Annotated in this window: 45 protein-coding genes and 4 pseudogenes; 34 read left to right on the top strand and 15 right to left on the bottom strand. The window is 34.5% G+C overall.

What is annotated here, in order from left to right; translation table 11 throughout:
* From LF845_RS09450 to LF845_RS09475, 6 genes and pseudogenes are all read left to right on the top strand, one after another.
* A pseudogene (locus LF845_RS09450) lies at nucleotides 1–501 on the top strand (GDP-mannose 4,6-dehydratase); the annotation flags it as partial.
* 70 nt (nucleotides 502–571) lie between these two features.
* A complete protein-coding gene (locus tag LF845_RS09455) occupies nucleotides 572–844 on the top strand; it encodes a hypothetical protein (RefSeq protein ID WP_242820771.1) in 273 nt (90 codons plus the stop codon).
* A 68-nt stretch (nucleotides 845–912) separates the two neighbouring features.
* Complete coding sequence (locus LF845_RS09460; RefSeq protein WP_242820772.1) at nucleotides 913–2,388, top strand: ABC1 kinase family protein; 1,476 nt, start codon at nucleotides 913–915, stop codon at nucleotides 2,386–2,388.
* A gap of 127 nt (nucleotides 2,389–2,515) precedes the next feature.
* Nucleotides 2,516–3,604 carry a glycosyltransferase family 4 protein gene (locus LF845_RS09465; protein ID WP_242820773.1) on the top strand — a complete coding sequence of 363 codons (1,089 nt, stop codon included), beginning with the start codon at nucleotides 2,516–2,518 and terminating at the stop codon, nucleotides 3,602–3,604.
* A 21-nt stretch (nucleotides 3,605–3,625) separates the two neighbouring features.
* Nucleotides 3,626–3,811 (top strand): four helix bundle protein, encoded by a 186-nt coding sequence (locus LF845_RS09470; protein ID WP_242820774.1) that lies wholly within the window; start codon nucleotides 3,626–3,628, stop codon nucleotides 3,809–3,811.
* Entirely contained in the window at nucleotides 3,781–3,864 is an 84-nt protein-coding gene (locus tag LF845_RS09475; protein ID WP_242820816.1) for a four helix bundle protein, read from the top strand. The genes LF845_RS09470 and LF845_RS09475 overlap by 31 nt, the downstream gene beginning before the upstream one ends.
* 41 nt (nucleotides 3,865–3,905) lie before the next feature.
* On the opposite strand, the pseudogene LF845_RS09480 reads toward LF845_RS09475, so the two are convergent.
* The 6 genes and pseudogenes from LF845_RS09480 to LF845_RS09505 all read right to left on the bottom strand — a co-directional run bounded on the left by LF845_RS09480 (nucleotide 3,906) and on the right by LF845_RS09505 (nucleotide 10,164).
* Nucleotides 3,906–5,348 (bottom strand): annotated as a pseudogene (locus tag LF845_RS09480) (mannose-1-phosphate guanylyltransferase/mannose-6-phosphate isomerase).
* A 48-nt stretch (nucleotides 5,349–5,396) separates the two neighbouring features.
* Entirely contained in the window at nucleotides 5,397–6,410 is a 1,014-nt protein-coding gene (gene galE / locus LF845_RS09490; RefSeq protein WP_242820776.1) for a UDP-glucose 4-epimerase GalE, read from the bottom strand.
* Between the two features lie 38 nt (nucleotides 6,411–6,448).
* Nucleotides 6,449–6,949: pseudogene (locus LF845_RS11930) on the bottom strand (polysaccharide biosynthesis protein); the annotation flags it as partial.
* A pseudogene (locus tag LF845_RS12080) lies at nucleotides 6,940–7,156 on the bottom strand (oxidoreductase); the annotation flags it as partial. The pseudogenes LF845_RS12080 and LF845_RS11930, both read right to left, overlap by 10 nt.
* A gap of 274 nt (nucleotides 7,157–7,430) precedes the next feature.
* Entirely contained in the window at nucleotides 7,431–8,747 is a 1,317-nt protein-coding gene (locus LF845_RS09500; protein ID WP_242820777.1) for a nucleotide sugar dehydrogenase, read from the bottom strand.
* A gap of 97 nt (nucleotides 8,748–8,844) precedes the next feature.
* Nucleotides 8,845–10,164: an ATP-binding protein gene (locus tag LF845_RS09505; RefSeq protein ID WP_242820778.1), complete on the bottom strand. Its 1,320-nt coding sequence runs from the start codon at nucleotides 10,162–10,164 to the stop codon at nucleotides 8,845–8,847.
* A 284-nt stretch (nucleotides 10,165–10,448) separates the two neighbouring features.
* On the opposite strand from LF845_RS09505, the gene LF845_RS09510 reads away from it, so the two are divergent.
* Together LF845_RS09510 and LF845_RS09515 are read left to right on the top strand one after the other, a co-directional pair.
* Nucleotides 10,449–10,709: a ComEA family DNA-binding protein gene (locus tag LF845_RS09510; protein WP_242820779.1), complete on the top strand. Its 261-nt coding sequence runs from the start codon at nucleotides 10,449–10,451 to the stop codon at nucleotides 10,707–10,709.
* A 293-nt stretch (nucleotides 10,710–11,002) separates the two neighbouring features.
* Nucleotides 11,003–12,544, top strand: coding sequence for an ATP-binding protein (locus tag LF845_RS09515; protein WP_242820780.1), 1,542 nt, complete (start codon nucleotides 11,003–11,005; stop codon nucleotides 12,542–12,544).
* 100 nt (nucleotides 12,545–12,644) lie between these two features.
* Here the strand turns inward: LF845_RS09515 and LF845_RS09520 are convergent, their stop codons facing one another.
* Complete coding sequence (locus LF845_RS09520; protein ID WP_242820781.1) at nucleotides 12,645–12,872, bottom strand: SHOCT domain-containing protein; 228 nt, start codon at nucleotides 12,870–12,872, stop codon at nucleotides 12,645–12,647.
* A gap of 43 nt (nucleotides 12,873–12,915) precedes the next feature.
* On the bottom strand, nucleotides 12,916–13,311 hold the full coding sequence (locus LF845_RS09525) for a PepSY domain-containing protein (RefSeq protein WP_242820782.1): 396 nt from the start codon (nucleotides 13,309–13,311) through the stop codon (nucleotides 12,916–12,918).
* Between the two features lie 228 nt (nucleotides 13,312–13,539).
* On the opposite strand from LF845_RS09525, the gene LF845_RS09530 reads away from it, so the two are divergent.
* From LF845_RS09530 to htpG, 16 genes are all read left to right on the top strand, one after another.
* Nucleotides 13,540–15,234: a SulP family inorganic anion transporter gene (locus tag LF845_RS09530; protein ID WP_242820783.1), complete on the top strand. Its 1,695-nt coding sequence runs from the start codon at nucleotides 13,540–13,542 to the stop codon at nucleotides 15,232–15,234.
* A 161-nt stretch (nucleotides 15,235–15,395) separates the two neighbouring features.
* On the top strand, nucleotides 15,396–17,303 hold the full coding sequence (locus tag LF845_RS09535; RefSeq protein WP_242820784.1) for a proton-conducting transporter transmembrane domain-containing protein: 1,908 nt from the start codon (nucleotides 15,396–15,398) through the stop codon (nucleotides 17,301–17,303).
* A complete protein-coding gene (locus LF845_RS09540) occupies nucleotides 17,297–18,202 on the top strand; it encodes a respiratory chain complex I subunit 1 family protein (RefSeq protein ID WP_242820785.1) in 906 nt (301 codons plus the stop codon). Before LF845_RS09535 ends, LF845_RS09540 begins: the two co-directional genes overlap by 7 nt.
* Nucleotides 18,203–18,204: 2 nt before the next feature.
* Entirely contained in the window at nucleotides 18,205–18,852 is a 648-nt protein-coding gene (locus tag LF845_RS09545) for a hypothetical protein (RefSeq protein ID WP_242820786.1), read from the top strand.
* Nucleotides 18,852–20,294 carry a proton-conducting transporter transmembrane domain-containing protein gene (locus tag LF845_RS09550; RefSeq protein WP_242820787.1) on the top strand — a complete coding sequence of 481 codons (1,443 nt, stop codon included), beginning with the start codon at nucleotides 18,852–18,854 and terminating at the stop codon, nucleotides 20,292–20,294. The genes LF845_RS09545 and LF845_RS09550 overlap by 1 nt, the downstream gene beginning before the upstream one ends.
* Entirely contained in the window at nucleotides 20,287–21,768 is a 1,482-nt protein-coding gene (locus LF845_RS09555) for a hydrogenase large subunit (protein ID WP_242820788.1), read from the top strand. Before LF845_RS09550 ends, LF845_RS09555 begins: the two co-directional genes overlap by 8 nt.
* 11 nt (nucleotides 21,769–21,779) lie before the next feature.
* Nucleotides 21,780–22,529, top strand: a complete 750-nt coding sequence (gene nuoB / locus LF845_RS09560) for an NADH-quinone oxidoreductase subunit NuoB (protein ID WP_242820789.1) — start codon at nucleotides 21,780–21,782, stop codon at nucleotides 22,527–22,529.
* 196 nt (nucleotides 22,530–22,725) lie between these two features.
* Nucleotides 22,726–23,088, top strand: coding sequence for a hypothetical protein (locus LF845_RS09565; protein ID WP_242820790.1), 363 nt, complete (start codon nucleotides 22,726–22,728; stop codon nucleotides 23,086–23,088).
* Nucleotides 23,089–23,240: 152 nt separating this feature from the next.
* Entirely contained in the window at nucleotides 23,241–24,332 is a 1,092-nt protein-coding gene (locus tag LF845_RS09570) for a DegT/DnrJ/EryC1/StrS family aminotransferase (protein ID WP_242820791.1), read from the top strand.
* A 7-nt stretch (nucleotides 24,333–24,339) separates the two neighbouring features.
* On the top strand, nucleotides 24,340–24,969 hold the full coding sequence (locus LF845_RS09575) for a lysophospholipid acyltransferase family protein (protein ID WP_242820792.1): 630 nt from the start codon (nucleotides 24,340–24,342) through the stop codon (nucleotides 24,967–24,969).
* Between the two features lie 19 nt (nucleotides 24,970–24,988).
* Complete coding sequence (locus LF845_RS09580) at nucleotides 24,989–26,167, top strand: 3-deoxy-D-manno-octulosonic acid transferase (RefSeq protein ID WP_242820793.1); 1,179 nt, start codon at nucleotides 24,989–24,991, stop codon at nucleotides 26,165–26,167.
* Nucleotides 26,139–27,032, top strand: coding sequence for a lysophospholipid acyltransferase family protein (locus LF845_RS09585; protein WP_242820794.1), 894 nt, complete (start codon nucleotides 26,139–26,141; stop codon nucleotides 27,030–27,032). The genes LF845_RS09580 and LF845_RS09585 overlap by 29 nt, the downstream gene beginning before the upstream one ends.
* Nucleotides 27,007–27,582 (top strand): D-glycero-beta-D-manno-heptose 1,7-bisphosphate 7-phosphatase, encoded by a 576-nt coding sequence (gmhB, locus tag LF845_RS09590; RefSeq protein ID WP_242820795.1) that lies wholly within the window; start codon nucleotides 27,007–27,009, stop codon nucleotides 27,580–27,582. The genes LF845_RS09585 and gmhB overlap by 26 nt, the downstream gene beginning before the upstream one ends.
* A gap of 89 nt (nucleotides 27,583–27,671) precedes the next feature.
* Nucleotides 27,672–28,703, top strand: a complete 1,032-nt coding sequence (gene mnmA / locus LF845_RS09595; RefSeq protein WP_242820796.1) for a tRNA 2-thiouridine(34) synthase MnmA — start codon at nucleotides 27,672–27,674, stop codon at nucleotides 28,701–28,703.
* The gene (larE, locus tag LF845_RS09600) at nucleotides 28,687–29,406 is read left to right on the top strand and encodes an ATP-dependent sacrificial sulfur transferase LarE (protein ID WP_242820797.1); all 720 of its coding nucleotides are present in this window, start codon (nucleotides 28,687–28,689) and stop codon (nucleotides 29,404–29,406) included. The genes mnmA and larE overlap by 17 nt, the downstream gene beginning before the upstream one ends.
* A gap of 9 nt (nucleotides 29,407–29,415) precedes the next feature.
* Nucleotides 29,416–31,272, top strand: a complete 1,857-nt coding sequence (gene htpG, locus LF845_RS09605) for a molecular chaperone HtpG (protein WP_242820798.1) — start codon at nucleotides 29,416–29,418, stop codon at nucleotides 31,270–31,272.
* Between the two features lie 96 nt (nucleotides 31,273–31,368).
* Here htpG and coaE read toward each other — a convergent pair whose 3' ends face one another.
* Nucleotides 31,369–31,995 (bottom strand): dephospho-CoA kinase, encoded by a 627-nt coding sequence (coaE, locus tag LF845_RS09610; RefSeq protein WP_242820799.1) that lies wholly within the window; start codon nucleotides 31,993–31,995, stop codon nucleotides 31,369–31,371.
* Between the two features lie 509 nt (nucleotides 31,996–32,504).
* Here coaE and LF845_RS09615 point away from each other — a divergent pair.
* The 4 genes from LF845_RS09615 to LF845_RS09630 are packed head-to-tail and all read left to right on the top strand — an operon-like array spanning nucleotide 32,505 to nucleotide 37,131.
* Entirely contained in the window at nucleotides 32,505–33,533 is a 1,029-nt protein-coding gene (locus LF845_RS09615) for a tetratricopeptide repeat protein (RefSeq protein ID WP_242820800.1), read from the top strand.
* Nucleotides 33,526–34,521 carry a GspE/PulE/PilB domain-containing protein gene (locus tag LF845_RS09620; RefSeq protein ID WP_242820801.1) on the top strand — a complete coding sequence of 332 codons (996 nt, stop codon included), beginning with the start codon at nucleotides 33,526–33,528 and terminating at the stop codon, nucleotides 34,519–34,521. The genes LF845_RS09615 and LF845_RS09620 overlap by 8 nt, the downstream gene beginning before the upstream one ends.
* Nucleotides 34,514–35,572 carry a type IV pilus twitching motility protein PilT gene (locus LF845_RS09625; protein WP_242820802.1) on the top strand — a complete coding sequence of 353 codons (1,059 nt, stop codon included), beginning with the start codon at nucleotides 34,514–34,516 and terminating at the stop codon, nucleotides 35,570–35,572. The genes LF845_RS09620 and LF845_RS09625 overlap by 8 nt, the downstream gene beginning before the upstream one ends.
* Entirely contained in the window at nucleotides 35,572–37,131 is a 1,560-nt protein-coding gene (locus tag LF845_RS09630) for an NFACT RNA binding domain-containing protein (RefSeq protein ID WP_242820803.1), read from the top strand. Before LF845_RS09625 ends, LF845_RS09630 begins: the two co-directional genes overlap by 1 nt.
* A 1-nt stretch (nucleotide 37,132) precedes the next feature.
* On the opposite strand, the gene LF845_RS09635 is transcribed toward LF845_RS09630, so the two are convergent.
* The 6 genes from LF845_RS09635 to rpmB all read right to left on the bottom strand — a co-directional run bounded on the left by LF845_RS09635 (nucleotide 37,133) and on the right by rpmB (nucleotide 45,805).
* Nucleotides 37,133–39,187 (bottom strand): TRAP transporter permease, encoded by a 2,055-nt coding sequence (locus tag LF845_RS09635; protein WP_242820804.1) that lies wholly within the window; start codon nucleotides 39,185–39,187, stop codon nucleotides 37,133–37,135.
* 57 nt (nucleotides 39,188–39,244) lie between these two features.
* Nucleotides 39,245–40,246: a TAXI family TRAP transporter solute-binding subunit gene (locus LF845_RS09640; RefSeq protein ID WP_242820805.1), complete on the bottom strand. Its 1,002-nt coding sequence runs from the start codon at nucleotides 40,244–40,246 to the stop codon at nucleotides 39,245–39,247.
* A gap of 173 nt (nucleotides 40,247–40,419) precedes the next feature.
* Nucleotides 40,420–42,645 carry a carbamoyltransferase HypF gene (gene hypF / locus LF845_RS09645; protein ID WP_242820806.1) on the bottom strand — a complete coding sequence of 742 codons (2,226 nt, stop codon included), beginning with the start codon at nucleotides 42,643–42,645 and terminating at the stop codon, nucleotides 40,420–40,422.
* The gene (locus LF845_RS09650; RefSeq protein WP_242820807.1) at nucleotides 42,645–44,096 is read right to left on the bottom strand and encodes a TrkH family potassium uptake protein; all 1,452 of its coding nucleotides are present in this window, start codon (nucleotides 44,094–44,096) and stop codon (nucleotides 42,645–42,647) included. Before LF845_RS09650 ends, hypF begins: the two co-directional genes overlap by 1 nt.
* A gap of 1 nt (nucleotide 44,097) precedes the next feature.
* Nucleotides 44,098–45,441, bottom strand: a complete 1,344-nt coding sequence (trkA, locus tag LF845_RS09655; protein WP_242820808.1) for a Trk system potassium transporter TrkA — start codon at nucleotides 45,439–45,441, stop codon at nucleotides 44,098–44,100.
* Between the two features lie 172 nt (nucleotides 45,442–45,613).
* Nucleotides 45,614–45,805: a 50S ribosomal protein L28 gene (gene rpmB, locus LF845_RS09660; RefSeq protein ID WP_242820809.1), complete on the bottom strand. Its 192-nt coding sequence runs from the start codon at nucleotides 45,803–45,805 to the stop codon at nucleotides 45,614–45,616.
* Between the two features lie 94 nt (nucleotides 45,806–45,899).
* Between rpmB and LF845_RS09665 the strand changes: the two genes are divergently transcribed.
* From LF845_RS09665 to LF845_RS09690, 6 genes are read left to right on the top strand one after another with little or no spacing between them, the layout of a single operon-like run.
* On the top strand, nucleotides 45,900–46,106 hold the full coding sequence (locus LF845_RS09665; RefSeq protein WP_242820810.1) for a DUF1858 domain-containing protein: 207 nt from the start codon (nucleotides 45,900–45,902) through the stop codon (nucleotides 46,104–46,106).
* Nucleotides 46,087–46,956 (top strand): MBL fold metallo-hydrolase, encoded by an 870-nt coding sequence (locus LF845_RS09670; RefSeq protein WP_242820811.1) that lies wholly within the window; start codon nucleotides 46,087–46,089, stop codon nucleotides 46,954–46,956. The genes LF845_RS09665 and LF845_RS09670 overlap by 20 nt, the downstream gene beginning before the upstream one ends.
* A complete protein-coding gene (gene trmB, locus LF845_RS09675) occupies nucleotides 46,941–47,609 on the top strand; it encodes a tRNA (guanosine(46)-N7)-methyltransferase TrmB (RefSeq protein WP_242820812.1) in 669 nt (222 codons plus the stop codon). The genes LF845_RS09670 and trmB overlap by 16 nt, the downstream gene beginning before the upstream one ends.
* The gene (locus LF845_RS09680; protein WP_242820813.1) at nucleotides 47,606–48,841 is read left to right on the top strand and encodes an NfeD family protein; all 1,236 of its coding nucleotides are present in this window, start codon (nucleotides 47,606–47,608) and stop codon (nucleotides 48,839–48,841) included. The genes trmB and LF845_RS09680 overlap by 4 nt, the downstream gene beginning before the upstream one ends.
* Nucleotides 48,825–50,024, top strand: coding sequence for a TIGR04013 family B12-binding domain/radical SAM domain-containing protein (locus tag LF845_RS09685; RefSeq protein WP_242820814.1), 1,200 nt, complete (start codon nucleotides 48,825–48,827; stop codon nucleotides 50,022–50,024). Before LF845_RS09680 ends, LF845_RS09685 begins: the two co-directional genes overlap by 17 nt.
* Entirely contained in the window at nucleotides 50,003–50,251 is a 249-nt protein-coding gene (locus tag LF845_RS09690) for an HP0495 family protein (RefSeq protein WP_242820815.1), read from the top strand. Before LF845_RS09685 ends, LF845_RS09690 begins: the two co-directional genes overlap by 22 nt.
* Nucleotides 50,252–50,273 lie beyond the last annotated feature (22 nt).

The following is a 50,273-nucleotide window of genomic DNA, read 5'->3' on the forward strand; positions in this document are numbered from 1 at the left end:
CTGCTAAGATATTTTAATCCAGTAGGCGCCCACGAATCGGGGCTCATCGGCGAAGACCCTGAGGGTATCCCAAATAATCTGATGCCGTTTATATCTCAAGTGGCAGTAGGCCTGCGTGAGAAGCTCTTTGTCTTTGGCGGGGACTACCCGACACCCGATGGCACCGGAGTGCGCGACTACATCCATGTGGTCGATCTTGCAAGGGGGCACCTTGCAGCACTTCGTAAAATAGCAGAATCTCCTTGTCTACTCACGGTAAACTTGGGCACTGGGCGTGGGTATTCGGTCTTGGAAGTGGTAAGTGCGTTTGAAGATGCCTCGGGGTGCAAAATACCTTACGAGATCGTGGGACGCAGACCTGGAGATGTGGCGCAATGCTTCGCCGATCCAAGCAATGCGTACTAGGTACTTGGTTGGAAGGCCGAATACGACATCAAAAAGATGTGCGAAGATGCCTGGCGTTGGCAGTCGATGAATCCAAACGGGTATCGCTCAGAGTGACCAAACTTAAGCTTGACACCATCTTTAAAGGGAGTATCTTTTTTATAGCAATTAACCAAAGGGGTGAAATATGCTAAAAGAGATCTTTTTTATGGGACTTGGCGGCGTCGCTTTACTTAAAGAGAGGGTTGAGCAAGAGCTAAAGACTTTGGAAGAGAAGGGGAAGATCAAGGCAGAAGATGCAAAAAGCTTTTTGGCTTCCCTAGAGCAAAAGGGGAAAGAGGAGGATGAAAAGCTAAAACAAAAGGTAAAAGATCTTCTTAAAGAAGTGCTCAATGAGCTTGGCGTTGCCACAAAAGATGATTTGGCCAAGCTAAAAGAGGATCTACAATTAAAAGACTAATCAGCCCCTTAAAATATTACTCAATTTTTAGGCTATATTGGGTATTTAGATTTTTACTGACGCTTTTTTTGAATATAAGGAAGAAGGGTAGTTTTCTTTTTCTAAGGCCGCTACCACCACAAAATTTTAAGAAAGTAATAATAGATCTCGGTGCAAGCTTCATTAAGCTTGCCCAGGTACTTGCTACGAGAGCAGATCTTTTTGATGAAAGCTACATTAATGAGCTAAAGGGACTTCACGACCAGCTACCCCCGATGTCCAAAGATGAGCTTGAACTGGTCTTCAAATCTGCATTTAAGACAAATCCGCTTGTACACTTTGAATTTACCCCCATTGCAAGCGCATCCATAGGCCAGGTGCACATCGGATACCTGCCAAATAACCTAAAAGTGGCAGTCAAACTCAGAAGAAGGGGTATCCTTGAGCAAGTAAACGCTGATATCAGGATATTAAACGTGTTTAACAGGCTCTTTAGCCCCCTTTTTTCCCAATATACCAAAAATTCTATTGACGCCGTACTAAACGAATTTTCAATGATGATCAGGCAGGAGACAAATCTTTTGCAAGAGCTACACAACCTAAAAAAGTTTTCAAAAATGTACAAAACTTCCGGCATAAAGTTTCCCACTCCGATAGAGGAATTGTGTAGCGAAGATTGTATCGTCATGAGCTATGAAGAGGGGTTTAGATTTGACGACAAAGAACAGCTACTAAAGTATAATATAGATTTTAGGAAGATTATTTCACGCCTTGTGGACTTTTATACAGAGCAGCTCCTGATAAATGGCTTTTTTCACGCAGATCCACATCCTGGTAATCTATTTATCAATCCCCAGGGCGAGCTGATACTGCTCGATTTTGGGATGGTAAAGTCCATTTCTAACGATATGAGGATAGCCATGATAGAGGTCGTCAAGGCAGCAAATGAGAGGGATTTTAAAAGTTTTATCGCAGCTAACAAAAAACTTGGGATTATTGGCTATGACGCGCCAGATGAACTGATGATAGAGTTTAGCGAAAAGATGTTTGAAATATTTTCGAATGAAAACCTGACAAGTGAATCGATGCAAAGGCTTGCTTTCAAAGTGCTTGAAAGTGCAAGGGATTTGCCTTTTAAGCTTCCAAGTGATGCAGTGTATGTTTTGAGAGTAAGCGCTATCATCGAAGGACTTGGCACGTCGTATATAGAAAATTTTAACGGTATAAAAGACATATTGCCAATCCTACAAAAAAATCTTCCAAGAGCCCTTGGTGGGAGTAATGCGATAATTGACTTTATTGCCAATGAAATAAAAACAATTCCGATCGATATTAAAAATTTAAAAGAATTTTTGCACAAGGCAAATACAGGGGAGCTCCAGATTAATATCAGCAATCACCAGCTTGAATTTCTAAAAAAAGAGTTAAAATCTTATAACGACAAGAATGTAAAAGCGCTCGCACTCATGGGGCTTGGCCTGTTTATATTGATATACGACAGAGACCTGTCAATTTATGCATTTATTTTGGTTTTGCTTGGGGCAGCTAAAATCTTTTGGAGATAGGTTTTTAGTGGTAGAAAGTGTTGTAAAGTATGTGGCTAAGGATGTGAACAAAACTGATTTTGTATTTTACAAAATCTTCGTATTGTACTATCCTACTATTGTCTTTAAGCAAAGGAGGATTTGATGTATGCTTATAAGTGTATTCATATTTAGCTTTTTGATTTCTTTTTTGTTGATTGCTGGGGTTGTGTTTAGTTTTGACAAACTTGGTCGATTTATCGCTGATGACTTCAGCGGGCCGCAAAAGTACCACACCGCGCCTACGCCGAGGGTCGGAGGGATTGGTATATATGTTGGGTTTTTATTAGTGTTGCTATATTTATATTTTTACAAGAAAAATGTAGCTTATTTAAATTTAATTATTTCTACTGTTCCAGTTTTTTTTATAGGATTAATTGAGGATATTGCGAAAAGAGTCTCACCAAATGTTCGACTAATTAGCGCGGCACTTTCAGCGTATCTTGCATATTATTTTATGGGGATTTGCCTAAACCGAATTGATATTCCACTTGCAGATTATCTTTTTAGTTTAAAAATATTTGCGGTGGCTTTTACAATTTTTGCAATAGCTGGTCTATCTAATGCAGTTAACATAATCGACGGCTACAATGGCTTGTCTGCTATTGTAAGCGTTATGATTTTGTCAGCACTTGGATATGTTGCTTATCAAGTGGGCGATGGATTTATATTTACGGTTGCGGTAGTAGTGATAGGCGCTATTCTTGGCTTTTTTGTTTGGAATTTCCCTTTTGGGAAGATTTTTTTGGGAGATGGGGGGGCTTATTTTATAGGTTTTATTATTGGGGTATTGTCTGTTTTATTGGTACAGCGACACAAAGAAGTCTCTGCATGGTTTCCATTGGTTGTTTCAATTTACCCAATTTTTGAGACAATATTTTCATTTTACAGGAAAAAATATATAAAAAAGATGTCGCCTTTTAAACCAGACTCGTTTCACCTACATATGTTAATTTATAAACGAGTTGTTCCCCAACTATTCAATATAGTGCGAAATGAAAAGCTTATGCGAAATTCTGCCACATCTCCATTTTTGTGGTTAATTTGCTCATTGGGAGTAATTCCTGGGGCTATTTTTTGGAAAAACACCCCAGCTTTGATAATATTTACTCTGGTTTTCTGTGTATTTTATGTCTGGCTTTACAGAAGTATTGTAAGGTTTAAGTTGATGAAAATGTTGAAACGTGGGAACGTGTAAACGTTAGAACAGGAATTATTTATGGGAAAATTTATTAGGTTTGAAGAAATTGATGCTTGGAAGCTTTCATTTGAGCTTGTCAAAGAAATTTATAAAGTGACTAACTATGAAAAATTTGTAAAAGATTTTGCTTTTAAAGATAAATTCAAAGAGCAGCTATATCTATACCTTCAAACATTGCAGAAGGATTTGAGAGAGACTCTGTAAGAGAATTTATAAGGTTTTTGTATATAGCTAAAGGTTCAAGTGGAGAATTATGAACACTACCTTGGTTTACGGTTGACGAAATTCGGCTAAAGCATCACTCCCTTTTAAAATCATCATCAATCCTTACAATGTCATCTTCGCCGGTGTATTCGCCGACCTGGGCTTCAATCAAAATTACGGGGATTTTGCCATCATTGGCAAGTCTGTGAACTTCTCCCATTTTTATATATGTTGACTCATTTGGTCTTACATATCTTGTTTCATTGCCCACCGTAACGGTTGCAGTACCGCTGACCACAATCCAGTGTTCATTCCTGTGCATATGCTTTTGCAGTGACAATCTCTTGCCAGGCTTTACCATAATCTTTTTAATTTTATAGCCTTTGCCGTCTTCAAGGACTGTGTATGTGCCCCATGGCCTATGAACAGTGTTGTGAAAGGCAAGCAGATTCGAGTTGGTAGAATTTAATTTGCTGACTAGCTCTTTTACCTTCTGGGCATCTTCTTTTTTTGCAACAAGCAGAGCATCGTTTGTATCAACAATAATAAGGTCATTTACGCCGATTGTTCCCACAAATCTATCTTCAGAAATAATAAGATTATTCTTTGAATCAATGAGCACCGGTGTTGTGTTGGCCATTAAGGCATTACCATGTTCATCCTGCTGAAATTCATTATAAAGGGATGCAAAGCTGCCAAGATCATTCCAGGAAAAATCACATTTTACCACTTTCACATTTTTTGATTTTTCCATGACAGCGTAATCTATTGATTCTGAAGGGATTGTTTCCATATGCTGGTGTTGAATCCTTATTGTGGAATTATCAACTTTTTTCTCGTTAAAAGCAACTACACAAGCCTCATAAATTTCAGGTGCATGAGCCTTTAATTCTTCTAAAAATACACCGGCTTTAAACATAAACATCCCTGAATTCCAAAAGAACAATTTTGAATTTTGAGTGTTAAATTTTGAGTTTTCTTCCAAATATTTTGTTGCTGTTTCTAAATCAGGTTTTTCATGAAACATTTCCACATCGAAAAAACCGGCTTTTGCATCTTTGCTCCTTGCCTGGATGTAACCATAGCCTGTTTCAGGATATGAAGGGGTGATGCCAAATGTTACAAGATAGCCTTCTTTTGCAAGGGCTTCGGCGTTTGCGATGGTTTTTTTATATTCCTGAATATTTTTGATTAAATGATCAGATGGGCGACGAGGACAATTTCATCCGGGCTAAGAGATAGACATGCAAGGGCAATGGCTGGTGCTGTATTTCTCCCGACCGGCTCCAGGAGAAATCTTGAATTATTTACATTAAATGAACGAATATTTAGCTCTTCAAGTTGGTCAATTGTAAGAAAATATTGTTCAGCGTTGGAAACAATTAAAAATGATTTGCATAAATCTGCATTCCTTTCAACAGTAAGCTGAAAGAGCGATTTATCATCAAAAAGCTTTACAAATTGCTTTGGATAAAGTGTCCTGCTTTATCGGGCATAGTCTTGTTCCTGACCCTCCACAAAGTATAATCCCTTTCATTTTTTAACCTTCTACAAATAATTAATAATTTATAAATAGTTATCGCATTTAAGATAATTTCTTTTCCCATTCAAGGGCAGTTTTGCAAATATATTCAAGGTCGTTATACTTTGGTTGCCATTTCATCATGCTTTTTATTTTTTCATTTCCTGCCACGAGTGTTGCAGGGTCGCCTGCCCTTCTGCCTGAAATCTCAACATTAAAATTTACACCAGAAACCTTTTTCATTACTTCGATAACTTCTTTTACAGAATAACCGTGGCCATAACCACAGTTAAAAACTTCACTTTCATTATTTTCAAGGTAAATAAGCGCTTTTAAATGGGCATCGGCAAGGTCATCTACATGGATATAGTCTCTGATACATGTGCCATCAGCGGTAGGATAATCATCCCCAAAAATATACATTTTGTTTCGCTTGCCTACTGCAGTCTCTGCGGCAACCTTTATCAGGTGGGTTGCCTCAGGGAATGACTGACCTATCCTTGTTTTACCATCAGCCCCTGCCACATTAAAATATCTCAAGATTACGTATTTAAAATCTTTATATGCTTTGCCGCTGTCTATGAGGACATTTTCACTCATTAGCTTGCTCATCCCATAGGGATTAATAGGCAATCTTGCGGTGTCTTCCAGTACAGGGACTTTTGCCGGCTCACCGTAAACTGCAGCAGTAGAAGAAAATATAAACCTGTTTACGCCGCATTTTACACAACTATTTATCAGATTTGTAGTATTTACGGTATTGTTCATATAATATTTTAAGGGGTTTGCCACACTCTCAGGGACGACAATGCTTGCCGCAAAATGGATTACCGCATCAATAGAGTTTGACTTAATTATACCTTCCACTTCTGAAAAATTCTTCAGGTCGGTATGAAGAAATGCCAACCTGTTGCCGCCAATGGTTTTAAGAGTCTCGATGGTGGTCATACGCCCCGTGGAGAGGTTATCAATGATTGTTACAACGCTATCTGTATTTTCCAGAAGCTGTTTTACCACATGACTGCCAATGTACCCTGCCCCGCCAGTAACCAAGATATTGTTCGCAAAATTATGCATAAAAAGCCCCCAAATATGGTTTTATATAGAATAATATTTTAAGAAATTTTATCATCTCTGTAAAATGGTACGACTTTCTGTAAATATTTTTTTATATTTTCTGGAGACTTGTAAATATATGTTTTTAAATCTTCAAGAATAGATTGAACCTTTTCAATACTGTATCCATTAGAAATCTTCGCAGTAAATATACTCTGGTGCTTTGTAGCCTCAGTACCCTCTTCTGCTGTCAATAATTCTTCGAAAAGTTTTTCGCCAGGTCTTAATCCAGTAAATTCTATTTTTATGTCAATATTTGGTTCAAGTCCTTGCAGTTTTATCAAATCTTTTGCTAAAGAGACTATTTTTACTGGCTCACCCATATCAAGGACAAAGACTTCACCTCCACTTCCCATAGCTGCAGACTGAAAAACGAGTAAAACAGCTTCAGGGATTGTCATAAAATATCTTTTCATACCAGGGTCTGTAATCGTCAAAGGCCCCCCATTTTTTATTTGTTCCAGAAAAATAGGGATTACACTCCCCCTACTACAAAGTACCAATGACCACGGCTTGTTATATAATGCAAATCGACATCCCAAATTTTATTTGGACTTTTTTGAAGAGCCTCCTTTATTCTGTTTTTTGTCTTAAATAATACTATCATGTAATCTTAGCTGCAAAATAGTATATACTTTTTTACCTGTCTCAGATTCCATCTCCCTTAATCCTTCAATATTCCAAGGATTGAGTACAAGAGGCTTCTCAAACCTTTCAATCTTCATATCTAAAGTTATAAGTTCTAAGTTCAAAGTTCAAAAAACATCCACTCAACATAGAACATTGAACGCCGAACTTTGAACAGTTCGTCGTCACGCTACCGCCGAGGCCACCCGTTTTAATTGGCTTTTAATTCAACTATCCAAGTATATACAAGAATTGAATAGATTTCAGCTAAGCTGTAACTTATTGTCTATTCAAAAACATTAAATAAGGTTTACTCTTTAAGATTCTTAACGTTAAACACTAAAAATCTAACTTTTACAACCTTCCATCCACAATATCTTTATCAAAAAACCCTTTTATATCATAAATCACAACATTAGAAGATTTTTTTGCCAGTTTTTTCTCAATCTCTTTGAATTCTTTGTGTGCCACTGCAAGTATTATTGCATCATAATTGTCAGTATTTGGTAGCAATTTGTCTGTGGCAAGAAGCTCAACCCCATATTCGTGTCTCACTTCATCAGGGTCTGCTAATGGGTCATAAACACTTATATTGCAACCAAAATCATTTAGCTCACTTACGATATCCACTACCTTAGTATTTCTAATATCAGGACAGTTTTCCTTAAATGTAATTCCGAGCACCAAAATTTTTGCACCTTTTATAGTATGCCCTTTTTTAATCATCAATTTTACTACCTGATTTGCGACATAAAGCCCCATATAGTCATTTATCTTACGGCCGGCAAGTATCATCTCCGGATGATAGCCAAGCTCTTCAGCTTTATGTGCAAGGTAATACGGGTCAACTCCAATACAGTGACCACCCACAAGTCCGGGTCTAAAGGGTAAAAAGTTCCATTTTGTACCGGCAGCCTGTAAAACTTCCAGCGTATCGATATTCATCTTATCGAAAATCATTGAAAGCTCATTGACAAATGCAATATTTATATCCCTCTGAGTGTTTTCTATCACCTTGGCTGCCTCAGCTACCTTAATTGAAGATGCTACAAATGTACCTGCAATTACTACCTGAGAATAAACATTATTTACAAATTCAGCTACCTCTTTTGTACTGCCTGACACGACCTTCTTTATTTTTGAAAAGGTGTGCTCTTTATCCCCGGGATTTATCCTTTCAGGGGAATAACCTACAAAAAAGTCCTTGTTATATTTAAGGCCACTACACTTTTCCAAAACCGGCACGCAGTCTTCCTCAGTACAGCCAGGATAAACGGTGGATTCGTATACTACGACATCACCAGCCTTAAGTACCTTACCAACTGTTTCACTTGCCCCAATAAGCGGTCTTAAATCAGGATTTTTATGTCTGTCTATCGGGGTAGGAACTGTTACAATATAAAAGTTACAATCTGTTATCATATTTATATTATCAGTAACTTTAAGACCACAAACTTTGACATCAGAGCTATCAGTTAACAATACCTCATTAAGTTGCTCGCTCGTAACCTCATTTGTAACATCTTTACCGCTATTTAGCTCTTTGACTCTTTTAGTACTTATATCAAAACCTACCACATTAAATTTCTTGGCAAACTCGACTGCCAAAGGCAGACCAACATACCCAAGACCAATAACAGCAATTTTTAACTTATTGATATCAAATGGCATAGCTACTCCTCTATCTAAGTTCAACGTTCAATGTTCTACGTTCTAACGTTTTAACATTCTAACTTTCTAACGTTTTAATATTTTAACGTTCAATAATTCACGGAATTAATACATCATTCAAGCAAAAAGTTCTATACTCTATTTCATAACCTTTCAAGTTATCTAATAGCTTTTCTGCTTTTTTCTTGAGCAAATTAATATTTATCTTTTCTTTGTTAAGTTTTACTTCCGCTATTAGTGCCTTTTTCTTTATTTCATTCATTGCAATAATATCAATTTCATTTTCAGACTTTCTATCCCAATAAGAACCTACATAAGAATATTCACCCGATAATGCTATTTGCTCTCTAAAATATTTTTCAAGCATCTTTCCTAAGAAAGAAGGGATAACTTTTTTTACATATTCTTTAACATATTCATAATTTTTAATCTCTAAAGCGGACAAGTTCTTGTAAATGAAAGCAAACCAAAAATCAAGAAAATTATCATTGATAGAGTATTTTATGTTTTTAGTGTTAGGTTTTGAAAAAACAGGCTGCTTTCTTTTAACTAAACGATATTCTTTTTCAAGCCTTTCTAAATGTCCTCCGATACTCTTTTCTAATATGCTTTCAATTTCACTTCTAGATGTCTTTGAATCTGAAATTAAACTTAATATAGAAAAATAAATGTGATAATCTTTACCAAACTCATCAACCAATACATCTTTACCTTCATTTAAGAAAAATGAGCCTTCAGAAAAAATGTAATTAAGCATACTGTTAAAAGTAAGATCAGTTTCATTACATATGAGCTCTACATATTTTGGAACCCCACCCGTTAAGGCATAAAAAGAGATAAAATCAAAAGGGTCTAAACGCCTTGAAAAATCTTTGTAAATATCTTTAAGAGTCTTAACATCAAAGCCATTCAAAATAATTTTCTTATCTGCTCTTCCATAAAGTGGCTCTTTTGCATTTTCAAATATTTTGAACATTAAGGAATATATAGAACCTGAAAAAACAATATTTACCTTACTTTTGTCCTTATACTCATCCCAAATATTTTGGATATCAGAAAAAATTGATGGATTAATATTGTAAAACTCTTGAAATTCATCTATCGCCACATTTATATGCTCATCCTCCCCCAAAACCATTATATATTCAAATAACTCTTTAAAACTGCCGAGTCTTCCTATGACTTTTTTTCCTAATATCTCACTAATTACCCTTGTGTATTCTTCGCAAAGCAACTTTTCGCTTTTCTTTGAAACGAAAAAGTAAAGCAATTTTTTATTTTTATAAGCCTCTTTTATCAGCCTTGTCTTACCTACCCTCCTTCTACCGATGACAAATGTCATACAAGATTGCCTGTAAGAGAGTTTTTCACTTCCCAATAAAGCAGTTATTTCATTAGCTCTATCATAAAATTTCATATTCCCTCCAATTGCAATGGTGGTTACTGTAATATATATTACAATAATTCTTATAACAATAGAAAAGTGGTGTCATATAGTTCAAGGTTCAATTTCCTAAGATTCATAATTTCCAACACCCAATATCAGCAACTCTCAAATCAACCTATCCTAAATAAAACAAGCCAGCTTACCTGTTTCAAAAAATATGAGCAACTACTCGTTAAATATTTTAATTTTTATTTGAAAAACAAACTTCTTTATGGTTGAATTTTGACAATGGGGGCTTGAAAGTTGGAGGATTTATGAAAAAAGTTATATTAGCAATAGTTTTTGTAATGCTTATTTCAAGTTTTGCTCTTGCAAAGATAAATGTAAATACCGCTTCAAAAGAAGAGCTAATTCAGCTTAAGGGGCTTGGGGACAAAAAGGCTGAGATGATCATTGAAGCCAGAAAGGTAAAACCTTTTACATCTATTGAGGAATTAAAAAACGTAAAAGGGATCGGGGATAAATTTTTAGAAAATAATAAAGATAATATTTGCGTCGGAGTTGACTGCAACTAAAATAAAAATAGCCCCCAGATAGTTTAAAGTTCAACGTTCAAAGTTCTACGTTCTAAGTTAGTGTTAAGTGCTAAGCTTATTATGATTTTAACTGTTAACAAGGCTGTAAGACTATCACTTATCATTCAAATCCATAATCCAAAATTTTCGCGTAGCGAGCCTAATTCAAAATTTATAATTCACAATTCATAATTCATAACTCATAATTCTTGTCTTTAGGAGCATCCCCCTTGCCTAATCCATCATTTTCGCCTATATTTGATAAAAGAGTATTATTCACTGCGGAGACATTTATGCAAAAATTAAAAAAGCTTCCTATCGGAATACAAACATTCAGTGAAATAATTGAAGGTAACTATATTTATATTGATAAGACTGAAGAAGCTTATAAACTAATTCAAGAATACAAATACATATTCCTTTCCCGTCCCCGCAGATTTGGTAAATCCCTATTTCTTGATACACTAAAAGAACTATTTGAAGGTAATAAAAAGCTTTTTGAAGGGCTTTATATCTATGATAAGTGGAACTTTCAAGAAAAATACCCGGTGATAAAAATTAGCTGGGCAGGTGATTTGACAACTCTTGAAAAAGTTAAAGATAGGGCAATGGACATTTTTAAAACTAATCAAAGACTGCTTGGAATAGAATGTGAAAATAATAATAATCCTTCCTCATGTTTTAATGAATTAATACAAAAAGCTTATGAAAAATATAATCAAAAAGTCGTCATATTAATAGATGAATATGATAAACCTATACTTGATGTAATTGAAAATATAGAGCAGGCAAAGATAAACAGAGAATTTATCAATGGGCTTTATTCAATAATAAAAGATAATGATGCTTATATAAGATTTGCATTTCTTACCGGTGTGAGCAAATTTTCCAAGGCATCTATCTTTAGTGGTCTTAATATGCTAACTGATATTTCACTTAATCCAAAATATGGCAATATCTGCGGTTATACACAAAATGACATCGAGACAACTTTTAGACCTTACTTTGAAAACGCAGATATGGAAAAGGTAAAAAAATGGTATAACGGTTATAACTTTCTAAAAGATAATGTTTATAATCCTTTTGATATCTTACAATTTATCAGTAATGAATTTGTATTTGACAATTATTGGTTTGAAAGTGGCACGCCATCTTTTTTGATTAAACTCATAAAAGAGAAAGATTATTTTTTGCCAAATTTAACTAATCTGATTGTAGATAAAAAAATACTTTCAAGTTTTGATATAGAAAACATTGACTTAGAAGTAATACTTTTTCAGTCAGGTTATTTAACAATTGAAAAAGTCATAGAAGATGAACTTCTTTCTTCCATAGAATACAAGTTAAGCATACCAAATCTTGAAGTCCAGGTATCTTTAAATGATTATATTATAAATTACCTGTTTAAAGGTGATAACAGGGTAAAAAAATCTCTTATAAAATCACTATATTACGAAAATTTAGAAGATTTAAAATCTGCATTGACTACACTATTTGCTTCAATCCCTTATAACAATTTTACAAAAAATGACCTTAATTTATACGAAGGTTTTTATGCAAGTGTAATTTATACTTACCTTGCTTCTCTTGGTGTTAAGGTAATCGGTGAGGATGTTACAAACAAGGGCAGGATAGATTTAACACTTTTTGTGGGGGATAAAATATATATTTTGGAGTTTAAGGTTGATAGTAAAAAAGGGGAAGCTTTAAGTCAAATCAAAAAAAGAAAATATGCTGAGAAATATTTAAATGATAATAAACAAATCTACCTTATAGGTATTGAATTCAGCTCTGAGGAAAAGAATATTATCAACTTTGAGTGGGAAAAGTTGTAGGTTTAATGTTCTACGTTCTACGTTCTACGTTCAATGTACTATGTTAAAGGTTCTACGTTAGCGCTAAATTTTTGATAAGGAAGTTAAACGTTAAAAATATTCACTTTCTCAGCACATTTTTCATATTTTCAAACTCTTCTTCTGTGATTTCACCTTTAGCATATCTTGTTTTTAAAATATCAAGGGCATCATTATAGTTGTTATTTTTTGTAAAAAACATACCAGGGATTTTAACCAGCAAATACAAAACAAAAATAATTACTACTAACCATATCCCCATTCCAAAAATCCACATAAAACCGTGACCTCCATAAAAATCATACATCATAACTATCTCCTTAAAAAGAGCGGGGCAAAACCCCGCCTTTTACTTACTTTACATCTCCTTTGTTATCTACAAATGGTCCCATAACATTGCCCCATGGGTTTACGTGAAAGTCAAACTCGTTACCTGCGGCATCTTTGACTTCTACTTCATACATTGTCCCCATAGGCATATTAAACTTTTCGGTTTTGACTATTTCGTAACCTTTAAAGTTTTTACTAATTATCTCTTGGACACTCTTCACAGCTTCCTCTTCAGTCAGCTGTTTGGCATTACCGTTTTGGAATTGTCCAGGGCATCCTCCGGGGCCATAACCATAACCTTGGCCACCCATCATACCGTAACTCTGACCACCTGCATAACCTCTTCCATATCCACCATGTGCAAAAGCCAATGCTGCCGAAATCATAATTGCTCCTGAAATTAAAATTAGTTTTTTCATAACTGCCTCCTATTTGTTTGTTGTGCTTATTATAGAGCACAGTACATGCCAAAACTTTCCAAAACAGTAACATATTGATAAATAAACAATCTATAAAATTCACACTAATTTGATATGTGTAATAAAGAAACAAACTGTAACATTTTTACACAATTTTAAAAAATCTATTTGACAACCTATCTGCTTAGGCGTAAGATCCCTTCAAAATTATCATATCTTGGAGTAAATATGAAAAGTGGTTACCTCAGTGAGTTTAAACCAGCCCTTTTTTCCTTACTAAAACATGGTTACGGGGTAAAAAATCTTACTTCTGACATGATTAGTGGTCTTATTGTAGCAATTATCGCACTGCCATTATCGATGGCATTTGCAATTGCCAGTGGTGCCTCGCCGGAAAAGGGTCTTTATACCGCAATAATAGGTGGTTTTCTAATCTCATTTTTTGGTGGAAGCAGATACCAAATAGGAGGTCCTGCAGGTGCATTTATAGTTATAATTTACGGCATTATCTACAGGCAAGGTATTGACGGACTGTTAATTGCCGGAATCATGGCGGGACTTATCCTAATACTTATGGGCTTACTAAAGCTTGGAACAGTAATAAAATTTATCCCTTACCCTGTCACTAAAGGTTTTAGTGCAGGTATAGCAATCATAATATTTGTAACTCAGCTAAATGATTTTTTTGGTATGGGCATAAAGAAAGTACCTGCCGAATTTTTTGAAAAATTAGTTGAATATTCAAAACATATTGGCAATATAAACCTTTCAGCTACTATAGTGGGATTAGTATCTATCCTTATTATTGTATACTCCAAAAAAATTACGATGAAAATCCCGGGCCCTTTCCTGGCAGTAGTATTCGGGGTAGCTGCAATATATCTTTTAAAGCTTCCTATTGAAACAATACAGGATAGATTTGGGTCTATACCAAGTGGTCTACCGACCCCTACTTTTCCAAATATAACAATGGATAAAATAAAAGCGCTTATTCCAGATGCAATTACCATTGCAGTTTTAGGTGCCATTGAATCCCTCTTAAGTGCTGTAGTTGCAGATGGTATGACAGGGGACAAACACAGGTCAAATATGGAACTTGTAGCTCAAGGGATTGCAAACATCGCATCCCCTCTTTTTGGAGGTATCCCTGCCACAGGGACAATAGCAAGAACAGCCACAAACATCAAAAATGGTGCATACTCCCCTCTAAGTGGAATATTCCATGCAATTTGGGTCTTATTATTTATGTTGCTGTTATCCCCTGTAATAGTAAAAATACCCTTTGCCACATTAGGCGGGATTCTCATTGTGGTAGCATACAACATGAGTGAGTTAGAGCATATAAAAAATTTATTTAAAGCACCTAAAAGTGACATTGCTGTATTTTTAACAACATTTCTGTTAACCGTCATAGTAGATCTTAATGTTGCAGTGCAATTGGGTATGCTCTTATCCGTACTTCTATTTATGCGTAGAATGATAAGCTTGACTGCCGTAAACAAGCTAAACATAACTTTGGATGTTGCTGAAGACTCAATGGACGATGGAATGGATGACAAAGATGCTATTGCTAACAAAGTAGTCCCAAAAGATGTGGAAATTTATGAGCTTAGTGGTCCATTTTTCTTCGGAGTAGCTGATAAAGTAAAAAGTGTCCTTACTTCATTAGAGGCATACCCAAAAGTTTTCATCTTGCGTATGCGATACGTCCCTATGATAGATGCTACCGGCATGCATGCTCTAACTGAAATATGTAGTGAATATAAAAAGCATGGCACAAATGTCATACTCTCAGGGGTATCTCCATATGTAAAAAAACTGCTTATTCAAGGCAGAATACATAAAATTATTGGCGAAGAAAATATAGTTGACCATATTGATAAGGCATTATCAATAGCAAAAAAATATGTAGAACAGAGGTAATACACATTAAAAATATTTGACAAAACTATACAATAAGGAATATGAAACAAAAACATGATTATTGTAAAATTAAAATTATGAGATTGTGAGGTTCAAATGTAATGGTGAGCACAGGTGGCCTGTTTTTAATCTTTTGCTGTTTATTTGTTATTGTTGCTTTGTTGACACAAAAAATTAAGAATCAGGTTATACTTGTCTCACTCTTTACAGCTATATTTACCTACGTATTTATTGCCTCAATTTTTTTAGGCAGCAATTTTAATGTTCATATAGATACATTTTTTTGTCAGGCTACAGGTCAGCTTGATGGCCTAAGCAAGTTCTTTTTAATCCCCCTTTCTATAATTTCTGTATGTGCATTTATTTACTCTTTTTATTACTTTCCTGAGTCAGATCATAAAAAAGAGTGGACAATTACAAGCATATTTTTCCCATTAATGACCTTCTCAATGGTAATGATAGTACTGGCAAAAAACCTTATAATGTTACTTATATTTTGGGAAATAATGGCCGTTTCAGCATTTTTCTTACTTATTACTGAGCATAAGTATGATGAAGTCAGAGATGCTGCAAAGCTTTATATAATATTAACTCACTTCTGCACTTTTTTAATATTTGTCACTTCAATCTTGGTTTATAAATATACCGGGTCTTTTGATTTTCCAAAAACAGGTTCTCTTGACCCAGGCACTACAGTTGGTACAAGTATTTTTATATTTACTTTAGTTGGATTTGGGATAAAAGCGGGTATTTTACCGCTTCACATCTGGTTGCCTTCTGCCCATGCCAATGCTCCAAGCAGCGTTTCAGCAATAATGTCAGGACTTATGATTAAAATGGGCATATATGGAATAATAAGGTACATATCTTTCTTTCATAACCCGCCTTTATATTGGGGATTAATAATATTTGCAGCCGGTATCACCTCAGGAATTATCGGCGTCGTACTTGCAATAGGTCAACACGATATAAAAAGACTCCTTGCATATCATAGTATTGAGAATATAGGTATAATACTTATGGGCTTGGGACTTGGTCTTGCCGGTATGTCTACAGGTAATGATATAGCTATGGTTTTGGGCTTTGCTGGTTCAATATTTCACATTTTAAACCATGCCACTTTCAAATCTCTTCTATTCCTTGGTGCCGGTGTGATTATTAACGCATCAGGGACAAGACAGATGGATGAGATGGGTGGACTTGCCAAAAAAATTCCATTTACATTTGGCACTTTTTTAATTGCTTCAGCTTCCATATCCGGACTTCCACCGTTTAACGGTTTTGTAAGTGAATTATTTATATATCTTGGTATGTTCGCTATTATTAGTAAAAGCAGTTTATTGCCGCTAAACTTCTTGCAACTAATGGGAATCCCTGCTCTTGCACTGATAGGAGGGCTTGCTTCAGCCTGCTTTTTAAAAGTAAACAGTGCCGTATTCATGGGCACTAACCCAAATCTGCAAAACGCTCCACAACGCAAATTTCAAGAGTCTTTCTACCTGAAAATATCTTTAGCTATACCTGCTCTTATGTGCATTGGGCTTGGCTTTTTCCCATATATTTTAAAGTCCCCGCTTGAAAATGTAATTTATTCATTAACAGGAAATTACTTTAACCTCTTCAATTATTTCCCTTTTAAAGAATTAAGTATTTTCGTTGGTATTTTTTATATATTCTTAATTTTAGGGCTTCTGGTATTTAAATTAGTTTATAAAAATAAAATTGAATATGCACCTGAGACTTGGGGCTGCGGTTATACAAAACCAAGCCATAAGTTTAGATACACCGCCACTTCTTTTGCCGAGATTATTACTGGGATATTTAACTTTATCTTAAATACGCATTATCACCGCAAAGATGTAAAAGGGGTATTTCCCAAAAAGGCATATTTTAAATCTCACGTGCCGGATATATTTCTCGATAATATAATTTTACCCCTCTTTCAATTTTTGGACGACAAACTTTCCCCCGTAAGAAAATTACAAGCGGGGAATCTCAATCTATACCTCCTCTATAAACTTATAGCTATTGTATCTCTTGTAATATACGGAGCAATTATAATATGGTAAAGATACTTTCTATAATATCAATTCTTACTGCACCTGTCATGATTTCCAGCACTATCGTAAAGGTGAAAGCCTTTTTTGCCGGCAGAAAGGGAGCACCTTTTTTTCAACCATATTATGACCTTATAAAGTTGTTTAAAAAGAACATCACAATCAGCAAAGATACAAGCTTCATATTTATACTCGGGACAATAGTAACCTTGATAGCTTCAATAATGATAATTTTCTTTATCCCCCTTGTTGCTAAAGATAGCTTTTTTTCCTTTAAAGGTGATATAGTTTTTGTCGCATATATGATGGCGCTCGGCAGATTTTTTATGGTTTTGGCTGCCCTTGATACAGGCTCAAGTTTTGAAGGGATGGGCTCCGCAAGAGAAGCCACATTCTCCATGTTGTCTGAACCTGCACTTTTTCTCGCACTTATGGCAATCGTAGGAAAGAGTGGACTAATAACATTTGAATCAAGCTTTGCTCAAATATCTCCAAATATATGGATAACAAGCGGTATAGGCTTTCTGTTAATTGCAGTTGCACTTTTTATAATTATCCTTGTTGAAAATAGCCGAATGCCTATTGACGACCCCAATACCCACTTGGAACTTACAATGATACACGAAGTAATGATACTCGACCACAGCGGACCACTTCTTGGGATAATGGAAATATCCGCACTTTTAAAAATGTTTGCTTTTATCTCGATAATGTTTCATGTCGTTTTCCCGCTTAAATTTAATAATATTTTTATAAACTTCCTCTTTTACTACGTTGGCATGCTTGCTATTGCAGTAGTAATAGGGGTTGTAGAATCTACCATGGCAAGAATTAAACTTAAAAAGATACCTACTTTTCAAATCATTGTAATCGTACTTGCAGGAATCGGAATGTTTTTAACTTTGGAGTAACTATGGAAAACTTTGTAGTCAATCAACTGCTTATAATTGTATTGTTGCTTAATTTCGGGATATTGGGCAGCAGTAGAATAAGATTTCATATTAGACTACTTGCATTGCAAGGTTTTATTTTAGGTATCATCCCTATTTTCTTGTATGAAGAGATTGCCTTACATTCACTCCTGGTAGTTATTTTTCTTATTTTATCAAAAGGGGTATTAATCCCACTTTTTTTGATGACATCGCTAAAAAAGGTCAAAATAAACCTTGAAGTAGAAAACTTTATCAGTTTTATGCACAGCGTAGTTTTGGCAGCAATAGGGACAACCTTAATATTTGTCTTTTCTAAGCTGTTACCTGTAAATGGTGCACATAGCAGCACTTACTTTATTCAGGTATCTATATCTACAATATTTGTAGCTTTTATAATCATAATATCCCGAATAAAGGCAATTTCATCAGTAATAGGATATCTGGTGCTTGAAAACGGAGTGTTTGTATTTGGTTTCCTCATCGCCAAACATATACCTTTCTCCCTTGAATTAGGTTTTTTACTCGATTTGATAGTTGGTATATTCATAATGGGAATCATACTAAATCATATTGACAGAGAATTTTCTTCCATAGACGTTACCCAACTCAAAAGCTTGAGGGATGAATAATGTATCTTTTAGTATTTATAGGCGTAATCGTCGTTTTGACTGTCCTTAGTCTGTTAATCAGAGATGATAGAAAAAGACCTATTATAATTTTAATATGCGGTTTATTTAACTTTGCTTACAGTATCTATATTTTTCATTATGTTCAATCTTCTATATTCCCGGATTATATCAAATTTGACAGTATCGGTAAAATTATCTACCTTTCTTACTCCATACTTTTCTTTTCATTGTCAGTATATGCATCAAATTATCTAAAAATACGCTCAGATAGGGGGAATAGGATTTTTATTGTTTCCATGATGGCAAATCTTTTATCGGCACAATTTGCATGTATGGCCCAAGATTTTGGAGTATTATGGGCATCCATGGAGGCTGCAACACTTTCGGTCACACCGCTTATATATTTCAATAAAACCAAATTTTCAATTGAAGCTACTTGGAAATTCATACTTCTTACTTCAACAGGGATTGCTGTTGCTCTACTCGGGACATATATGCTTGGATTTACAGCACTTCAAACAGACGGACAAGGGACTATTAATTTTCTTAGGTTACAGAGTATAGTTCCAAAAATGGATGTAAAATGGCTGTTCTTTTCTACACTTTTTATGGTTATTGGTTATGCATCAAAAATAGGGCTTGCCCCTTTTCACTGGTGGAAACCTGACAGCTATGGAGAGGCTCCCGGGCTTATAGGTGGGCTGTTGTCAGGTGGACTTGTAAGTTTGGCTGCACTATGTCTTTTAAGAATATATCAGATACTTTCAGGTAGCGAGGTTTTAATCTATATCAGCCACATTTTACTTATATTAGGTGTTTTATCTTTGGCAATTGCAGCTATTTTTGCTGTAAAGCAGAAGGACTTAAAAAGGTTGCTTGCTTATTCTTCTGTTGAGCATGTAGGTATAATCGCCGTGGGGCTTGGCATAGGTAAGATGGCAATTTTCGGAAGCCTGTTGCATATCATGTTTAATACCTTTGCAAAAGGGGTGCTCTTTTTGAACGCAGCTGATATACAACGAATTTATGGAAATAAGAAAATTCAAAATATAAGCGGATTGATTTCTATATCTCCAACAATCGGATGGGTTTTTATCTTGGGATTATTTGCAGCTGCCGGCTCACCCCCTTTTAGTCTATTTATCAGTGAGTTTTACATATTTCTCTACGGTTTTAAGTATGGGTATAGTGTAACAACATTAGTTGTTATAATTTTATTGGGACTTATTTTTATAGGACTTATCAAGGCAGGCATCAGCATAGCATATGGAACTCCGAGCACTGATAGTATTCAGTTAAAAGAATTTAAACCTACTAAAATAATGCTATTATCAGAAATCTTATTACTTGCAATACTTTTAATCCCTTTGTTTTACTTTCCGCAGAATATTCTTAGCACAATTAAAGATTCCCTTTTAATTTTGGGGGTAACAAATGGTTAGATTCAAACAAAACCCTTCAATGATTAAGTTAGAAAACCTACCATTTCTTACCAATGACGTTTTTTATGAAAAAATTATTAAAGCAGTTGAAAATTCAGGAAGAATTGCATCTTACTTTGTTTACAAGTATAAAGATAAATTAAATGCTTTAGCAGTAATACTCTTTGATGAGACAAAGGAATTTGAATTATTTGCTACTGAGATTAATAAAAAATTAAATCCTCTTTACAATAAAGTTCCGCAAATTTACAACTTTGAAAGAGAAATTTTTGAACAGTATCCGGATGCAATACATGGTGAAGGGCTGAAGCCTCTAAGATTTCACAAACCATTTGAAGGTAAAGGAAAAAGTAACCAAATAGGTGATATGGACTTTTTTGAAATAGACTCACATGAAACTCATCAGGTAGGTGTAGGACCTGTACATGCAGGTATCATCGAGCCGGGGCATTTTAGATTTAACTGTTACGGCGAACAAGTACTTTCACTTGAAATATCCCTCGGTTATCAACACAGAGGCATAGAGAAATCTTTAATCGGCGGACCATACAAAGATAGTTTTTACAAAATCCAAACTGCATCAGGCGATTCAACTGTTGCACATACAATTTGTTATCTTGGAAATTTAGAGGCATTGTCAAAAGTTGAGCCTCATATTGACTCACAACTAAAGAGGATGGCGGCACTTGAGCTTGAAAGGATTGCCAATCATGTAGGAGACCTCGGTGGACTTGCCACTGATATAGGTTTTTTACCTACCGCATCTTACTGCGGAAGAATTAGAGGTGATTTTTTAAACATGACTGCTGACTTGTGTGGCAATAGGTTTGGCAGAAGCTTGCTCTCATTTGGCGGCGAAAAGGTAGAAAAGAGCATCTTTGAAAAAATTGTCAAAAAGATCGATGCATTAAAACCAAATCTCTTAGGTGCAGTAGAAATGTTGTGGAATACCCCTTCTGTAATGAGCAGATTTGACAATACAGGTGTTTTACCTAAGGAAATTGCCGTGGAATTGGGTATAGTGGGACTACATCGCCGTGCATCCGGGATCAATAATGATATAAGAAAGGATTTACCTTTTTTATTGTATAATAAGTATTTTAAAGAAATTCAAACCGAAGACCTTCACGGAGATGTCTTGGGCAGAGGACTTGTAAGATACAGGGAGATTTTAAATTCTTTAAACATGTTTACAGATATTGCAAGCGACATTAACGATAGAGCACAGGAGCAACATTCAAACTGCTTACTGAATGCTAATTCGATTTCGGTGAGCTTTAGTGAAGGGTTTAGGGGCGAAATATGCCATGTCGCCATTACTGATGAAGATGGAAAACTATTAAGGTATAAAATAGTCGACCCATCTTTTCATAACTGGAATGGGCTGGCATATGTGGTAAGAAATGAAGGGATATACGATTTTCCACTGTGCAATAAGAGTTTTAACCTTTCATATTGCGGGTTTGATCTTTAAGAGGAGAATTTATGTTTAACATATTAAAGGAAAGATTATTTCAAAAATACAGAACCATGAAATTTCCTTTTAGTACTGATAATATGCCGGATAAGTTTTTAGGACTACCTGAAATATCAAACCTAACTAATAACGAATTAGAACACTTGAAACGAATTTGTCCAACAGACGCATTTATCTGTCAAAATAATGAAATAGGTATCGACCTTGGTAGATGTATCTTTTGCGGTGAATGTCTAAAACACACAAAAAATATTCATTTTTCAAAGGATTATGCACTTGGTACTACAGATAGAAATGATTTGATTATAACAAGTAAAAAAAGATTTATTGATAAATCTACCAAAGAATTTTTATTTAAAAAACTTTTAAAAAAATCATTAAAACTTAGACAGGTAAGTGCCGGCGGTTGTAATGCCTGTGAAGCTGATGTAAACGTGCTTGGAACAGTAGGCTGGGATTTGGGCAGATTCGGAATTCAATTTGTAGCATCCCCAAGGCATGCGGACGGTATATTAGTAACAGGTCCTGTTACCAAAAATATGGAAATCGCATTAATGAAAACATATGAAGCGACACCAAAGCCAAAGATTGTCATAGCTTGTGGTGCCTGTGCCATAAGCGGAGGCCCTTTTTTCAACTCTGACGAAATTGTTGGCGGTGTAGACAAAATGTTGGAAGTTGATCTTTATATCCCCGGTTGTCCCCCTCACCCTGCTACTATCCTCAGCTCCCTTTTAAAATTCTTAGGAAAAATTTAGTAAAAAATTAATGTCTTATTGCTAAACACAGCTTCTTTTTACTTAAAACAAATCAATTAACATTAAACACATTTCACATAAAATTACAATATTTTATTTAAACTTAAAATAAATACTTGATAAATAAAGTAAAAATAACTTGACATTTGAACAACCATTCATTATATAGCTAAATAAAACATTACTTGAGGGATATATGGAAAGAATCAATTTTTGGAAACATAAGGACAAAATGATAATCTTTTTTGATTTTTCAGGTTGTAAAGAAGATGAATTTATGAAAACTCTTGAAGACGCAAGAAGTATTGTGAGAAGATTAAAAAAAGATGTGCTGCTTACACTTGTCGATGTAACAAATACGGAATCAAACGACCGCACAAATAGAGCAATTAAAGAATTTGCAGCCGAAAATAAACCTTACGTAAAAGCTGGTGCCGTAGTGGGGGTGTTTGGACTAAAAAAACTTGTCTACCAGATAGTGATGAAATTTACAGGAAGAAACAACTTAAAACTCTTCAACACCGTACAAGAGGCTAAGGACTGGCTTGCAACACAATAACTTCAATTAGCTGCTTTCCCAAATAATATTGAGTCCCAAATTTCGTACTGATAATGCTCCTAAAAATTAAAGGGGTAACACGCATACAAACTATTGCATAACATAAAAAGTTCAAATATAATGTTAAGCTTAAATTTAACCGGGAGGCATATATGATACCAATGCTCGATATAAAAAGAGAATTAAACGATATTGGAGATGAAATAAAGAAGGCAGTTGACAGCTCCATCAACAGCACAATGTTTATTTTGGGCCCAAATGTAAAAAAATTTGAAGAAGAGGCCGCTAAATATTTGGGGTGCAAATATGCAGTTGGTGTAGCAAGCGGGACAGATGCTTTACATCTTGCGTTAAAAGCGATTGGCATAAAGGAAGGGGATGAGGTTATTACGACCCCTTTTACATTTATTGCTACTGCAGAAGCTATAGTGTATTGCGGCGCTAAGCCTGTCTTTGTAGATGTGGAGGAAGATACATTCAATATTGATGTAAGACAGATAGAAAGCAAAATAAATGACAAAACAAAGGCAATTTTGCCCGTGCATCTTTTCGGAAACCCTGCAAATATGGATGAAATTCTTGCACTTGCTAAAAAATACAATCTAAAAGTAGTAGAAGATTGTGCTCAATCTTTTGGAGCCACATATAAAGGGAAACAGACAGGTAATATCGGCGATGCAGGATGTTTCAGCTTTTTTCCAAGCAAAAATTTAGGCTGTTACGGTGATGGTGGGCTCGTAACCACAAATAATGACGAAATTTACAAGACCCTTATAGCACTTAGAAATCATGGCTCATATACAAGGTATTACCATGAAGTTATCGGTTTCAATTCAAGGCTTGATGATATTCAAGCAGCAATATTGAGTGTCAAGCTCAAACATATCGACCGTTTTAATCAGGAAAGAAGAAATGTAGCAAAGCTATATCAAAAATATATGGGCGATATTGTAAAATATCAAAAGGAAACTGATAACGCTACAAATGTGTATCATCAGTTTACAGTAGTAGCAGAAAAAAGGGATGAAATAATGAAATCTTTAAGCAGCTCTGAGATTGCCTCAGCTGTTTATTACCCCGTTCCACTTCATTTACAAAAGGCATTTGGTAACCTAAATTATAAAAAGGGTGATTTGCCGGTAGCCGAATATTTGGCTGAAAAAGTTATATCATTCCCTATAAATCCTTATCTTGAAGATGAAGAGGTACTAGTTATTGCAAACACGGTTAAGGCAGTTTTATAAGTAATAAATGGAAAAATTTTTATTTTCCCTGGCATATTTTATAATAAAGGCCTACTCCTCTACCTTCAGATATAAGGAGTACGGCACTGAAAATTTACTCTCATTAAAAGGGAAAAGAATCGTCTATGCTATTTGGCATGGGCAACTTTTCCCCTTTGTATATCTTTACAAACAAAAAAACATAATTACTATAGTTTCAGAAAGTAAAGATGGAGAAATTGCAGCAAAACTCTTGAATAAATTCGGATTTGATACTTCAAGAGGCTCATCCTCAAGAAATGGAACAAAAGCTATAATAGGCTGCAAACGTATAATGGTAAAAAACAATCTAAATGCTGCAATTACAATTGACGGACCAAAAGGACCAAGGCTTGTTGCAAAACCCGGAGCTGTTTTTCTTGCCAAAATAACAGACCAGGTCATAATACCTGTTGTGTGCCACGCCAAAAAAGTATTCAAGTTTAACAGTTGGGACAAATTCATAGTCCCTTACCCATTTTCTAAAATAGAAGTATTTTATGGCAAACCTATTATCGTAGATAAAGATACTTCCAAAGAAAGTATTGATTCTTCCCTTGAAGAATTACAAAAAAGTATGTTAGAGTTGACTCGTGAAAATTCTCCTGATTTTTTATAATATCCTACTTATTGCGCTTTTGCCGTTAATCTTGCCAATCGGATATCTTGTGGCTCTGAAAAGGAAAGAGGAAAAATGGTATTTTGAAAGATTTGGATTTATCCTTTTTAACAAAAAACCTGAAAAAACCATTTGGATTCATTGTGCAAGCGTCGGAGAAGTCTTAAGCGTCAAATCATTAATTGAAAAAATCAAAAAGGAAATGCCCGACTATGATATAGCATTATCAACTGTAACAGCCACAGGTAAAGATGTCGCAACAAAAAACCTCAATGCAGATTTTATATTTTTACTTCCATTAGAAAATTATTTTGCCATCAAGTATCTTACATCATATCTAAATACAAAATATTTTTTGATTATCGATACAGAGCTTTGGCCAAATCTGATATTTGCTGCTCAAAAAAACGCAAAACTTATCCTCGTCAACGGCAGACTTTCGGAAAGAAGTTACCCTAAGTATAAGCTATTTAAACCTATTTTTAAAAAACTATTAAACAGTTTCGAACATATTTTTGCAAAAAGTAAAACAGATGCCGAAAGACTTGCCGATATTCTTGATAATAAAGATAAAATATCCGATATTGGTAACATAAAAGTAGTAAATATTGAATCACCTAAAAGTAACTTTGATTTAAATGGTAAAATATTTCTTGCTGCAAGCACACATCAGGGGGAAGAGACTTTTATAAAAGATATTTTTGAAAAGGTTAGCGATAAATTTGACCACCTTGTATTAGCTCCAAGGCACTTAAATAGGGTAGAGGAAGTTTTTACAATATTTTCAGAATCCTTTGAAACATCACTTTTGTCAGAAGGTAGGCAAACAAAAGTTATCATTGTAGACAGTTTTGGAATATTAAAAAATCTATACAGCTGTGCTGAAAAAGTCTTTGTAGGCGGCTCTATCACAAATGTAGGCGGGCATAATATTTATGAAGCCTTAATATTTAAAAAAGTAGTTGCCGTAGGTAAGCATATGCAAAATTTTACAGAAATTTTCGAGCTTGCTCAAAAATACAATCTTGTCTTTACTGTAGAAAGTGAAGCTAACATGATACAATACCTGAATACAGAAAAATTTGAAAATGCCGACTTTGAAGGCTTTATTGCAGAGGCTAAGGCAATTGCCGAAAAACCAATAAACGAAATTGTAAATTTTTTGAAAAATGAAAATACTGATTCTAATACTATCTAATATATTTGAATCTTTGAGTTATAACTCTCTCATAAAGACAGGCCGTTTTTTAGGTATTGTAGCATACTATCTACTACCAGGTAGGAGAAGGATTGCTGTAAAGAATGCCGAAATAATAGGTGCTTTCAACCCAAAAAAAGTCGCCAAAGAAAGTTTTAAAAACTCTTTTTCAGCCTTTCTTGAAATTTTTCATACAAAAAAGATAGATAAAAACTTTCTTGAAAAGAATGTAGAATTTAGCGCAGAAACGGAGCAAAAATTATCAGATTTTAACAAAAATTACGGCTCTTACTTTGTAGCAGGTGCCCATTTAGGCTCCTGGGAACTGGTAGCAAAAATTTTCTCCCTCAAGTACGGAAAACAAACATGCATTGTGGGAAGAAGGATAAAAAATAAAAATGTAGATGATTTAATTAGAAAATTCAGGGCAGATGAAAATATCATTTATCTTAGCCATAGAAATATTGCATTTGAAATAGCAAAGATTGCAAATCAAGATACGGTAATCGGCACACTCCTTGACCACAGTGCGTTGGGGAAAGATGCAATTTACGTAGACTTTTTTGGGCATAAAACTTCATTTATTGCCGGAATTCCAATCCTTTCTGTCAAAAAAAATATCCCAATTATCCCTCTATTTTGCGTAAGAGAAAAAAACGGAAAATTAAAATTTGTCAGCTACGACCCTATTCTACCTGATAACACATTAAAACCAAAGGAAAGAATACTTGACGTAGCCAGAAAAATTAATATGGTTTATGAAGACATAATAAAAAAATATCCGGAACAGTGGTATCTTATTCACAAAAGATTTAAACGGGTAAAAAAAGATGAGAGTGATGAAAAAACCTACAGTCTTTATTGACAGAGACGGAACAATTAACAGAGATGCGGGCTATATTAACAGCTTGGATAACTTTGAGGTTTACCCTTTTGCCCCGCAAGCAATCAAACTGTTAAAAGATAACGGATATTTGGTTGTGATAATTACAAATCAGGCAGGTATAGCAAGAGGTATATTTACAGAAAACTTTTTGGAGAAAATTCATAATAAAATGAGAAAGATTTTACAAAAAAATGGTACAGATGTTGATGGAATATTTTACTGCCCACACTACAAGGGCTCTAAAATGCCGGAATATGCTATTGACTGCGATTGTAGAAAACCAAAAATTAAAATGATCGAAGATGCAATTAAAACTCTACCTATTGACAGAGATAGCATGTATATGATCGGTGATAAATATACAGATATTCAGATGGGGATAAATGCAGGGTGCAAGACAATCATGGTAAAAACCGGCTACGGTGCAGGTGAAATTGAAAATGATTACCACAACTGGCCGAAAAAACCTGATTTTATTGCGGATAATCTGCTATTGGCAACACTTTCTATTTTAAACAAAAAAATTTAAATACCAATAATTAAATCACATGTTTCCTGTTTATGGGTATAATTAAGTAATACAAGATATAGATACAATAAAGAGTTACAGGAGTTATTATGAGTAAAAGAGTTGTAGTTGCCATGAGTGGTGGTGTTGACAGCTCACTGTCAGCATATCTAATGAAAGAAAAGGGGTACGAAGTAATAGGTATAACACTAAAGCTTTTTGACGGGCAAGAGCAATATCTTTCTGATGCTGAGAAAATGGCTAAAGAGATTGGAATACAATGGCACTTGGCCGACTACTCCAATGAATTTAAAAGGGACATTATAAACTATTTTATCAGCACCTACAGGCGCGGCAAGACACCAAACCCTTGTGCTTATTGCAACAGATTTGGTAAATTTAATTATCTGCATAGTGAAATGCTTAAATACAATTGCGAGAAAATTGTAACGGGGCACTATGCCAGAAAAATATATATTAACGAAAAACCATTTGTAGCAAAAGGTTTAGATAAGAAAAAGGACCAATCTTATTACCTGACACTTTTAGAAAATTATCAGTTGGAAGTAATCGAATTTCCTCTCGGAGAGATGGATAAATTTACAGTAAGAAAACTCGCCGAGCAATACGGGCTAAGCGTCCACGATAAAAAAGACAGTCAGGACGTTTGTTTCTTAGAAGGGGGAGATTACAGGGATTATCTTAAAAATAAGATTAATGAGAACAAGTTCAAAACAGGTGACTTCATTCTTGACGGAAAATCTCTCGGAAAACACAATGGCATAGAGCTTTACACAGTAGGACAGCGAAAAGGTTTAGGGCTTTCATATCATGAACCTTTATATGTTAAGAGTATCGACCCTATAACAAATAACATTATCCTCTGCAGAAAAACGGACAGCGATATAAAAGGGGTAAAAATTAGAGATACGGTTTTTCATACAGACAAAAAAATATTTAAAGCAAAAGCAAAGCTTAGATACAGAATGAGAGAAGAAAGTTGTCTTGTAGAAATACACCCGGAAAACAGGGCATTTCTTCTTTTTGACAGACCTCAATCTTTCCCTGCCCCTGGGCAAATAGCAGCTGTTTATGAGGATGACATACTTGTTGGCGGGGGATTTATTGAAGACTTTTTTTAACAGATTTAAAAGTGCTATTGTAGCATTAAGCGGTGGAGCTGATAGTGCTGCCGTTTTAAAACTTGTCAGTGAACATTTACCGTTAGAAAATATTTTAGCGGTTACCTGTGTAAATTCTCATGTTTTCCGCTATGAAATTGAAAATGCAAGACTGATAGCTGATACCATTTGCATAAACTGGAAACCGTTTTATATTGACTACGATGACAACTTTATAAAAAATGGCGAAGAAAAATGCTATTACTGCAAAAAAAGTATATTAGCTCATATCAATATAATTAAAGAGTCTGAAAAATTTGATGTAATCTTTGATGGCACAAATCTGGATGATTTAAATGACTACAGGCCGGGGGTGAAAGCTATCAGTGAATACAATGTGTTATCCCCTCTAAAAGAGCTAAGACTTACAAAAGCAGATTCGTTTCAGATTGTAAACAAAGTATTCAAAAACATCTATTTCCATGACGAGTCTTGCATAGCTACAAGGATATTAAATAAACACATACAAACCGAAGATATTGTAAAAATAGAAAAAATTGAGGACAAATTGAGGGATACTTATCCCGGCATAAGGGTTAGAGTCGGAGATAATATAAAAGTTGAGTTTAAAAAACTTAGAAAACTTGATAAAACAGATATTGAATTTTTAGAAAAAATTATTAAATTTCACTACGCCGACAAACATATACAAATAAATTATTAAGGAGGAGCAATGGCAACTGAAAAATTCGAATTTAAGGCTGAAGTAAAAGAGCTGCTAAACCTTGTAATCAACTCTTTATACTCAAACAGGGATATTTTTTTAAGAGAGCTTATCTCAAACGCATCTGATGCTATTGATAAAGCAAGATATTTAAGTTTAACCAATCAAATTAAGCTAAACTCAAATAACTTTAAAATTAAAATAACCCCGAATAAAGAGAAAAAAACACTCACAATTTCAGATAACGGTATCGGGATGAGTAAAGATGATGTGATTAACAATCTTGGCACAATAGCCAAATCAGGCACAAAAGAATTTATGGAAATGATAAAGAAAGTTAAAGAGACAGGGGATATAAACTTAGTCGGTCAATTTGGCGTGGGATTTTACTCCGCATTTATGGTTGCAGACAAAATTGATGTAATTTCCAAAAAGGCAGGAGAAGATACGGCAGTAAAATGGTCTTCAAAAGCTGATGGAAATTATGAAATTGAGCCTGCTGAAAAGGGAGACTCCGGAACCGATATTATTCTTCATCTCAAAGATGATGCTCATGAATATCTTGACGAATGGAAAATACGAGAAATCGTCAAAAAATATTCAGATTACATTGAATATCCTATTGTAATGGAAGTTGAAAAAGATAAAAAGGTTGAAGAGGAAACTCTTAACTCTATGAAAGCAATCTGGATGAAAGATAAATCGGATATCAAAGAGGATGAGTATAAAGAATTTTATAAGCATATATCCCACGACTTCAATGACCCCTTAGACTATATTCATTTCAAAGCTGAAGGGACGCTTGAGTTTACCGCACTGTTGTATATCCCGTCCAAAAGGCCTTTTGATATTTACTATAAAGAATACAAAATGGGACCAAGTCTTTATGTGAAAAAAGTGCAGATTATGGATGCATGTGAAGATTTAATCCCGACATATTTAAGGTTTGTAAAAGGGGTCGTGGAATCTAATGACCTGCCACTAAATGTATCAAGAGAAATGCTGCAAAATAATAGGATTGTAACTCAGATAAGAAATAATATAACCAAAAAGATATTGGGCAAGTTGGAAGATATTAAAAAGAATGATTTTGAAAAATATGAAAAATTTTACAAAGAGTTTGGAAATGTCCTAAAAGAAGGGATTCATTATGATTTTGAAAGAAAGGAAGAGATTGCTAAACTAATGATATTTAATTCATTACAAAATGAAGACAAAAAAATTGATTTTGACACATATATTGAAAATATGGCTGAAAACCAAAATGAGATTTACTATATTACAGGCGATTCTCTTGAAGAAATAAAACAATCCCCTCATCTTGAATATTTCAAAGACAAGGGGATAGATGTAATATTTATGACAGATGAAATAGATGGAATAATTATGGGCGCCCTAATGGAATACAAAAAGAAAAAAGTTAAATCCATATTAAAGGGTGATCTTGAAGTTGATGAGAATATCAAAAAAGAGAAGGAAGAAAAAGAGAAAGAATACAAAGATTTATTAGAAAGGATTAAGGACGATTTGAAAGACTACATCTCTGACGTAAAAGCGGGTGTCAGGCTCAAAAATTCCCTATGCTGCCTTGTGGGGGATGAAAATGAAATGGATGAAACAATGAAAAGGCTGCTCGAGTCATTAGGGCAAGCTGCTCCTAACTCTAAAAGAATCCTTGAAATTAACCTTTCTCACCCTGTAATGCAAAAAGTAAAATCGCTATATGAAGTTGACCCAAAGAGCTCTAAAATCAAAGAATACAGCCAGTTGATTTATGACCTGGCACTAATTTTAAATGGGGAAAAACCGGTAGACCCATCGAACTTCGCTTCAAAAATATCCGAATTTATGGAGAAAAATATTTAAGGTACCTTGCAAGGTATGTTGTGAATAATTAAGGGACATGTGAAAAGATTTAGAATAACAGCCCCCGAAAGGGGGCATTTTTTGTTACTTCTTCCTTTATTTCTTTTTTAGCTGCCTTTGGCAATATTTATAAATTTTTATGGCTTCAAACACTCTATCCACTTCCGATTTAGTAAACTCCAAATCTCTACTGTTATCAACAATAAAGTCGGCATATTTTATTTTCTCCTCAATCGGCATTTGGGATTTAATTATCTTCATTGCCAAATCTTTATCAATCCCATCCCTCTTTAACAGCCTTTGTAACTGTGTTTCTTCATCAACATATACTACCATCACAGCATCAAATCTATCGTAAGTATTTTTCTCTATAATCAATGCAGCTTGAGTCAAAATTATCGCCTTATCGTCCTTCCCTTTAATATTTGAAACAAGCTTTTTTTCATATTCTAAAATTGCAGGGTGAACAATCTTTTCTAATGCTTCTTTTTTTTCAGGCTCATTAAAAACAATCCCTTTCAATTTTACCCTGTCAATGTTTCCATTATTATCAAGGATGTTGTCGCCAAAATATTCAACTACACCATTATATGCCGACTCACCCTTGCTCATAACTTTTCTGCTGACTTCATCTGCATCAATAGTGTAACAACCGAGCTCTGCAAACATTTTAGCTACCGTACTCTTGCCGGAAGCAATATTTCCCGTCAAACCGATATACACAATATTCTACCTTTCTGCTCAAATTTAAAAAAACTGTTAAAAACTCTATATTATGGAATAGATCATATTTGTATAGTTTCTATCTCTTTTATTTTATAAAAATCTTTAACATTTGAAATTCGGTTACTCATATGCAATTCTTCGTATGTCCTTATTATCAAATTCTCCCTTCAAATTTACAGTCTTAATAACCGCTATTTTAGCTTTACTTTTTTTTAATTACCTTAAGATATTCTTCAATTTTATACAAATTTTCTTCAGACATAGAATCTATCTCTTTTTTTATCTTCTATTTCAATTCCATTTAATAATCTCCATAGATTTGGTTACAAACTCTTGTTATTAAATAATCCTTAACATAACAAATCTATTGCCTGTAATATACTATGTCAACATTTCTTTATTCAAAATATTCTTATTTTTTAATTGTATTTCTTTAAAAAGAGGGAAAATATAAAACACTCAAAACTAAAATTTGACAAAATTTCATTTTCCTATAAAACAAACTCATGCAGAAAATTAAAAATAAATCCGGTTTTTTCTCAAAAAGACTTTTTGAAAAAATTGAGTATCTGATTGGTGAATATGAATTTGATACTGCAGAAAAGATGCTCAAAAGGCTCTTGTCAAACACTAATTATGATAACAAGTCAAGGGCTTCCTTTTACTCGCTTCTCGGGAAAATAAGATACCTTACTGGGCAATTCAGTGCCGCAAAAAGATATTTTAATACTGCCCTCAAACTTCATCCGGGCTGTTATGAAGCAAATTACAATCTTGCCAATGTTTATATGTTTGAGCAAAATACAACAATGGCCGCAAAATTAATTAATACCAATTTAAAACTAAACCCCGGCAACACAAATATACTTATTCAGCTCATGTGGAGCTATGTACTTTCAGGAAATAATAAAAAAGCTGATGCTCTTTACAAAAAGCTTGTAAAAGAAAAGAAACTCGAACCTCAAAGTTTTGCAGATTTGGCAATGGCTTACGTTTCCAAAGGCCATTTTGAAAATGCAAGAAAAATAATATTTGTAGCACTTGGAAATTTTCCGGATAGCTATATCGCCGAAGATACCCTTTATGAAATCAATGAAATTGAAAAAAATTACAAAGACTATCGAAAAGAAATCTTCTTTAAAAATATCGGGCGAATCAATTTTCTGCCGCAGACTTACACTTCAGCTCTCAGAATGATTGTAGAAGGGATGTCTTTAAGAGGTTATTTCAGGTTTGAAATAGAAAAAGCAGCGGAATTTCTCATATTTCTAAATAATGAAAAATTTGAATATTTAAACCCAAAACTTCTCGCCGCTGTGATAGAATATAATATATCCATCTGTATCGGGGAAGAAGAAAATATGAGAAATATTATTCTAAACAGTTATAAGGTAAATAAAAAAACTCTTACAGAGCTTATGCAACAGGTTAACCTTATAGCCGCCAACAAAAATTATGAATTATGTGACGAAATATTAAGTGAGTATGATGAACAATTTGGCAATGAGGAGCCTTTTGGAGATGACAATGAATAGAAAAAATCTGGGAGATCTGCTTCTAGAATACAAACTTATAACTCAGGATGATTTAGATGAGGCTTTAAGATTGCAAAGTAAAGGTGAAAAAAAAAGAATTGGTGAAATATTAGTAGAGCTTGGAAAGGTAGCAGAAGATGACATACAGTACCTTATAAGCAAACAGCTCAATATCCCGTTTATATTTTTGAGAGATATTACTCTTGATGATGATTTAATAAAAAAATTCCCTAAAGACTTTCTTATTAACAACAGAATTATCCCACTTTATGAAACAAACAATGAAATTTCTGTCGCCACAAACGACCCTTTCAATTTCGAGGCCATTAACAAATTTAAAGAAATTACCGGAAAAGATGTAAATGTTTCGGCTTGCTCTTCAAAGGATATTTTGGAAAAGTTGCAGCATATTAAATACTTTTATTTAGGACAGCTTGTTGAAAGTCTTGACAGTCTCATAAAAAATTTAAAAAAATCCGGATTTTATCGTATAGATTTCATCTTTGATAAAACTTTAAAGATTAACATCTCAGGCTCTTTTGCATTTCAAAAAATATACGATTTAAATATAGGTCAGATTGCCCCTGAGGAAATATTGAAATATTTCCAAAAATTTGAATATGGGTACTTTTATGAATTATTCACTAATACAAATAGTTTTATACTTTTTATCTACCCGATTTTAGAGCTTTCAAATATAGTATTTATAAACAAATTTGGAATATTTCCTGACAAAATGCCACTTTTTACTGACCTGAATTACTGGGGGAAATTAAATATTTTTAAATCCGAGCTACCTAAGGTAGGCTATAATTTCATTCCTTTTAAACAGTTTATGCAAGGTGAAAATATTATTAATTTAATTGATAATGTTAGTGGTAGTCTGCCGGAAGGGGTAATGCTGCCTGTTTTGTGTGAATCATGCAAAGGGGCAAAATGTGAAAACTGCAATCACTTGGGCTACAGCTTTGAGGTGAAACATGGCTAAAATAGATGCTTTCTTCAAATATATGATTGAAAATGATGCAAGTGACCTTCATTTGAGTGCCGGATGTAAACCTAAAGTGAGAAAGCATGGTGAATTAGAAGAGATAAAATATCAGGAATTGACAAACGATATACTTAAAGTGCTCCTTTTTGAAATCATTACCGAAGAGCAAAAAAAGAGATTTCTCGAAAAAAAAGACCTTGATTTTGCCTATGAAATGCCGGGGGTAGCAAGATTCAGAGCAAACTATTTTTATCAAAAAAGGGGGCTTGGAGCTGTTTTTAGAATAATCCCTTCAAAAATATTATCAGCTCAAGACTTAGGACTTCCTGAAAGTATATTGCGTTTTACAAAATTGTCCAGAGGGCTTGTTTTGGTAACAGGTCCAACAGGAAGCGGAAAATCCACAACACTTGCAGCAATGATAGATTATATTAACTCCACAAGAAAAGACCATATATTGACAATTGAAGACCCGGTGGAATTTGTCCATGTAAATAAGGGATGTCTTGTAAATCATAGAGAAGTCTCTACTCATACAGAATCTTTCAGCACCGCATTAAGAGCTGCATTAAGGGAAGACCCAGATGTGATTTTGGTAGGTGAGATGCGTGACCTTGAAACAATTGAACTTGCCATTACAGCTGCAGAAACAGGGCATTTGGTATTTGGCACACTTCATACAAATTCAGCAGCCAAAACAGTTGACAGGATAATAGATGCTTTTCCTGCAGGTCAGCAAGCACAAATAAGGACAATGCTCTCCGAATCTTTAAAAGGTGTAATTTCACAACAATTACTTAAAAGATGCGATAAACCTGGACGAGTTGCAGCACTTGAAATACTATTTGTAAACAGTGCTATTGCTAACCTGATAAGAGAAGGGAAAACATTCCAGATACCTTCCATGATTCAAACAGGCAAAGGGGATGGGATGCAGCTTATGGACCAGTCAATTATGGACTTTTTAATGCAGAAAATAATCAGCCCTGAAGAGGCATATCTTAAAGCAAACGATAAAAAATCTTTTGAACGATTCTTAAATAGCTGATGGATGGACTATCTCTTTTTAAAATTAAAAACTACATCAACAAGCACTATATCCCTTGTGAATTAAATGCCGTTTATCAGACTGATGGGGGTATACTCCTTGATATTTACAAAGATAAAAAAGAAACTATTCTGTTTGATGTGAAAAATAATATTCTCCTTTTTAATCCCGATGTTTCAAAATTATCAAAGCTAAGTTTTTTTAACAAGAAACAGGCAATTCTTGAAGTAAGTCAAAGAGGTTATGACAGAATATTAGAATTGAAAATTGCAAGCAGAAAACAAAGTGGCAAAATTGAGTACTTTTACCTTATAGCAGAGTTTATTGGGGGGAACTCTAACTTTTTTATCCTGAATGAAAACAGAAAGATAATATTCAAATTATCAGAAAACAATGTGGATAAAGATAGAGATATATCTATAGGTGCTACTTACCAATATTTTAAAAGAAATAAAATATTTACATTAGATACCGTTAAGCCTGAAAAATTAAAAACATTTAATGACCTCGAAGGTTTTTACCCTGCAACTTCACGCTTTGCAGATATATTATTTGAAAAAAAAGGGTATGAACATACCATTAAAATAATAAAAGATTATCTAAGCAATGAACATCTTTACATTGATAACAAAAGAAAATTTTATCCTTTTATGATAAAAGATACATTACAAGAGATTAAAATATCTTCATTAACCCCAAAAAATGAATATAAAAATGAAGAAAATACGCTGAAAAACAAGCTTTTAAGTCTAATCGCCAAGAAAATTACAAAAGAGGAAGTGCTTTTAAAAAAGTTAAAAGGGGAATTATTAAAAGCGTCTGAATATGATAAATTTAGACTTGAAGCTGAAATATTAAAATCCAACTATCATCTGATTAAAGATAGAAAAGGGGTTATCACAGTCAATCATTACACTGAGGACGGTATCGCGGATATAACTATAGATACTGATAAAATAGGCAATATTGACCAAGCAATTCAAAAGTTATTTGAAAGATACAAAAAGCTCAAAAGAAGTATTACTCCCCTTGAAAATAGAATATTAGAAATAGAGTCAAATATTTTGAGCCTTAGAGAGGAGGAGTTTAATATAGAAAACGCTACTTCACAAGAGCTTGCACTAATATATCAATCATATTTTAACCAAAAGAAAGAGGTCAGAAAAAAGGAAATAGTTGAGCGTATCAAGAAGCTAATCTACAAAGGTTATGAAATACTTATCGGGAAAAACAGTAAGTCTAACCATGAGCTTGTCTTTCACATAGCTTCAAATACTGACATATGGATGCATGCACAAAAAATACCTTCAGCTCATATTATAATTAGAAATAATACAGTATCCGAAATCCCGGAAGATGTTTTATTTTTTGCAGGTAGGATTACGGCATATTTTAGCAAAGCTAAAAATGATAAAAAAGTAAATATCGACTACACTCTTAAAAAATATGTAAAAAAACCCCCCAAAACAAAGGAGGGCTTTGTAATTTACTCAAATTTTAAAACTATTACCGTTGAGCCATTGACCGAAAAAGAAGCTCTTGAGTTATCACTAATCTAAATTATACTTCTGCAGGGGTATATTTGTCTTTGGTCTTTTTCAGGTAAAGCCACACAAGGATAGAAATAACCATTCCTGCAATATTTGTATAAGTTTCAGGCCAAAATAGCAACCAAGCAGCAATACCAAGTATTATTCTCTCAACCCAATTTATTTCTCTGACAAAATATCCTTCAAAAAATGTTGCAAAGATAAAAAGACCTAATGTACCGGTAATAATATTTTCAATTGTTGTTATCAAAGGTCCCTGAAATAAGATAGCAGGCTCATAAATAAACATCAGTGGAATAATATACAGCCCTTTGGCCAGCTTCCACGATTCAATCCCTGTTTCAAGTGGTTTACTCCCTGCAATCCCCGCAGCAGAATAAGCTGCCAAGCATACAGGTGGAGTAACATTTGCATCTTGAGAATACCAGAAAATCAAAAGATGTGATGCAAGTAGTGCCCCCATTGCCACATCAGGCGGCACAAGCGCTGTCATCTGCTGCACAACATTTGGGTCTAGAGCCATCTCCGGAGTAAGACCAAAATGGGCAATTAGATAATCTTTCATCAAAAGAGATACAAGCGATGGTGCAGCAAGCACAGCCAAAACGATGTATGACGCTGTTACAGGTAATCCCATCCCAAGTATCAAGGAGGCAAGTGCAATTAGTAAAATTGTAAAAAATATGTTGTCACCTGCGATTGAGGTAATCATCATTGAAAATTTAACACCCATACCAACCATTAAAACTATCCCAACAATAATACCTGAGCAAAGCAATATTACACCGGTAGTAACCATATTCCTTGCACCCATATAAAGAGCATCCAATATATCCTTAAATCCCATTCTTGTCTTTGGATTAAACCAACTTGAGACGACAACTGCTAAAATACCCATTGATGCGGCATAGGTTGGTGTGTAACCTTTGACAAGTAAAAACATGAGAACAAAAATAGGTATAAAGAAGTTCCAACCACTTTTCATCACCTCTCTAAACTTTGGCAATTCATCCTTTGGAATAGGTTTTATCCCCCTCTTTTTAGCCCTTAAATGGATGAAAAAAGCAACGCTCAAAAAATACATAATAGCGGGGATAAAGGAAACTGCCACAATCGTAAGGTAAGATATCTGAGTCCACTGCGCCATAATAAAGGCACCCGCACCCATAATAGGTGGCATCAACTGCCCACCTGTACTTGCAGCCGCCTCAACACCACCTGCAAATTTAGGGCTAAAACCTATCTTCTTCATCATAGGTATAGTTATCGAGCCTGTCCCAACAGTATTTGCAACGGCGCTTCCTGAAACAGAACCCATAAGTCCGCTCGCAAATACAGCCATTTTTGCAGGCCCTCCAGTAGTGTGCCCCATAAGGGAAACAGCCAGATTAATAATAAATTCTCCAGCTCCAGATTTTATAAGAAATGCAGCAAAAAGCACAAATAAGAAAACAAATGTAGAAGAAATTGTTGCAATCGTACCAAATAGCCCGTCAGGAGCAAAATACATCCTGTATAAAAGTCGCTCTATAGTTACACCGGGGAAATTCCACATCCCGGGGATCATTTTTCCTAAAAAAAGTGAATAAGAAATAAAAATAATTGCAAGGACTGGAATTAGCCAACCTGAAGTCCTTCTCGTAATTTCCAACATTAAAATTATCGCTATACTCGCCGCAATCAAGTCCATAGTAACCGGTATTTCATTTCTTGCATGAAGTGCATCTTCAAAAAATACCAGATAAAGTCCAATTAAAAAAGAAAGTGTTGCCAAAATGTAGTCAAGTTTTAGTGTTTTATTAGCAAGAGTTCTACTTATAGGATAAATGAGAAACCCTAAGAATAGGACAAAGCCAAAATGTACTGCATTTCTCTGGATTTCAGGCATAATGCCAACTGTATTGACCCAAAGATGAAAAAGGGACATACATATACCAAAAATGTAAATAAATTTTTGCTGCTTTCCATCAAATACTCTTTGGACAGTTATCGCTTCACCGCTTGCATCCGTTTGAACACTATTTTCAACAATATCATCTTGTGTTTTCTTTTTGAAAAAAAACATGGCTTCTCCTTTTAAATAAATCTAAAAGGGAGGGGATTACCCCTCCACAAATTTGCATTACTTCAAAAGCTCTTGTGGTATATCAAGCCCTACCTCTTTGTAATATTTTGCAGCGCCCGGATGAAGAGGCACAGGAAGCCCGTCTAAAGCTTCTTTGATATTCATTGCTGTTGTTGCTTTATGAATATTATTTAAAAATGGAAGATTTTCATAAATTGTTTTGGTAATCTTGTAAACGACATCCTCAGGCAAATCTTCTCTTACTGCCAAAAAGTTAGGCTGAGCAATTGTCTTAATTTCAGTTTTTTGACCGGGATATGTGCCTGCAGGGATAGTGTATCTTACCCAAATAGGATATTTAGCTCTAATTTGCTTAAGCTGCTCATCAGTAAAATCTAGCACTTTTACTTTATCTGCACCCATTTGTGCATAAAGCTGAGTAATTGAAGATACAGGGACACCTGCAGGAATGTTTGCCCCGCCTATACGGTTGTCCATCATAGCCTGAACTGATGGGTTATACCCCAGATACTCAAGGTCAAGAGAATCAGGGTCAATACCTACAGCAGAAAGTATTGTTCTTCCTGAACCTTCTGTACCGCTACCTCTTTTACCGATTGAAAACTTTTTAGGAAAGTCTTTCAAGTCGATAATTGTGCCTGTCTTTACATATTTTGCCAAAATTGGAAAATGTTCAACATTTTTCCAAAGCATAGTAATTGACCTGAAAGACTTTACAGGTTTACCTTCATAAGGGCCAGTACCATTATAAGCATTCAAACCAAAAAGGGCTTGTAAAATAGCAAGGTCTGCTTCCTTGTTGTTTAACATCTGGATGTTTTCACCGGAACCGGCAGAGTTAATAGCAGTAGCCGTAATCTTATCTGTGTTTGCAAGCTTAATACTTAAAAGCGTTCCAATAGCAACACCAACCGGATAGTATGTCCCACCCGTAGTAGCCGTAGCAATTATAAGCCTCTGCTCAGCTCTTGCCTTACTAATACCAACTGTTAACGCAAAAACAAAAACTAACATTAAAGATAAAACTTTTTTTAACATACACATTCCTCCTTTTAAAAGTTAGTGAGTACATTGAAAAAAATATGCCAACAAAGAAACCCGTCAATAATGATTTTTAAACCAGATAAGAGCGTTTTTCGCTCATACAGTGAGCCATATTTGAGCATTAATTTATAGCAAATAATTAGAATAAGAGTGTAAATTAGTAAATATCAACCCACCATTTCACAATTTAGTAAATAATAATACACCTGCCCCAAAGAAATACAGGCGTCGTTTGATGGCACATTTTTGTGTAAAAACACTTGAAATTCTTGCTCTTCTAAAAGAGTGATCGTTTTTTTCAAAAGAAAAATATTTTGAAAAACACCGCCTGAAAGGCAAACCTTATCTATGTTATATTTTTTTCTTATCAAAGTGGCTGACTTTAGCACAATATGCGCTACTGTATTATGAAATTTTGTTGCAATTATTGGGATTTTAACTTCATTGATATAATCATTTATTACGGATTGAATTATATTTTTTATTTTTATTTTATTGCTATAAATTTCAAATTCATAAAACTCATTAATGATTTTACTGCATATCCCCTCAAGAGCAATAGCGGCATGAGCTTCAAACTCATTCTTTTCAATGCCAAGTAAAAATGCCCCTATTGCCTCAAAAAACCTCCCCATACTCGATGTTTCTATTACATTAACTTTATTTTCAATCATTTTCTTAATTAAACCGTACTCTTTCAACTGCTTATCATTTAGAAAGCCTGTGTCCATATTAAAATATGCCAGATATGATAAAAACATTCTGTAAGGATTTTTAATGGCAGCCTCACCTCCCGCAAGAGGTGTATATTCAAGATGAATTTCACGTGATAAGTTGCCTTTTTTTACAAATATTTCACCCCCCCAAATTTTGCCATCATCGCCAAACCCTACTCCATCAAAAATTATCCCCATAACATTATCTTTTAAGTTATTTTCAGCCATATTGGCAAACATATGGGCAACATGGTGTTGAACACTGTAAGTATCAACACCAAGAGTGCCTGCAAATTTTGTTGTAAAAAAATTTGGATGAAGGTCAGTAATTACTATTTCTGGTTTCACTTCAAACAGGTTTTTCATCCTGTTATAAACTTCTATGTAAAAATTCTGAGTTTCATAATTTTCCAAATCTCCAATATATTGACTTATAAATGCAAAATCACTTTTCAAGAAACATATCGAACTTTTAAGGTTTGCACCAAGCCCCGCTACCTGTATTTTCCTTTTATTGTCCATAACTACCGGCAGCGGTGCATACCCTCTGCTTCTTCTTAAAATATAAGGTTTATCTTTAACAAATGTTATAAGGGAATCATCTACTCTGTTTACAATATCCCTATTATTATGAATAAATAAGTCACACACATCTTTTAACATATTCTCCGCACTTTCACTATCTATTGCAATAGGCTCATCCTTTTTATTACCACTTGTGGCAATCAGAAAATCCCCATTAAACCTTTCAAACAAAAGTAAGTGAAGAGGAGTATATGCTTTCATAATTCCGATATTTTTGCCCAATGGATTGATGTGATAAAAATTATCATTCTCTATATACTTAATAACTATAGGTGCTATTCTGCTATCAAATAGTTTCTCCTCCTCTCTTGTTAGGTTAATTCCATATTTTAAAAGAGTATTTTTATCTTGTACCATAAGAGCAAAAGGTTTAAATTGCCTATTTTTAAACTCTCTTAACCTGTTTACCGCATCAAAATTAAAAGCATCACATACAATGTGATATCCACCAATGCCTTTAACGCCGATTATCTTCCCACTGTTTAAATAGTCTGCCGCCAAACTAATCACCTTATCCCCTTCAAAATTTTGAAAATACACTTTTGGACCACATAAGCGGCAACCGTTCGGCTGGGCATGAAATCTTCTATTTGTTACACTTTCATACTCATCCTTACAAACATCACACATATTAAAATTTTTCATAGAAGTGTTTAATCTGTCATAGGGAATATTTTCAATAATTGAGTATCTTGGACCGCAATTTGTGCAATTTATAAAAGGATACAAGTACTTATGATGATTCTTTTCAAAAAGTTCTCGCCTGCAGTCATCACAAATTGCAGTGTCAGGGGAAACAAACGTCACCCCTTCACAAACAACTGATTCTTTTATAAAAAACTTATCAAATTTTTCATCACTGATAATCTCTTCAACATTATAATCAAATATGTATGCTAAAGGTGGAAGATTATCCAATATTTCATTTAAAAAGCTCTCTCCGGCTTCAACGGAAGACTCTAAAACTATTTCAACTCCATTTGTATTGTTGGAAACAAAGCCTTTGAGATTATGCTGTAGCGCGAGATTGTAAACAAAAGGGCGAAAACCTACCCCTTGCACAATACCTCGAATAGATATACGACAAGTCATTATTTTTTCCAAAAGTAAGGGAAGAATATCACCAAAAATGTATAAATTTCAAGTCTTCCTGCTATCATGGCAAAACTTAAAACCCATTTGATAAAGTTGGTAAAAAACGCGTAATTTTCGGTAGGCCCCACTTTACCAAACCCGGGTCCAATATTACCTACGGTAGCAAGTGCGGCTGTAAAGGATGTCAGTATGTCTTCGCCTGTAAAGGAAACGATTAAAGTAACAACAAGAATTGTAAATATATATAAAAAGAAAAAACCTGAAATGGCATAAACAATATCTTTTTTTATGGCGTTCCCCGAAATTTTTAAAATAAACACACCTCTTGGATGTAAAAGATACTTCATTTCATTGAGCCCCTGTTTTAAAAGGGTAACGATTCTTAAAACCTTAATCCCTCCACCTGTGGAGCCGGTACACCCGCCTACAAACATTAAGGCAAAGAGTATCACCTGAGAAAAATATGGCCATTTTTCATAATCAGCCGAAGCAAAACCTGTTGTGGTCAAAATTGTGGCTGTTTGAAAAAAGGCATGCCTGAGACTTTCTTTTAAAGTTGGATAGTAGTTGTCATATAAATTTGCCGCTATCAGTAATGAGGATACTACGAAAATAGCCACATAAGCTCTTAACTCACTGTCTTTTAACAAAAATTTAAATCTCCCTGTAATAAACCTGAAATGCAGTGCAAAGTTTACTCCCGCAAGAAACATAAAAATTGTAACCACTACCTCCACAAATGGGGAATTAAGTCCTGTAACACTCGCATTTTTGGTAGAAAATCCGCCCGTTGCCATCGTTGCAAATGCGTGGGTTATGGCATCAAAAAAACTTACACCTCCAAACATCATTAAAGCTGTCTGAAGCAAAGTCAGCCCAACATATATGCTCCACAATATTTTTGCAGTCTCGGCTATTCTTGGGGAGAGTTTATCAACGGTAGGTCCCGGTGCTTCTGCCTTTACAAGCTGTAATCCACCTATTCCTAAAATTGGTAAAATAGCGACTGTCAATACAACAATACCCATCCCGCCAAGCCAATGTGTCAAAGCACGCCAAAGAAGTGCGGACTTTGCCATCCCCTCTATATCTTCAAGTATTGTTGCCCCTGTTGTAGTAAATCCCGACGCTGTTTCAAAGAAAGCATCCGTAAATGTCTTTATTTCACCACTTAAATAAAATGGTATAGCACCTATAAATGAGATTGCAATCCAGCTTAGAGTTACAAGAAGAAATCCATCTTTTATCCCTAAATTAGGTTTTACACGGTTAGATATAAATTTGTATAAAATCCCACCAACAGCAGCAAAAAAAACAATCGTCTTTAAAAATGCTATCGCTACATTGTACTCGCCATAATAAACAGCAGTGCAGGCAGGAATAATCATAAATACTGAAAGAACAATAATAAGTACAGAAATTACTCTAACTACACTTAACAGATTCATATTAAACTATTACTGACTCTTCAAGTTTCTTAATTGATTCTTTTTTTGCAAATACTATGACATTATCACCGGGCTTTATTTCAAAATCACCCCCAGGGATATAATCGTCATAGTTTCTATTCACGGCGACAATGAGTGTTTTCTCCGGAAGGTGTAATTCTTTAACAAGCTTATTTGCTATTGAGCTTCCCGGGGAAACTTTAAACTCTATTGCCTCAGCCATACCATCAAAAATTGTATGGACAGCCTTTATATTTCCTCGTCTGATAAACCTTAAAACAGCACTTGCAGAGCTTATTTTTGGACTTATCGTAGCATCTATCCCTAAATTTCTTGATATCTTAAGGTAATTAGCTTTGTTCACCAGTGCAATAGCTCTTTTTATCCCAAGAGTTTTGCCATAAACCGCAGTTAATATATTTAATTCTTCTTTATCGGTAGTTGTAATAATCAAATCGTGTTCATCAAGCTGCTCATCTTCAAAGATAGAATCATCCGAAATATCACCGTGCAGAACAGTTACATCAGGAAACTTTTCAGCCAAATTTTTGCAAACATCATAATCATTATCGACAACAGTAACAGACCTTCCTCGAAAGCTTAATGATTCTGCCACTTTACTGCCTATACTTCCTGCACCGACAATAAGCACCTTTTTTATCTTTTTACTTTTAATACCACTCTTTTGTAAAAATTGATAAATACTCTTTTTGGTGCCAACAGCAAAAAGGTGATCATTACTTTTAACAATCGTTTCTCCATGAGGAATAATTATATCTTCATCCCTTAAAATACCTGCAATAAGAAAGTCATCATTTACAAGCTGTCTTATCTCTTTGATACTTTTCCCATCAAGATTACATTCTTCATCTACAAAGACATCTCTAAACTGAACATCCAAGTCCTCAAAAGAGAAGACATCTGTAGTTGCACCATGCTCAACAGTTTTTACAATAGACTTGGCCGCTTCAAATTCAGGGTTAACGGCAAAGTCAATCCCAATCTTTGTCTTGGTAAACATCCTCGTTTTACCATATTCAAGATTACGCACACGAGCAAGCTTTACCGGCACATTAAATTCATTTGCCACCACAAAACAGGAAATCATATTTACTTCATCAGAATTTGTTACGCTGATAAATATATCCGCCTGCTCAATCCCTGCCTGTTTTAAAGTATCTATGTTAGTCCCTTCACCGGTCAAAACAAGACAATCCAAGTGGCTCGAGGCTCTTTTAGTCTTTTCGGAATCTTTATCTATAAGAATAACATCTTTCTTTTCAAGAATTAACTGCTCTGCGATATTGTATCCTACTTCACCTGCGCCTACAATAACAACTCTCAATTTGCACCTTCTAACTTTTGATAGGAAAATATTATACACATATTAAAATAAAGATAAATGGTTTTTAAAGCTACAATCACCCTACTCTTCGAACTTATATAAAAGAAAGGTTTAGCCATTTTAGGCGATATAGACTTTAAGAAGGAAAAATGCCTGCATAAGGTGCAGGCATCTAAGCTTTTTTGACTTTGCCGGCCTTAAGACATTTGGTACAAACTTTCTTTCTGACAACAGAACCGTCAGTTTCCACAACTCTTACTTTATGAACGTTAGGATAAAATACCCTTTTAGATACGTTGTGGGCGTGACTTATTGTATTTCCAAACATAGGGCCTTTTCCACAAATATCACACTTTCTTGCCATTTTAAGGTCCTCCTATATATTTCTTGATTTTGAGAAGACGGAATGCTAACATAAATACTATAAAATAATCAAGTCTTTTTTTAAGGAGGATTCTATGCTTGATAAAAATATGAAGATTTCGGATGTTTTAAAAAAGTACCCTAAATGTGTAAAGGTTTTCAATAGTCTCAATATGGGCTGTATCAGCTGTATGGGGATTCAAACTGAAACCCTTGAAAAAGGGTGCCTTATGCACGGATTAGATGTAAATGTTTTGATTAAAGAGTTAGAAAAATTCATAAATGAAAATTACAAAGCTTAATGATATTTTTGTAATCGACTCAGGTGCCTTAAATACAGTTTTTATTGATACAGACAGTGGTGTAACCTTATTTGACACCTGCCTGAATGTCGATACTGCAAAAAAACTAAATAAGGCTATAGGCAAGGATGTAGTAGCAGTTTTAAATACTCACTCCCATGCTGACCACATTGGGGGGAACAGCTTTTTTGAAAGCAGGTACGGCTGTAAGACTTACATTCACAAAAATGAATTGTCCTTTTGCTCACTTACTGAGCTTGAATCAGCACTTCTTTATGGTGGAGCATCATTCAAAAAGGCTAAAAGCAAATTTTTATGTGCCAAATCTATAAACAATGTTTCAACATTAGATAATCTTGAAAACAAGGATATTGAAGTCGTCGAGCTATTCGGACACTCCCCGGGACATTGCGGTTTTAAAATTAATAACACGCTATATGCAGGGGATGCTATTTTTTCTAAAGAAGTTATAGAAAAGCATAAAATACTCTATATTTATGACGTAAAAGAATACATTAACTCTCTTTATAAGCTCAAAGAGATAGAGTTTGAAAATATAATCTTCTGTCACAAAGGGATATTATCTAAAGACGAAGCAAATAGTCTCATTGATGAAAATCTTAATCATACTATAACCGTTGGCAATATGATTAGAGATACCTTAAAAAAGAGGCCACTTATCACGGGAGAAGATATATCTGCAGACCTTATGAAGGACTTAAATATCCCCTTTGAGATAGAATATTTCCTGCTTGTATCTTCTACAATAAAAGGTTATCTAAAGTACCTTGAAGATATTGAAAAAGTTGCTCCAGTAATAGACAATGGTGTAAAATGGAAACTACTTTAATTCGTTTAAAATTAGACTTCACAGACAAAATTTATGTCTTTTCCGATGAAATAAAGCCTCAAATAACCCCTTATGTAAAATATGATAAAATCGATTTTAAAGAGATATTCGGCAACGAAAACCCTGTCAATGTTGAGATAGGAATTGGCAACGGTGAGTTTATAGCACATTATGCAGCTCTCAATAAGAATGAAAATTTTATTGGATTTGAGGTTTATAAAAAAGTCATTAGAAAAGCCATCAAAAGATGTGAAAAACTTGATAGTAAAAATGTAAGGCTAATTCATTATGACGGAGCCTTTTTTGTAAATCTTTTTCCGGATAATAGCATTAATAATTTTTATATAAACTTTCCTGACCCGTGGCCCAAAAAAAAGCATAATAAAAGAAGACTATTAAAAACAGAGTTTCTACAGCTCTTATCGAATAAGCTTGCAAACGACGGGCATATCTTCATAGCCACCGACCACAACGACTACGGTGAAGAAATTTTAGAAAATCTGAAGCCCGTGCCACCATTAACTTCTTGCTTTGAAAAACCTTACGAAACAGACCTGATAGACTACTATCAAACAAAGTATTATAGAAAATTTGCTATCCCTGGGAAAATACATTTCTTTAAGCTTAAAAAGGTTTGTCGAGAGGTAATATGAAAAAGATTTTAGTATTTTTACTGTTTGTGCTATCAACCTCAACGCTATTTGCAAAAAATGTATACTTTATTGAAATAAAAGGGGTAATAAGCCCTTTTACAAGCAAATATATCAAAAATGCTATTGAACAGGCAGAAAAAGATTCCGGCTTTCTTGTACTTAAAATCGATACACCGGGAGGTGTCCTTGACTCTACAAGAAAAATTGTCCAGTATATTTTTGAAAGTAAGGTAAAAATCATATCTTTTGTCTCCCCGCAAGGGGCAAGAGCAGGCTCGGCAGGTACTTTTATCGTGTTGTCATCCGATATGGCTGTTATGGCCGAAGGGACAAATATTGGTGCTGCCCATCCGGTCAGTGTTACGGGGAAAGATATTGAGGGGGAGATAGGTAAAAAGGTTGAAAATGACACAGCTGCCTTCATAAAATCAATCGCTGAAAAGACAGGTCGCAATATTGATGCTGCTCTTGATACTGTGCTAAATTCAAAGAGTTATACTGCAAAAGAGGCTATAAAAAACGGACTAATTGACTATATTGCAAACTCTGACAGTGACATACTTGAATTAATAAAAAAAAAATACCATGAAAATAAATTAGACATTATATACATCAAACCAAACGTCTATGAAAAGATTTCCATATTTTTATCCGACCCCAATGTCTTAATCCTTCTTTTAATTATTGCAGTACTAAGTATTTTTTTAGAACTAAAAATGCCGGGGACGTTTGTTTTTGCGGGAATAGGAATCGTAGCAATTATTTTGTTTTTATTTGGCATAAATATTATCCCTTTAAATTATATGGCTCTTTTGCTAATATTGGCAGGGATAGCACTTTTGGCTCTTGAAATTTTTATCCCGAGCTTTGGACTTTTGACTATAGCTTCAATTATAAGTCTTATATTTGGAATGAAGCTGCTTTTCAATAAAGAGGGGAATATGGAAATTGGCATATCATATACCGTCATGGCAATCACAATTATTTTCATTATAACAATTGCTGTAATTATAGGAAGGCTAATACTCAAAGATTTTAGAAAAAAGCCTGAAACAGGTATGGAAAAGCTTATTGGAATGACTGCTATAGTAAAAGTTTGGGAAGGAAATAAAGGTAAGGTATTTATTAATGGTGAGTATTGGGATGCCATAGGGGAAGATAGTTTGAGCCCCGGAGAAGAGGTAGAAGTTTATAAATACAAGGATATGCTTCTATATGTCAAAAAACACTGATTTTATTTTTATACTTGATAAGTTTAACAGATTTTCAATACGTGCACTAATTTGTGCTTTTGAAAAATTTTTCCCTGAATACTCGTACTCTGTAGTAAATTTTGAAGATATTTTACAGTTGAAAGTAAAAAACAGTATGCTATTTTTCTCCTTTAACAGCCTTAACTTCAGTAAATACACCGACACGGTTTCATTATTTAAAAAGGATGGAAATATTTTAGTCTGTGGAGGTCCACACCCTTCAGCCAGACCTGAAAAAATGGCTGAATTGTTTGACTGTGTCTGTGTAGGAGAAGGGGAATTTGTGCTCAAAGATATTGTGCAGTCTCACCTTCAAGGAAGTTTGCAAAGAGGAATTTATAAAAGTAACACAAAAGTTAATCTTGATGAATTTGACGTCTATCCTAAAAAAGTATTAATGTTTGGTGCTATTGAAATAATGAGAGGGTGTCAGTACCGATGCAGTTATTGCCAAACCCCCGCACTTTTCCCCGGAAAGTTAAGGCATAGAAGTATAGAAAGTATATTAAGCAATATTCAATATTCATACAAGTATGAGAAAAAGGATTACCGCTTCATTTCTCCTGACGCGGCATCTTATATGTATGACAAAAATATAAATATCAATGCAATTTACGAGCTTTTAACAGGGATAAAAAAAGTTACCGAAAATAGAGCAAGAATATTTTTCGGCTCATTCCCTTCTGAAATAAATCCTTATTTTGTAAATGAAGACCTTGTAAAAATCTTAAAGGAATTTTGCTACAATAGACGAGTTGTAATTGGTTTGCAAACAGCCTCAAAAAGTCAGCTAAAAAGAATTAACAGATCTGAGGAAATTGATAAGGTTGAAAATACCATTGATATTTTTCTAAAGTACGGATTCAATGTAGATGTGGATTTTATATTCGGTCTCCCTTTTGAAACGGAAGAGACATTAAGTGAAACTTTTGCTTGGATTTCAAGCTGGCACAAAAAGGTAAGAATACATTCACACTACTTTATGCCTCTGCCTGGCAGTAAATGGGAAAATGAGTCACCTACGCCTATCCCTGACAAATTTATAAAAGAGATCAAAAAGTATGAAGGGAAGGGAAGAATTTTTGGGCAATGGCTGACTCAATTAAAGATTGCACAAAATATAGCAAATGAGGATAATATATGTCAAATATGCAAGATTTAATGAAATTTCCTTGCTTGCATACATTTAAAATAGTTGGGAAAAATAGCGATAACTTTAAAATATCGATCAAAGAACTATTTTTTGATGTTGATATACCTGAACCAAAAGCAAGCAGAGATGAAAATTTTATTAGCTATACTGTTACAGTAATGGTAAAATCATACGGAGAGCTTGAAAGTATTTACAAGGCAATAACAAACATTGAAGATTTGAAATTTTATTTATAGCCCCTTCTCAGGGTCGAATAAG

This window comes from Deferrivibrio essentukiensis (assembly GCF_020480685.1).
GTDB lineage: Bacteria > Chrysiogenota > Deferribacteres > Deferribacterales > Deferrivibrionaceae > Deferrivibrio > Deferrivibrio essentukiensis.

Bases quoted from the DNA above. Each gene is read 5' to 3' on its own strand.
- LF845_RS09530 (WP_242820783.1), top strand. From the start codon at position 13,540: ATGAAAAGTGGTTACCTCAGTGAGTTTAAACCAGCCCTTTTTTCCTTA.
- LF845_RS09525 (WP_242820782.1), bottom strand. From the start codon at position 13,311: ATGAAAAAACTAATTTTAATTTCAGGAGCAATTATGATTTCGGCAGCA.
- LF845_RS09515 (WP_242820780.1), top strand. From the start codon at position 11,003: ATGCAAAAATTAAAAAAGCTTCCTATCGGAATACAAACATTCAGTGAA.
- LF845_RS09615 (WP_242820800.1), top strand. From the start codon at position 32,505: ATGCAGAAAATTAAAAATAAATCCGGTTTTTTCTCAAAAAGACTTTTT.
- LF845_RS09570 (WP_242820791.1), top strand. From the start codon at position 23,241: ATGATACCAATGCTCGATATAAAAAGAGAATTAAACGATATTGGAGAT.
- LF845_RS09620 (WP_242820801.1), top strand. From the start codon at position 33,526: ATGAATAGAAAAAATCTGGGAGATCTGCTTCTAGAATACAAACTTATA.
- LF845_RS09630 (WP_242820803.1), top strand. From the start codon at position 35,572: ATGGATGGACTATCTCTTTTTAAAATTAAAAACTACATCAACAAGCAC.
- galE (WP_242820776.1), bottom strand. From the start codon at position 6,410: ATGCATAATTTTGCGAACAATATCTTGGTTACTGGCGGGGCAGGGTAC.
- LF845_RS09575 (WP_242820792.1), top strand. From the start codon at position 24,340: ATGGAAAAATTTTTATTTTCCCTGGCATATTTTATAATAAAGGCCTAC.
- LF845_RS09550 (WP_242820787.1), top strand. From the start codon at position 18,852: ATGTATCTTTTAGTATTTATAGGCGTAATCGTCGTTTTGACTGTCCTT.
- LF845_RS09470 (WP_242820774.1), top strand. From the start codon at position 3,626: ATGGGAAAATTTATTAGGTTTGAAGAAATTGATGCTTGGAAGCTTTCA.
- LF845_RS09565 (WP_242820790.1), top strand. From the start codon at position 22,726: ATGGAAAGAATCAATTTTTGGAAACATAAGGACAAAATGATAATCTTT.
- rpmB (WP_242820809.1), bottom strand. From the start codon at position 45,805: ATGGCAAGAAAGTGTGATATTTGTGGAAAAGGCCCTATGTTTGGAAAT.
- LF845_RS09465 (WP_242820773.1), top strand. From the start codon at position 2,516: ATGCTTATAAGTGTATTCATATTTAGCTTTTTGATTTCTTTTTTGTTG.
- LF845_RS09520 (WP_242820781.1), bottom strand. From the start codon at position 12,872: ATGATGTATGATTTTTATGGAGGTCACGGTTTTATGTGGATTTTTGGA.
- LF845_RS09505 (WP_242820778.1), bottom strand. From the start codon at position 10,164: ATGAAATTTTATGATAGAGCTAATGAAATAACTGCTTTATTGGGAAGT.
- mnmA (WP_242820796.1), top strand. From the start codon at position 27,672: ATGAGTAAAAGAGTTGTAGTTGCCATGAGTGGTGGTGTTGACAGCTCA.
- LF845_RS09510 (WP_242820779.1), top strand. From the start codon at position 10,449: ATGAAAAAAGTTATATTAGCAATAGTTTTTGTAATGCTTATTTCAAGT.
- LF845_RS09690 (WP_242820815.1), top strand. From the start codon at position 50,003: ATGTCAAATATGCAAGATTTAATGAAATTTCCTTGCTTGCATACATTT.
- nuoB (WP_242820789.1), top strand. From the start codon at position 21,780: ATGTTTAACATATTAAAGGAAAGATTATTTCAAAAATACAGAACCATG.
- trmB (WP_242820812.1), top strand. From the start codon at position 46,941: ATGGAAACTACTTTAATTCGTTTAAAATTAGACTTCACAGACAAAATT.
- LF845_RS09665 (WP_242820810.1), top strand. From the start codon at position 45,900: ATGCTTGATAAAAATATGAAGATTTCGGATGTTTTAAAAAAGTACCCT.
- LF845_RS09650 (WP_242820807.1), bottom strand. From the start codon at position 44,096: ATGAATCTGTTAAGTGTAGTTAGAGTAATTTCTGTACTTATTATTGTT.
- LF845_RS09585 (WP_242820794.1), top strand. From the start codon at position 26,139: ATGAAAATACTGATTCTAATACTATCTAATATATTTGAATCTTTGAGT.
- LF845_RS09500 (WP_242820777.1), bottom strand. From the start codon at position 8,747: ATGCCATTTGATATCAATAAGTTAAAAATTGCTGTTATTGGTCTTGGG.
- LF845_RS09540 (WP_242820785.1), top strand. From the start codon at position 17,297: ATGGTAAAGATACTTTCTATAATATCAATTCTTACTGCACCTGTCATG.
- LF845_RS09680 (WP_242820813.1), top strand. From the start codon at position 47,606: ATGAAAAAGATTTTAGTATTTTTACTGTTTGTGCTATCAACCTCAACG.
- LF845_RS09670 (WP_242820811.1), top strand. From the start codon at position 46,087: ATGAAAATTACAAAGCTTAATGATATTTTTGTAATCGACTCAGGTGCC.
- LF845_RS09455 (WP_242820771.1), top strand. From the start codon at position 572: ATGCTAAAAGAGATCTTTTTTATGGGACTTGGCGGCGTCGCTTTACTT.
- hypF (WP_242820806.1), bottom strand. From the start codon at position 42,645: ATGACTTGTCGTATATCTATTCGAGGTATTGTGCAAGGGGTAGGTTTT.
- htpG (WP_242820798.1), top strand. From the start codon at position 29,416: ATGGCAACTGAAAAATTCGAATTTAAGGCTGAAGTAAAAGAGCTGCTA.
- LF845_RS09685 (WP_242820814.1), top strand. From the start codon at position 48,825: ATGTCAAAAAACACTGATTTTATTTTTATACTTGATAAGTTTAACAGA.
- LF845_RS09635 (WP_242820804.1), bottom strand. From the start codon at position 39,187: ATGTTTTTTTTCAAAAAGAAAACACAAGATGATATTGTTGAAAATAGT.
- LF845_RS09555 (WP_242820788.1), top strand. From the start codon at position 20,287: ATGGTTAGATTCAAACAAAACCCTTCAATGATTAAGTTAGAAAACCTA.
- LF845_RS09625 (WP_242820802.1), top strand. From the start codon at position 34,514: ATGGCTAAAATAGATGCTTTCTTCAAATATATGATTGAAAATGATGCA.
- gmhB (WP_242820795.1), top strand. From the start codon at position 27,007: ATGAAAAAACCTACAGTCTTTATTGACAGAGACGGAACAATTAACAGA.
- LF845_RS09545 (WP_242820786.1), top strand. From the start codon at position 18,205: ATGGAAAACTTTGTAGTCAATCAACTGCTTATAATTGTATTGTTGCTT.
- LF845_RS09640 (WP_242820805.1), bottom strand. From the start codon at position 40,246: ATGTTAAAAAAAGTTTTATCTTTAATGTTAGTTTTTGTTTTTGCGTTA.